Annotated in this window: 48 protein-coding genes (2 of these 48 only partly in view); 18 read left to right on the top strand and 30 right to left on the bottom strand. The window is 56.0% G+C overall.

Going from position 1 to position 57,671, the window contains the following annotated elements; translation table 11 throughout:
- On the top strand, positions 1 to 663 hold the 3' portion of the coding sequence (locus tag G403_RS0102600) for a diguanylate cyclase domain-containing protein (RefSeq protein ID WP_027852606.1). It extends 999 nt beyond the left edge of the window; 663 of the gene's 1,662 nt are visible here — the last part of the coding sequence; the start codon falls outside the window, past its left edge; its stop codon occupies positions 661 to 663.
- Here the strand turns inward: G403_RS0102600 and G403_RS0102595 are convergent.
- Positions 660 to 1,121 (bottom strand): GNAT family N-acetyltransferase, encoded by a 462-nt coding sequence (locus tag G403_RS0102595; protein ID WP_027852605.1) that lies wholly within the window; start codon positions 1,119 to 1,121, stop codon positions 660 to 662. The two genes, G403_RS0102600 and G403_RS0102595, sit on opposite strands and share 4 nt — an antisense overlap.
- A gap of 149 nt (positions 1,122 to 1,270) precedes the next feature.
- Positions 1,271 to 3,430, bottom strand: coding sequence for a PepSY domain-containing protein (locus tag G403_RS0102590; RefSeq protein ID WP_036232266.1), 2,160 nt, complete (start codon positions 3,428 to 3,430; stop codon positions 1,271 to 1,273).
- 268 nt (positions 3,431 to 3,698) lie between these two features.
- On the opposite strand from G403_RS0102590, the gene G403_RS24285 reads away from it, so the two are divergent.
- Both G403_RS24285 and G403_RS21940 read left to right on the top strand, forming a co-directional pair.
- A complete protein-coding gene (locus tag G403_RS24285; protein ID WP_051298437.1) occupies positions 3,699 to 4,127 on the top strand; it encodes a hypothetical protein in 429 nt (142 codons plus the stop codon).
- 102 nt (positions 4,128 to 4,229) lie between these two features.
- Complete coding sequence (locus G403_RS21940) at positions 4,230 to 5,063, top strand: CZB domain-containing protein (protein WP_051298436.1); 834 nt, start codon at positions 4,230 to 4,232, stop codon at positions 5,061 to 5,063.
- 17 nt (positions 5,064 to 5,080) lie between these two features.
- Here G403_RS21940 and G403_RS25750 read toward each other — a convergent pair whose 3' ends face one another.
- From G403_RS25750 to G403_RS0102550, 6 genes are all read right to left on the bottom strand, one after another.
- Positions 5,081 to 6,397: a PAS domain-containing methyl-accepting chemotaxis protein gene (locus tag G403_RS25750; RefSeq protein ID WP_027852603.1), complete on the bottom strand. Its 1,317-nt coding sequence runs from the start codon at positions 6,395 to 6,397 to the stop codon at positions 5,081 to 5,083.
- Between the two features lie 128 nt (positions 6,398 to 6,525).
- Positions 6,526 to 6,966 carry a DUF3465 domain-containing protein gene (locus G403_RS0102570; protein WP_084403901.1) on the bottom strand — a complete coding sequence of 147 codons (441 nt, stop codon included), beginning with the start codon at positions 6,964 to 6,966 and terminating at the stop codon, positions 6,526 to 6,528.
- Positions 6,967 to 7,007: 41 nt separating this feature from the next.
- The gene (locus tag G403_RS0102565; RefSeq protein WP_027852601.1) at positions 7,008 to 7,463 is read right to left on the bottom strand and encodes a sll1863 family stress response protein; all 456 of its coding nucleotides are present in this window, start codon (positions 7,461 to 7,463) and stop codon (positions 7,008 to 7,010) included.
- Positions 7,464 to 7,498: 35 nt separating this feature from the next.
- The gene (locus G403_RS0102560; protein ID WP_027852600.1) at positions 7,499 to 7,786 is read right to left on the bottom strand and encodes a sll1863 family stress response protein; all 288 of its coding nucleotides are present in this window, start codon (positions 7,784 to 7,786) and stop codon (positions 7,499 to 7,501) included.
- 227 nt (positions 7,787 to 8,013) lie between these two features.
- Positions 8,014 to 8,502, bottom strand: coding sequence for a GNAT family N-acetyltransferase (locus G403_RS0102555; RefSeq protein ID WP_027852599.1), 489 nt, complete (start codon positions 8,500 to 8,502; stop codon positions 8,014 to 8,016).
- Between the two features lie 126 nt (positions 8,503 to 8,628).
- Positions 8,629 to 9,084: a hypothetical protein gene (locus G403_RS0102550; protein ID WP_027852598.1), complete on the bottom strand. Its 456-nt coding sequence runs from the start codon at positions 9,082 to 9,084 to the stop codon at positions 8,629 to 8,631.
- Between the two features lie 95 nt (positions 9,085 to 9,179).
- Here G403_RS0102550 and G403_RS0102545 point away from each other — a divergent pair, with 95 nt between their 5' ends.
- Positions 9,180 to 9,623 (top strand): MarR family winged helix-turn-helix transcriptional regulator, encoded by a 444-nt coding sequence (locus G403_RS0102545; RefSeq protein WP_027852597.1) that lies wholly within the window; start codon positions 9,180 to 9,182, stop codon positions 9,621 to 9,623.
- Between the two features lie 83 nt (positions 9,624 to 9,706).
- On the opposite strand, the gene panD is transcribed toward G403_RS0102545, so the two are convergent.
- Complete coding sequence (gene panD / locus G403_RS0102540) at positions 9,707 to 10,141, bottom strand: aspartate 1-decarboxylase (protein WP_027852596.1); 435 nt, start codon at positions 10,139 to 10,141, stop codon at positions 9,707 to 9,709.
- A 326-nt stretch (positions 10,142 to 10,467) separates the two neighbouring features.
- Here panD and metH point away from each other — a divergent pair, with 326 nt between their 5' ends.
- Positions 10,468 to 14,193: a methionine synthase gene (gene metH / locus G403_RS0102535; protein ID WP_425411689.1), complete on the top strand. Its 3,726-nt coding sequence runs from the start codon at positions 10,468 to 10,470 to the stop codon at positions 14,191 to 14,193.
- A 3-nt stretch (positions 14,194 to 14,196) separates the two neighbouring features.
- Positions 14,197 to 14,868, top strand: a complete 672-nt coding sequence (locus tag G403_RS0102530) for a DUF3047 domain-containing protein (RefSeq protein WP_027852594.1) — start codon at positions 14,197 to 14,199, stop codon at positions 14,866 to 14,868.
- Between the two features lie 13 nt (positions 14,869 to 14,881).
- Here the strand turns inward: G403_RS0102530 and G403_RS0102525 are convergent, their stop codons facing one another.
- The 6 genes from G403_RS0102525 to gtfA all read right to left on the bottom strand — a co-directional run bounded on the left by G403_RS0102525 (position 14,882) and on the right by gtfA (position 23,412).
- Complete coding sequence (locus G403_RS0102525; RefSeq protein ID WP_027852593.1) at positions 14,882 to 15,913, bottom strand: sodium:calcium antiporter; 1,032 nt, start codon at positions 15,911 to 15,913, stop codon at positions 14,882 to 14,884.
- A gap of 89 nt (positions 15,914 to 16,002) precedes the next feature.
- The gene (locus tag G403_RS21935; RefSeq protein ID WP_051298434.1) at positions 16,003 to 18,489 is read right to left on the bottom strand and encodes a PAS domain S-box protein; all 2,487 of its coding nucleotides are present in this window, start codon (positions 18,487 to 18,489) and stop codon (positions 16,003 to 16,005) included.
- Between the two features lie 89 nt (positions 18,490 to 18,578).
- Positions 18,579 to 19,604, bottom strand: coding sequence for a TRAP transporter substrate-binding protein DctP (gene dctP / locus G403_RS0102515; RefSeq protein ID WP_036232264.1), 1,026 nt, complete (start codon positions 19,602 to 19,604; stop codon positions 18,579 to 18,581).
- Positions 19,605 to 19,728: 124 nt separating this feature from the next.
- Positions 19,729 to 20,520, bottom strand: coding sequence for a transglutaminase domain-containing protein (locus G403_RS0102510; RefSeq protein WP_027852591.1), 792 nt, complete (start codon positions 20,518 to 20,520; stop codon positions 19,729 to 19,731).
- A gap of 85 nt (positions 20,521 to 20,605) precedes the next feature.
- A complete protein-coding gene (locus G403_RS21930) occupies positions 20,606 to 21,832 on the bottom strand; it encodes a GGDEF domain-containing protein (protein WP_027852590.1) in 1,227 nt (408 codons plus the stop codon).
- 137 nt (positions 21,833 to 21,969) lie between these two features.
- Positions 21,970 to 23,412 (bottom strand): sucrose phosphorylase, encoded by a 1,443-nt coding sequence (gene gtfA, locus G403_RS0102500; RefSeq protein WP_027852589.1) that lies wholly within the window; start codon positions 23,410 to 23,412, stop codon positions 21,970 to 21,972.
- A 191-nt stretch (positions 23,413 to 23,603) separates the two neighbouring features.
- Here gtfA and G403_RS0102495 point away from each other — a divergent pair, with 191 nt between their 5' ends.
- The 3 genes from G403_RS0102495 (at position 23,604) to G403_RS0102485 (ending at position 25,643) form a co-directional block, all read left to right on the top strand.
- Complete coding sequence (locus G403_RS0102495; protein WP_027852588.1) at positions 23,604 to 24,368, top strand: DUF4197 domain-containing protein; 765 nt, start codon at positions 23,604 to 23,606, stop codon at positions 24,366 to 24,368.
- Between the two features lie 130 nt (positions 24,369 to 24,498).
- Positions 24,499 to 24,762 (top strand): hypothetical protein, encoded by a 264-nt coding sequence (locus G403_RS21925; RefSeq protein WP_036232262.1) that lies wholly within the window; start codon positions 24,499 to 24,501, stop codon positions 24,760 to 24,762.
- Positions 24,763 to 24,800: 38 nt separating this feature from the next.
- A complete protein-coding gene (locus G403_RS0102485) occupies positions 24,801 to 25,643 on the top strand; it encodes a DMT family transporter (protein WP_027852587.1) in 843 nt (280 codons plus the stop codon).
- Here the strand turns inward: G403_RS0102485 and G403_RS0102480 are convergent.
- The 3 genes from G403_RS0102480 to G403_RS0102470 form a co-directional block, all read right to left on the bottom strand.
- Positions 25,628 to 26,755, bottom strand: a complete 1,128-nt coding sequence (locus G403_RS0102480) for a PQQ-dependent sugar dehydrogenase (protein ID WP_051298432.1) — start codon at positions 26,753 to 26,755, stop codon at positions 25,628 to 25,630. The genes G403_RS0102485 and G403_RS0102480 overlap by 16 nt on opposite strands.
- Positions 26,756 to 26,765: 10 nt before the next feature.
- The gene (locus G403_RS21920) at positions 26,766 to 27,638 is read right to left on the bottom strand and encodes a DMT family transporter (RefSeq protein ID WP_245578185.1); all 873 of its coding nucleotides are present in this window, start codon (positions 27,636 to 27,638) and stop codon (positions 26,766 to 26,768) included.
- Between the two features lie 74 nt (positions 27,639 to 27,712).
- Positions 27,713 to 30,631 carry an insulinase family protein gene (locus G403_RS0102470; protein WP_027852585.1) on the bottom strand — a complete coding sequence of 973 codons (2,919 nt, stop codon included), beginning with the start codon at positions 30,629 to 30,631 and terminating at the stop codon, positions 27,713 to 27,715.
- Between the two features lie 293 nt (positions 30,632 to 30,924).
- On the opposite strand from G403_RS0102470, the gene G403_RS21915 reads away from it, so the two are divergent.
- Together G403_RS21915 and G403_RS21910 are read left to right on the top strand one after the other, a co-directional pair.
- Positions 30,925 to 31,296, top strand: coding sequence for a phasin family protein (locus G403_RS21915; protein ID WP_051298427.1), 372 nt, complete (start codon positions 30,925 to 30,927; stop codon positions 31,294 to 31,296).
- 276 nt (positions 31,297 to 31,572) lie between these two features.
- Positions 31,573 to 32,070 (top strand): phasin family protein, encoded by a 498-nt coding sequence (locus tag G403_RS21910; protein WP_051298426.1) that lies wholly within the window; start codon positions 31,573 to 31,575, stop codon positions 32,068 to 32,070.
- Between the two features lie 119 nt (positions 32,071 to 32,189).
- Here the strand turns inward: G403_RS21910 and G403_RS0102455 are convergent, their stop codons facing one another.
- The 4 genes from G403_RS0102455 to ppsA all read right to left on the bottom strand — a co-directional run bounded on the left by G403_RS0102455 (position 32,190) and on the right by ppsA (position 37,070).
- Positions 32,190 to 33,017: a CvfB family protein gene (locus tag G403_RS0102455; protein WP_027852584.1), complete on the bottom strand. Its 828-nt coding sequence runs from the start codon at positions 33,015 to 33,017 to the stop codon at positions 32,190 to 32,192.
- A 51-nt stretch (positions 33,018 to 33,068) separates the two neighbouring features.
- Positions 33,069 to 34,298, bottom strand: a complete 1,230-nt coding sequence (locus G403_RS0102450; RefSeq protein ID WP_027852583.1) for an NAD(P)/FAD-dependent oxidoreductase — start codon at positions 34,296 to 34,298, stop codon at positions 33,069 to 33,071.
- A complete protein-coding gene (locus G403_RS0102445) occupies positions 34,295 to 34,618 on the bottom strand; it encodes a 2Fe-2S iron-sulfur cluster-binding protein (protein ID WP_027852582.1) in 324 nt (107 codons plus the stop codon). The genes G403_RS0102450 and G403_RS0102445 overlap by 4 nt, the downstream gene beginning before the upstream one ends.
- Before the next feature lie 118 nt (positions 34,619 to 34,736).
- A complete protein-coding gene (ppsA, locus tag G403_RS0102440; RefSeq protein ID WP_425411691.1) occupies positions 34,737 to 37,070 on the bottom strand; it encodes a phosphoenolpyruvate synthase in 2,334 nt (777 codons plus the stop codon).
- A 240-nt stretch (positions 37,071 to 37,310) separates the two neighbouring features.
- Between ppsA and ppsR the strand changes: the two genes are divergently transcribed.
- A complete protein-coding gene (ppsR, locus tag G403_RS0102435) occupies positions 37,311 to 38,129 on the top strand; it encodes a posphoenolpyruvate synthetase regulatory kinase/phosphorylase PpsR (RefSeq protein WP_027852580.1) in 819 nt (272 codons plus the stop codon).
- On the opposite strand, the gene G403_RS0102430 is transcribed toward ppsR, so the two are convergent.
- Positions 38,122 to 38,595, bottom strand: coding sequence for a GNAT family N-acetyltransferase (locus G403_RS0102430; protein ID WP_027852579.1), 474 nt, complete (start codon positions 38,593 to 38,595; stop codon positions 38,122 to 38,124). The two genes, ppsR and G403_RS0102430, sit on opposite strands and share 8 nt — an antisense overlap.
- 80 nt (positions 38,596 to 38,675) lie before the next feature.
- Between G403_RS0102430 and G403_RS21905 the strand changes: the two genes are divergently transcribed.
- Positions 38,676 to 39,257 carry a DUF2889 domain-containing protein gene (locus G403_RS21905; RefSeq protein WP_036232256.1) on the top strand — a complete coding sequence of 194 codons (582 nt, stop codon included), beginning with the start codon at positions 38,676 to 38,678 and terminating at the stop codon, positions 39,255 to 39,257.
- A gap of 41 nt (positions 39,258 to 39,298) precedes the next feature.
- Positions 39,299 to 39,844: a hydrolase gene (locus G403_RS0102420; RefSeq protein ID WP_027852578.1), complete on the top strand. Its 546-nt coding sequence runs from the start codon at positions 39,299 to 39,301 to the stop codon at positions 39,842 to 39,844.
- 46 nt (positions 39,845 to 39,890) lie between these two features.
- Here G403_RS0102420 and G403_RS0102415 read toward each other — a convergent pair whose 3' ends face one another.
- On the bottom strand, positions 39,891 to 41,300 hold the full coding sequence (locus G403_RS0102415) for a hypothetical protein (protein WP_027852577.1): 1,410 nt from the start codon (positions 41,298 to 41,300) through the stop codon (positions 39,891 to 39,893).
- A gap of 231 nt (positions 41,301 to 41,531) precedes the next feature.
- Entirely contained in the window at positions 41,532 to 43,160 is a 1,629-nt protein-coding gene (locus G403_RS0102410; protein ID WP_027852576.1) for an acyl-CoA synthetase, read from the bottom strand.
- A 232-nt stretch (positions 43,161 to 43,392) separates the two neighbouring features.
- Here G403_RS0102410 and G403_RS21900 point away from each other — a divergent pair, with 232 nt between their 5' ends.
- Complete coding sequence (locus G403_RS21900; RefSeq protein ID WP_084403898.1) at positions 43,393 to 46,254, top strand: cache domain-containing protein; 2,862 nt, start codon at positions 43,393 to 43,395, stop codon at positions 46,252 to 46,254.
- A gap of 2 nt (positions 46,255 to 46,256) precedes the next feature.
- Positions 46,257 to 46,973 carry a response regulator transcription factor gene (locus G403_RS0102400; RefSeq protein ID WP_245578184.1) on the top strand — a complete coding sequence of 239 codons (717 nt, stop codon included), beginning with the start codon at positions 46,257 to 46,259 and terminating at the stop codon, positions 46,971 to 46,973.
- Positions 46,974 to 46,976: 3 nt separating this feature from the next.
- Here the strand turns inward: G403_RS0102400 and dsbD are convergent, their stop codons facing one another.
- Positions 46,977 to 48,803, bottom strand: a complete 1,827-nt coding sequence (gene dsbD / locus G403_RS0102395) for a protein-disulfide reductase DsbD (RefSeq protein ID WP_156899629.1) — start codon at positions 48,801 to 48,803, stop codon at positions 46,977 to 46,979.
- Positions 48,804 to 49,155: 352 nt separating this feature from the next.
- Here dsbD and G403_RS0102390 point away from each other — a divergent pair, with 352 nt between their 5' ends.
- Together G403_RS0102390 and G403_RS0102385 are read left to right on the top strand one after the other, a co-directional pair.
- Positions 49,156 to 50,223 carry a 3-deoxy-7-phosphoheptulonate synthase gene (locus G403_RS0102390; RefSeq protein WP_027852573.1) on the top strand — a complete coding sequence of 356 codons (1,068 nt, stop codon included), beginning with the start codon at positions 49,156 to 49,158 and terminating at the stop codon, positions 50,221 to 50,223.
- Between the two features lie 82 nt (positions 50,224 to 50,305).
- Complete coding sequence (locus tag G403_RS0102385) at positions 50,306 to 51,193, top strand: DMT family transporter (RefSeq protein WP_027852572.1); 888 nt, start codon at positions 50,306 to 50,308, stop codon at positions 51,191 to 51,193.
- Between the two features lie 284 nt (positions 51,194 to 51,477).
- Here G403_RS0102385 and G403_RS0102380 read toward each other — a convergent pair whose 3' ends face one another.
- The 4 genes from G403_RS0102380 to prpC form a co-directional block, all read right to left on the bottom strand.
- The gene (locus G403_RS0102380) at positions 51,478 to 52,848 is read right to left on the bottom strand and encodes a diguanylate cyclase domain-containing protein (RefSeq protein ID WP_027852571.1); all 1,371 of its coding nucleotides are present in this window, start codon (positions 52,846 to 52,848) and stop codon (positions 51,478 to 51,480) included.
- A 180-nt stretch (positions 52,849 to 53,028) separates the two neighbouring features.
- On the bottom strand, positions 53,029 to 54,207 hold the full coding sequence (gene prpF / locus G403_RS0102375; RefSeq protein WP_027852570.1) for a 2-methylaconitate cis-trans isomerase PrpF: 1,179 nt from the start codon (positions 54,205 to 54,207) through the stop codon (positions 53,029 to 53,031).
- A 60-nt stretch (positions 54,208 to 54,267) separates the two neighbouring features.
- Positions 54,268 to 56,877 carry a Fe/S-dependent 2-methylisocitrate dehydratase AcnD gene (gene acnD / locus G403_RS0102370; protein ID WP_027852569.1) on the bottom strand — a complete coding sequence of 870 codons (2,610 nt, stop codon included), beginning with the start codon at positions 56,875 to 56,877 and terminating at the stop codon, positions 54,268 to 54,270.
- 74 nt (positions 56,878 to 56,951) lie between these two features.
- Positions 56,952 to 57,671 carry the 3' portion of a bifunctional 2-methylcitrate synthase/citrate synthase gene (prpC, locus tag G403_RS0102365; protein WP_027852568.1) on the bottom strand. 411 nt of this gene lie beyond the right edge of the window, so only the last 720 of its 1,131 coding nucleotides appear in the window; its start codon lies beyond the right edge, outside the window; it ends in the stop codon at positions 56,952 to 56,954.

The raw sequence follows: 57,671 nt of genomic DNA, 5'->3' as shown, positions 1-57,671 counted from the left end.
GACGGTGGCTCATCCTGCGAGTGGCGTGGTGAGCTTATGCTTCAGCGTGCCGGCAAGCCCGGGCTCGAGGTGCTGGCCTCGGTGACACCGATCATTGACGCAAGCTCTGGCCGCCGTAGCTATGTCCTTGTTTGCTCGGATATCAGCCTGATCAAGGCACACGAGGCTGAGTTGCGTTTCCAGGCCCTGCATGACCAGCTGACCGGCCTACCCAACCGCCATCTGTTTGCGCAACACCTTAAGCAGGAGATAGCACGCAGCCAACGCACCGGAACGCGACTGGCTGTCGTTTACTGTGATCTGGATGGTTTCAAGCAGGTCAATGACCGTTTCGGCCATGCGGCCGGTGATGAACTTCTGCGCTTGCTGGGCAAACGGATGCGGGAGCTGATCCGTGACGCTGATATTCTGGCACGCATTGGTGGTGATGAGTTTGCGCTGATTCTGCCTGACTGTGGTCCTGACGAAGCGCTGGAGCTGCTGCTGGAGCGCTTGATCACAAATGCCGCGTACGATTACCGCGGAACAGAGGTGACGCTCAGTCTGGGCGCATGCTGCTCACCCGACCGGGGGACCGACGGCTCAGCCCTGCTGGTGCAGGCCGATCAGCTGATGTACCGGGCGAAGAACCAGGGCAAGAACCGCTACCTGATTGCACCCTAAAGCACAAGCTCATAATGCACGAACGTTGTGTCCTCTTCGTATCCCGCGGACTCGTAAAGACGGCGTGCAACGTGGTTGTCCTGCGCGGTAAATAGCTCTACCAGTGAACAGCCCGCGGTAACGGCTTCCTGTCGTACCTGTTGAAGCAAGGCGCGTCCCAGTTTAAAACCACGCTGTTCGGGATGGATGAACAGATCGCTCAACAGCCATCGCGATCGACATGACAGAGAGTCAGGTCCTGCGTAGCACTGCGCAAAGCCACAGACCTTTCCTGCATACTCGGCCAGAAACAGGTGGGTATTAGGGTCTTGAAAACGTTGCTCCAGGAACAAACGCGCCTGTTCAGGTTCACGTGGATACCCGTAGAACCTGCGGTACTCAACAAATAATCCGGTCAGCGGCTCCAGGTCGGCTACTCGAGCCTGCCTGATGCGGGGAGTCTGGGCTGCGTCACTCATGCTGGATCCAATCAAAATATTAAACCGGACCGACGCGCAGCCGGGTGGCCGCGCTCGATCGTTTTCATGCCACTTTATCAGTTTCGTAGCGCGATTTTTATCAGATGAGCGCGCCACCTGCGGTGCCCGGGCTTCTGGCGAGCGTGTTTTTAGTCGAACAGATCGCGGTGCAGTTGTCCGTTCAGAATCCAGCTCTCCAGACGACCGTGTGCCCGCTCTTCGCTTAAGTGATAGCGCTCCCGGATAAGATCAACAAGCACCCTCTCTGCACCGAGCCCCAGCGTGGAAGCACGACCACAGATGTAAAGCACGGCTCCATCTTCAATCCAATCCAGCAGTTGATCGCCCCGCTTTTCAAGCCGCTCGGTAATGTAGCGCTCAGCTGAACCATCTCTTGAGAAGGTGGTGTCCAGCTCCGTAATTACGCCGGAGTCACGCCAGCTTTCGAGTTGATCCCGGTACAGGTAGTCGCCCTCCTTGTTACGGTTACCAAACAATAACCAAACCGGCCCCGCATTCACGGCGTGCGCTCGCTGTTCGATAAACCCCAGGAAAGGTGCGATTCCGCAACCGGTGGCGAGCAGGATAATCGGTTGTTTGGGGTCAGCCGGCGGATTGAAGCCGGGGTGAGACACCAGTTCAACAGCCCGCGCTTCCCCCAGCGGCCAGTTAAGACACAGCTCGCTACTGGCGCGCCCCAGAACTTCCCGCCCGGCGTGATCGATGTAACGCAGCAGGCCGACGGTCAATCGGACCTTGCCCGGCTCAAGATCAGAGGAGGAGCCGATAGAGTAGCTGCGTACCCTTTCACCCTCAGCGGGTTGAAACCGCAGCAGATCACCGGCATGGAAAACCTGATCGGTGGGTAGCTGCAAAACGATGCTGTAGCTCTGAGGCGCATCCGGATCCCGATGACTATCCAGCCGTGTGCGCTCTACCAGCGTTGCCTGGCATTGCTGCGCCCCGGTATCAATCGCTCCTGTATCCAGCCCCCAGTCAAAACGACTGGATAAGTGATTGAGCCATTGCTGCCAGGTTGTACCGGGCTCGCCATCCACTTCGGTGAGCGGCTCCAGCTCCTGAGCGCCAGCGTCCAGCAGCGCCTGTCGCAGGCGGTGTCCGCCACCACAGAAATGCTGATACCTTCGATCTCCCAGCGCCAGCAACGCGACGTGGGAGCCTTTTAATACGCCGTCACCGAGAGTTTTCATCCAGCTACGGGCGCTGTCCGGCAGATCCCCTTCACCGGTGGTGGAAGCCACCACCAGCACCTGATCGTAATTTGGCCATTGATCAGCCGGGTAGGCCGCGATGGACCCGCTATTAACCGCCAGATTTTTCATGCCGAACAGATCGGTGGTTACTTTCGCAATACGCTGCGCGGTGCCAGTTTGGCTGGCATAGACGATCAACGTCCGCGCGCCTGCCTGCACACTGCGCTGGCTGTCGGCACGCATCCGGCGCAGCCAGCTCACAAAACCGGTGCCGCTTAAGCCCAGCAGCACCAGAGAAAGGACAAAATTGATCGACCCCGATAGTGCGCCGCCCCAGGTACCCTCATGCAGCATTTTGGGCCAGTAGTCGCCTACCACCGGAGAAAGTTGCTCACCGCTTGCCACCCAGGTTCCTGCCGCCGTTTCGAGCAGCACCGAGCCTGCCTTGAAGCGACGGGCCTGTATCAATTCGCCAAAGTCTGGTTCACGCTCGGCAAGCTGCAAAGCTCCGACCACACTCAGGGGGGTCGCATTGCGATCGATGGAGATCTCGGGCTGGCCAATATGAAGGGTCATCAGTAAAGCGGTCACCGGGACCAGCGCGACGCCCGGCAACAACCAGAGACCGACTCTCTGATGCCAACCCAGTAAGCCTTGCTTAAGGTGTGGGCGGTAGATAATCACACCCACCAGAATAGCCAGGGCAAACGCCCAGGTTGCGTACTCGACGACCCAGCCCAGGCCGAGCAGCAGATCTTTGTGGAGACGCTTGGCGAAGTCAAAGATCGCTCCGCTATTGTCAACGCCGTCGCCGACTCGCTCTCCGCTGGATAGGCTGAAGTCGCCAAGCCCTTGCAACCGCCAGGTCTCCCCGGCGTCAATACGACTTATCGAACTGATTTCGCCCACTTGCGGCTGTGAATCAATCAAGTGGATGAGATCGGCAATTGGAACAGAGCTGGTTGTAACGGGAGCCTCCGGGGCCGAGACAATAGGCTTAAACGCTAGCACCGCACCGGTGAGAATTATCAATAAGAACAGTGGGAACAGGAGAACCCCGATCCAACGGTGGATTACCAGCAAGTTGGTTTTCATGATGCGTCCTTGTAATACCTGTTACAGTTTATGAAATGATAAACCGGAACAGCCCTAAGTAGGGTTAACTGCATGTAAAGTTAGGTAAATTGGGTTACCCGTAACGGCAACAATCTGCCGCACAGGAGGAAGGGGTTCGCCTTTCGAACAGCCATTTAAACGCTCACTCCCCGCCTTTTTTCAATGGCCCAGATATTGCCTGTCCAGTTAAAGCGGCAAATTTTAGGTCCCAGTACTCATTTCCCTAAGCGCAGCCAAGGCGAACGGCATGAACACCATCGACCCCCAACAGCGAGCCAACCCAACCCAGACCATCAGTATCGGCGAACCGGCTCCTACGCAGGGCGGGCGTACTGATTTTTCCACACTGCTCGAACCTTTATTGAAACTTGGTGAAGGGACCACCGGTCCGACGACAGAACGCTCACAAGGTATGTTTGATTCAGGTCATGCGGGGGCACGGCGCACGGAAAGTCGCGAAGATCTGGTTGAACTGCTTAGCATGAGCCCGGCAGAGCGGATCCGTTATACCATGCTCAAGGATATGGGTCTGACGGAAGAAACCCTGGCTAACCTGCCCTATGATTTGCGAATGCGGATTGAGCGCATGATTGAACAGGAGATCGAACGTCAGTTGGGAGGCGTCGAAGGTGATGTCAGTGAAAGCAATCAAGATGTTGCATCAAATAACCGGTGACCTATTGCTAGATGGACCTCAGTATTGATCCAATACGGTTGAGTAGCGGACCAATATCATGACGCCTGTTATACTCCGGGCGACATCCGGGAGTTCTTAACGATGCAGTCAACTTATACAACGAATACCTACATCACCTTCTCGGCAGGCAAATCCCTGTTCGCGATCGACACTCAGTACATCCGATACATTACCGCCAGAGATATGCTCAGTACCCGTCCGGTTCCGACCCTCAAGGGTGACACCAAAGAGGTGTTCGACTATCAGGGCCACGTCATTACGCTTTACCGGTTTTGCGAAGCGATCGGCGTCGAGTCACAGGCCGATGCAAGTGCAGCGCTGGTGGAGATGCTACGGGCGCGGCGTCAGGATCATATTGACTGGGTGGATGCCCTGGAACACAGCATTCGCAGCGGTGAAGCGTTCACCAAGGCGACCGATCCGCATCAGTGCGCATTCGGCAAGTGGTACGATAACTATCGGCCGGAGGATCCCGAATTAGCCAAGATCATGAAGGCGTTCGATGCACCGCATAAACATATCCACGCTCTGGCCGAGCGCCTGCTAAAGCAGGCGGACCAGTCCGAAACATTAGACGGCGCTCTGAGCGAACTTGCAAAAGAGCGGGGCTCAACCCTGCGTGAACTGCTCAAACTGTTCAACACCGCCGCAATTCGGCTGGAAGATATGGTCAAGCCGGTGGTACTGGTTATCGATGGCGGTGAACGGACGTTCGCACTGGAGATTGAAAGCGTGCGCGATATTCGGGAATTCAGCGAACAGGAGCAGATCCCGGAACAGGACAGTGGTGATAACGCGATTCATCAGGGCTATTTCAAGGGGTGGGATGAGCACCTGCATATCCATATTGATCCCGCCTTGTTGCGTTATCACCTGGAAAAGCGTTTTCCTATCGAAATTCCCGAAGCCGGCTGATAAAAACGGTGACGACTTCAAGCCGTCACCGTGCTGGAAAACTGACCGACGGCGTCTACAACCCGCTGGGCTTGGGTCCTGATCTCCCGCATCAGCTCACCGGTTTCACGGGCCAGGTTAACCCCCTGCTCTGCATGAGCCCGGCTGGTTGTCATTTCATCGGACGCTTCCCGGGCAAGACTGCGATTGCGGTCTACGACACGACTGATCTCCTCCGTAGCCTGTCGGGTCCGAAAGGCCAGTGAACGGACCTCATCAGCGACGACGGCAAACCCCTTACCCTGAGATCCGGCACGTGCCGCTTCTATTGCCGCGTTCAGGGCGAGTAGGTTGGTTTGATCTGCGATGTCGTGGATCACTTTAACGATGCTGCCGATACGCTCCGACTGGTGGTTCAGCGCCTCGACACGCTCGCCGACCGCCTGCAAAGTATCGGCGATACTCTGGACCATACTGACCGTTGAACTGACACTGTGACTGCCGTTCTCAGCGCTGCTATCGGTTTCCTGAGCAACACCGAAGGCGAGCTGTGCCGCCGCCGAATCCGCCTCACGCCGTTCGATCTGCACAGTTACATCAGAGGCATATTTGATAACCCCATACTGCCGGCCCGACGCATCGTATAATGGATTGTACGTCGCCTGAAGCCAGATCGTCCGGCCCGACTTGGACACGCGAGGGAACTCACCGGTTACAAAACGCCCCGTTTTCAGCTCACGCCAGAACTCCCTGTAAGCCTCACTGTTCGCTTCAGCTGATGAACAGAACAGCCGATGGTGTTGGCCAACGACTTCGTTTTGACGATACCCCATTGTTTTTAAGAAATTGTCGTTCGCATTGATCACGTTGCCATCGAGGTCAAACTCAATGACCGCCATCGACCGATTAATGGCATCGACCATGCTGTGATGACGCTTTTCCTCCTCGACCTGTTCGGTCACATCCCGGGCAATCTTGATCACTTTTTCCACGCTGCCCTGGTCGTCGGAGATAGGTACGTAGCTCGCTTCGAGCCACACCTCCGCACCGTCTTTTCTAAATCTGAGAAAGCGCTGACTGATACCCTCTCCCCGGGCTAAACGTTGCCAGAATCGAGCGTAGTCCAGATGTTTTACCTCATCCTTAGCGCAGAACATGCTGTGGTGACCACCGACAAGGTCTGCCTCGGTATAACCCATCAAACTGAGAAACGCTTCGTTGGCGCTAACCACGTCACCGGCAGGACTGAATTCGATTACCGGCATGGTTGCTCTAAGTGCTTTTTCTACTTGAGACGCTTTCCTGGACGCCTCTTTACATGCGTCGATCTCCGCCTGGCGTACAAAGCCGAACATAGGGGCACCTCAAAAAAGTTGCAGAATGAGAACACCTTTACGTTAAACGGCCTGTTTCGGATCAGTACCAACCTGTTAAAACCCTGATTTATTGATTTATTGCGAGCGCTAAATCAGCAGGATGAGGCTCACTGATAGGTTTTACCCTGATGACGCAGCCAACCACCGGTATGGCGGCCGGCGGGGTCGTGATGTGTCCAATGCACCACACCCCCTTTCGCGTTCCACTCATACTCGCCAAAAAACTCGATCTGATCCCCTACACGCAGGCCATCGATACGCGGCGCGAGATCGATGTTGTGGGCGATCAGCAGTGTCTGCCCAGAACTCATCTCAACAATAAACCTTTGATGCCGGCTCCCTTCCACATCATCGGACAGCATCCGTATGACCACACCGCTGCCACGGACCTGAAGATCGCTTTGACGATGTTCAAAAGCGTCCGCGAGCCGCTGAGCATCAGGGCTAGCGGCCTCAGACGCCGCAGCATCGATATAGCCGCGGTTTGTTGCCAGATAAACACTGAACGCCGCTGATACAATAAGCAGCGCTAGAACTAATTTATGCAACGCGGTTTACTCCCTGACAGCAAAAAGGTCCGGCGGTACGGTCAGTTGTCGGACCGGTATTCCTTTTCCGATTTTTCCCAGGCGTTGGCAAGGTCTTTATACGCGTCAGAGAACCCCTGTTTCATATGGCTCCAGCTTTCACTGGTGCTGGCTTTCATACTGCCATACCACTCAGCAACTTCCACGCGCTGCTCGCGAAGCGCTTTCATCGTCTCCTGAGCCTCTTTGCGGGCGGCAACACTCATTTCATCATAGTTTTCATCGATGTAACCCTGCAGTGCGTCAATGCGCTGATCAAGCTTATCGAGGCTCTCTCTGGCTGCTTTCACCGCCTGATCTTTTTTCTCTGCGGTATAGGATCCAATGTTTTCGAGCAGTTGCTGAGTATCTTTTTTAATTTCTCCAATTTGATCGCTGGATTCATCGCTCTGAGCATACACAGGCTGAACGGCCCCCAGCATACCCACCAGTATCAATGTCGGTATATACGCTTTCATCGTACCCCCAAGAAATAATGGAAAAGATTGAAATGCTATTTAAAACGAGATGATGCGGATTTCAGTGCGCTGTTAAACGCGTCCCATGCCTGCTCTGCACCGGCCTTGAGGTCTTCCCACGCATCCTCACCGCTGTTTCTAAGATCGGCAAGCTTCTGGTTCGCCTCCTGTTGCCTGGCGCGTAACTCCTGCATCTGCTGACTGTATTCGATCTGGGCGTCCGCTTCAGCTTGGTTGGCTTTTGCCTCCAGTTTTTTGAGCTCCGCACTCATCTCGTCCAACTGAGCCTTGAGTTTCTGTTCGTACGCTTCCTTTGTATTCATCGACCTCTCCTTTTAATCGCCCTTCTTCTATTTGCTTAAAAACTAGATGAGGGTGATGTCATAAAGATCAAGGTATTAATTAAAATCTCGTCGGCGAGTTATTAAGATAAGATTGACAATGCCTGACTCAGTAGAGTGTAGCAGATCACTCCAGACACCCATTATCCATAAGTAAAACGAGTCTTTTTAAAGTGACAAAAGCAAAGAATAAAAGATCATCGCTGTATTTACGCTGCAAGCCATTTATACATTACTAAAGCATCCACATAGCCCTTAACGGGATGACAAAATGCCTTGGGTAGACGGCCGACCGTCTCAAAGCCGAGCTTATTCCAAAGCCGGACGGCCCCGTCATTGCTGGATGCAACAAAGTTAAACTGCATCGCTTTATAGCCCAGTTCAACGGCAACTTGCTGCGAGTGTTCACATAAAGCAGTGGCAATGCCACGCCCCCGCGCCTGCGGCGACACCATATAGCCGCAGTTACAGACATGGCTGCCGGGGCCCGGCTGGTTTGTTTTCAAGTAGTAGGTACCCAGCACCTGCCCCGCCTCCTCCGCGACAAACGTTTTGACGGGCAAGTCGATCCAGAGTTTTAGCGCGGCATCCCGTGTTATATCCGTCGGATATGCGTATGTATCACCGGCAGCGGCAATCGTCTCGAAGATGGGCCAGATACGGTCAAAATCATCGGCTGTTGCTTCTCGAATATTCATCTATTATCTGCGTCCACGGAAGAGGAAATTAAAGTCACTGCCTCATTCTGAAATACACCGGTTCGAAGTTCCATTGACATTGCCCTGTTTCCCCCTAGGGCTGAGTCCGGCTTTGTGAGCTTACCACTAAGTCAGGGATGCCGGCGTCCGATAATTTTTCCTCATCTTGAGGCCCGATTTCATATTCATTCCCATCAAAATCAGATTGACCGCCCCGGCTAGCAGCTCTATCCCCTGAACTATATAAAATTCCGTACCGAAAGCTCCGGAGGCTGCCCATCGATCAAGCAAAACAGCACAGGGAATCAGTACCAGCAGGCCATTGGTAGCAATAAACACCATTCGCCTTCTCTTTTGCTGTACCAGCCTCCCTCCTCTGGATTTACCCAGGGCGAAACCACTGCGCCCGGTCAACGCCATGGAAGGTACAAGAATCGCCAAGCCGGGCCAGACGATTAAGCTTTTCACCTCTGCGATAGATTCAGCGGAACCGAAAAGCTCGACCAAAATCGTCGCCGAGAAAAATGTAGCGATGCAAAACATGGCGGTTAATGCCGCAAAACGATGGAGTAGCAGTGCCATAGTTTTCTCCTCCGAGCAATGTTGGTAACATGTTGTCATTGTGCGTTTGGTGATCAATGTTGTCAACATGTTGTCAAAATTTAGAGCTACGGAAGATGGATAAATCTCGAAAAGGCCCCGTGTTCACGGAAGTGGTCCTGGAAGTATTCAAGCTCGGCGGACTGCTGGTGAGCGAAGGTGACCGTATGGGTTCGGAGTACGGTATTAGCAGTGCTCGATGGAAGGTGCTGGGTGCCATAGCCTTATCCAGCGGTCCGCAAACCGTACCTCAGATAGCAAGAAGCATGGGGTTAACACGGCAAGCGGTGCAGCGCCTTGTGGATGCCATGAAGAATGATGACCTTTTACTGCTTCATGAAAATCCCGAACACAAGCGCGCAAAGCTGATAACGCTTTCAGAACACGGCAAAGCGGTATATTCAAAGCTGGATGAGAAGCAATCGAGGTGGGCAGTGGAACGTTCAACCGGTGTTTCAAAGGCCGAGCTTGAAACCACACTGTCGGTACTCAAGCGCATTTCCGATGCACTAGAGCGCTGACCGGGCGTGGGCGTTTAACTCCCGACCACGCTCCCCAAGGAGCTCACATCCTCGAATAATAGAGCATGGCCGGACAGATTCCGTCACATATCGGCAGTCTGGACCGGGATTGCGGACTTCATACCGGTCATTTTATTGCGGGCACGCAGGTCATCATCGCTGATGCCGATACCGTTATCGGTGCGGGCATTTTCGAAGTAACAAAGGGTGGGCTGAAAGTTGTTGATCTCCTGCTCGGTCAGCTGAACGTAGGCACCGATAATCAGCAGGTCACCTTTGCTCGCCTTGTGCGCGGCAGCGCCGTTGACTGAGATGACACCACTGCCCTCTTCAGCTCGAATCGCATAGGTGGTGAAGCGTTCGCCGTTATTGATGTTGTAGATATGGACCATCTCATACTCACGGATACCGGAAGCGTCGAGCAGGTCGCCATCAATGGCGCAGGAGCCTTCGTAGTGGAGTTCGGCATGAGTCACGGTAACGCGGTGCAACTTGGCTTTAAGAAACGTCTGCAGCATGTCCTTCACCTTGTTTGAGAAGTGAATCCGGCTACCTGAATTGCATCATTGTTGCCGGTGTGCTCAAAAAGCGAGGCACATAATACAAGGTTTACGTCGTTCGTTGCCAGATTCGAACCAATGCTGACCAGTCGGACCAGAATCACGACCGTTCTCCCCTTGTGTGAACGCACGATACTCCCCGCCTGAGGCACACAGATAAATGACTCATGGTTATCGCGCTAAGTGAGCAATATTCAAAGAAAAATGAAGCAGTCTCAGGCAAGCGATGGTGCATTTGCAGTACAATGCGCGGCTAAAGTTTTAACCCGGATGGATAGCGACACGTGAGCGATACCACTTTGCTGAATACCCTGCCCCTGCGCTCCTCTCTAGAGAGTACCCTGAAAAACCGCATCATGATCCTCGATGGCGGGATGGGTACCCAGATTCAGTCTCTTGGCCTGGCCGAAGAAGACTACCGAGGCGAGCGCTTTGCGGACTGGCACCTGGACGTAAAAGGTAATAACGACTTACTGGTGCTCACCCAGCCGGAGCTGATCCGCGATATTCATCGGCAGTACCTGGAAGCCGGTGCCGATATCGTTGAGACCAACACGTTTAATGCCACGCAGATTGCCATGGCTGACTACGAGATGGAGTCGCTCTCGCGAGAGATCAACGTCGTCGCCGCTCGGTTGGCGAAGGAGGTCTGCGCTGATGTCGCTGCGCAGACAGGTACGCCGCGCTACGTGGCCGGGGTACTCGGGCCAACCAACCGCACGGCGTCCATTTCACCGGATGTAAATGACCCGGGCTTTCGTAATATCACGTTCGACCAGTTGGTCGAAGCCTATACCGAGTCGGTGGATGGCCTGGTTGAAGGCGGTGCGGATATTATCCTGATCGAAACCATTTTCGATACGCTCAATGCCAAGGCAGCGATCTTCGCGGTCGAGCAGTATTTCGCGGATCATGACATCCGTTTGCCGGTGATGATTTCCGGCACCATCACTGACGCTTCCGGTCGTACCCTCTCCGGCCAGACCACGGAAGCGTTCTGGAACTCAGTCCGTCATGCCAACCCGATCAGTATCGGCCTGAACTGTGCGCTCGGTCCCAAACAGTTGCGCCAGTACGTGGAAGAGCTCTCCCGCGTGGCCGATACCTTCGTCTCCGTGCACCCCAACGCCGGCTTGCCCAACGCCTTCGGAGAATACGACGAGACGCCGGAGGAGATGCGCGACGAGATCCGCGAGTGGGCCCAGTCTGGCCTGGTCAACATCGTCGGTGGCTGCTGCGGTACCACGCCGGAACATATTCGCGTTATCCGCGAAGGCTTGCTGGATCAGGCACCTCGCGAGTTACCCGAGCTGGCTGTGGATTGCCGCCTGTCCGGCCTGGAGCCCATGAATATTGGCGCACAGACCCTGTTCGTTAACGTGGGTGAGCGCACCAATGTCACCGGTTCGGCCCGTTTCCGTCGTCTGATCAAGGAAGGCGATTATGAGACGGCCCTTGAAGTGGCCCGTCAGCAGGTCGAGAACGGCGCTCAGATTATCGATATCAACATGGACGAGGGGATGCTCGACGCCGTGGAAGCGATGAACCGCTTTCTCAACCTGATCGCGTCCGAGCCCGATATCTCCCGCGTACCCGTCATGCTCGACTCCTCCAAGTGGGAAGTGATGGAAGAAGGCCTGAAGCGCATTCAGGGCAAGGGTGTGGTTAACTCCATCAGCCTCAAGGAAGGCGAAGCGAAGTTTATCGAGCAGGCGCGCAAGATCCGTCTATACGGTGCGGCGGTTGTTGTCATGGCGTTTGACGAAACCGGCCAGGCAGACACCTATGAGCGCAAGATCGAGATCTGTGAGCGTTCCTACCGTGTACTGGTCGACAAGGTCGGCTTCCCGCCGGAAGATATCATTTTTGACCCCAACATCTTCGCCATCGCTACCGGTATTGAAGAGCACGACAACTACGCCGTGGATTTCATCAACGCCACCGGCTGGATCAAAAAACACCTGCCCTACGCGAAGGTATCAGGCGGGGTCTCCAACGTTTCCTTCTCCTTCCGCGGTAACGACAAGGTACGCGAGGCGATCCACTGTGTCTTCCTGTACCACGCCATTAAACAGGGCATGGATATGGGGATCGTCAACGCCGGTCAGCTGGCGATCTACGACGACCTACCCGACGATCTGCGTGAACACGTGGAAGATATCGTGCTTAACCGTCGTGAAGATGGCACCGAGCGGATGCTGGAACTGGCCGAGAAGTACCGTGGGGGCGCTTCCGAATCCTCGGTGCAACAGGATCTGGCGTGGCGGGACTGGCCGGTCAACGAGCGCCTCTCTCACGCACTGGTGAAAGGTGTGGCCGACTACATCGACGATGATATTGAAGAGTGCCGCCACAACTATGAACGTCCGCTGCAGGTGATCGAAGGCCCGCTGATGGATGGCATGGGCATCGTCGGCGACCTGTTCGGTTCCGGCAAGATGTTCCTGCCGCAGGTGGTCAAATCCGCCCGCGTCATGAAGAAGGCCGTGGCCTACCTGATGCCGTTCATCGAAGAGGAGAAAGCCGGTAACGCCAGCAGCTCCGCCGGTAAGGTCATCATGGCCACCGTGAAAGGCGACGTACACGATATCGGCAAGAATATCGTCGGCGTGGTACTGCAGTGTAATAACTTCGAGATCATCGACCTTGGCGTCATGGTCCCGGCCGAGAAGATCCTGCAGACCGCCCGTGATGAAAATGCGGACATCATCGGTCTTTCCGGCCTGATTACGCCATCGCTGGACGAAATGGTCCATGTGGCCAAAGAGATGCAACGTCAGGGCTTCACCATTCCGCTTATGATCGGTGGTGCCACTACGTCCAAGGCGCATACAGCGGTAAAAATCGAGACCAACTACAAGAACAACCAGGTGGTGCACGTGACCAACGCCTCGCGCTCGGTCGGCGTGGCATCGGCCCTGCTCTCCGAGAGCCGACGCGAGGCGTTTGTGGCGGAGATCAAGGCAGACTACCAGGCGGTGCGTGAACGTCATGCCGCCCGTCAGAACGACAAACGCCGGGTAACCATCGAGTCAGCCCGGGAAAACCGCTTTCAGATCGACTGGGAGGGCTACACACCGCCCAAGCCTGCGCAGCCCGGCATCCACGTTTTCGAAGACTACGACCTGGAAGAATTGACGCACTACATCGACTGGACGCCCTTCTTCCAATCCTGGGAGTTGGCCGGTCGCTTCCCGCGCATCCTCGATGACGAGGTGGTCGGTGAGGAAGCACGCAAACTGTTTGAAGACGCCAAGCTGATGTTGCGCGATATCATCGACAACAAGAAGCTCAGGGCGCGGGCTGTCATCGGTCTGTTCCCGGCAAACGCCATCGGCCATGACGATATCGAACTGTACATCGATGACAGCCGCAACGGTGTTCAGATGCGCCTGCACCACCTGCGCCAGCAGATGCAGAAAGTCGAAGGCAAGCCGAACATCTGTCTGTCCGATTTTGTCGCACCCAAAGAGAGTGGCAAGGAGGACTATATCGGAGCCTTCGCGGTTACCGCCGGTATTGGTATCGACAAGATGGTCGCCGAGTTCGAAGCGGATCACGATGACTACCACAGCATTATGGTTAAGGCGCTGGCAGACCGTCTCGCCGAGGCCTTTGCCGAGCGCATGCATGAACGGGTGCGCAAGGAATTCTGGGGGTATGCGTCCGACGAGTGCTTTGACAACGACGACCTGATCCGCGAGCGCTACACCGGTATCCGCCCGGCACCGGGTTACCCGGCCTGCCCGGATCACACCGAGAAAGCGCTATTGTGGGAGTTGCTCGATGTGGAACATAACGCCGGCATGACGTTGACCGACAGCTTCGCCATGCTGCCGACCGCAGCGGTCAGCGGCTGGTACTTCAGTCACCCGGATGCCACCTACTTCGGTGTCGCCAAAATCAGCGAAGACCAGGTGGAAAGCTACGCCAAGCGTAAAGGCATGACCATGGAGGAAGCCGAACGCTGGCTGGCACCCAACCTGGGTTACGAGCCGGAGCAGGGGTAAGCCATGCGTGTATTCGGTGCGACCGATATTTCGCGCATCGGCGGAATTTTGGTTGCACTGACCCTTTCCCTTCCCCTCAGCGCGGATAATGAGCGGGTCAACATCGCCCGGTTTTCTGAAGGGAATCTGGAGGGATGGGAGTTAAAATCGTTCGAGGGCAATACCGAATACCGGCTTGAAACCGACACCCATAAAACGGGCCTGAGGGCTCTCAGCCAGGGCACCGCTTCGGGCCTGTACCTTGAACGCCGCATCGATCTGCAGCAGACCCCGATACTTAACTGGTCCTGGAAGCTTGAAAAGCCGCTGCCAGGCGATTTTAACGAGCAAAGCAAGGCCGGGGATGACTATGCCGCACGGATTTACGTGGTATTTTCCGGCGGCGCATTTTTCTGGCGTACCCGCGCGATCAACTACGTGTGGGCAAGCTCGCAGCCCAAAGGTGCTGTCTGGCCCAACGCCTATACCACTAACGCGCGTATGATCGCTGTTCGCTCCGAAGAAACGCCGGAGGGTCAGTGGGTATTGGAGAAACGTGACGTTCGCTCGGATTATCGCCGTCTGTTTGGTGAAGAGCCTGATGCTGTGGATGCGGTCGCGATCATGACCGACACCGATAATACCGGACTGGAGGCCAGGGCCTGGTACGGCGATATCTGGTTTACCCGTGATTAATGCCAACAGATGACTAGATAAACATCAGTACGATGCCCACCAGATAGATCACCATCACGCCACTGCTCTCAAAACCGATTCCACCCGGGCCATGCTCCTGTCGGCGGATCTGCCCCATCATCAGCACGGCCGCCATCAGTAGCGTCAGGACCAGCCAGACGATGGTTTGCTCTGATATATGATGGTAGATAGAGCCATCGCGGTATGCGATATCGGATGCGGCCGTAAACAGGGTATCGAACGCATTACCGCCAATAATACCGCCCACTGCCAAGGTGAGCGCTCCCCGACGCACTGCCGCAACGGATGTGACCAGCTCCGGAATAGAGGTGCTGATCGCGGTTAGCAGGATGCCGACGGCAGTTTCATCAAGACCCGTATCACGAGCGATATTGGCAGCGGCAGGCTCAAGCCACCACCCTGCGATGCCGAGAATCGCCATCAGGATCAGGAATTCCCCCCAAAGACGAGAGAGCGAAATACGCGTATTTCGCTGTTCCGGCTTGTCCTCCCGGGTCTCGCGGGTGCGGGATGGCTGCCACATAGGTTGGTTCCACGCTCTTTGCACCAGCTTGATGCCGTATATATAAAAGACGAGCAGGACGATACTGACAGGGTGGATTGAATAGAGACTGATATCAGGGGTAATAGGGCCCAGCAAAATCAGGCTTAGCAATGCGATCAGCAGCGCATTCTGCAGCATATTTGGCGCCGAAGCAGCGGCGTGCTCCAGATTGGCTCTTCTGTAAAAAAGGTCCGCTACGGCAAGAAACACGGTCTGCACGGCGATGCCGCCAATCGCGTTGCTGACCGCTAGCGTGGGATGCCCGTTCCAGGCCGCCGTGACCGATAGAACAGAACCGGAGAGCGACGTCGCGGCACCCAGCAAAATAGCACCGGCTACCGCTTCACCAACGCCCGTGCGATCCGCCAACTGGTCGACAACACCCGTGATTCGAGTACCGAACACCGCAATGACCAGGGCACAGCCCGTAAAAAGTGCGATACTTGCCGCTAATGTCCAACTACTCAGATCCAAAAACACCTCTTCCGTCTAATAACCCTCTTGAGTGTAGACGGGGCTCCCACACGCGTGGGATTAGTCTCTGGCCGTTTGACCGAATAACACCGTGATCACTCCTGAGTCTTGGGCGGGGTTTCGGACTCTACTCGGTTGCGTCCATTATTCTTGGCAAGATACAGGGCATCATCAGCGCGTTTGAGAATGTCCTTGGGCTGATCTCCCGGTTGCAACTCGGCAACACCGAAGCTGCAGGTACGATGACCAATAACCGGGAACTGCGCCTCGTCGATACGCTCCCTGAGCGACTCTGCCAGGCTCACGGCCCCATCCCGATTGGTATGGGGGCACACAATCAGAAACTCCTCACCACCCCAGCGGCCAACATAATCACTGCGGCGGGTGTTGTTGCGTAAGGTCTTGGATATAGTCACCAAAACCTGATCGCCAACGGCATGACCACAGGTATCGTTCACCTGCTTAAAATAGTCCACGTCCAGCATAATGACAGCGCACCCCGATCCATAGCGCTCATAGCGCTGGATTTCGGCCTGGAGCAGCGAGTCCATGTTGGCACGGTTATTCAAGCCGGTTAAGCGGTCCGTTGTAGAGAGGTACTCCAGCTCCCGGTTTTTCTGCTCCAGCTGTTTGCGTGCGTTTGTCTCATCACTGATATCAAGTGCAATACCGATATAGCGGGCATCCTCGGGCGAGTCGCCATCAAGACGCCTGGCTGCGCCCTGAACCCATCTGATTTCATTGCCATCGACGATACGAACGCGTTCGGACCATTCCTTATCACCTCGCTGGACGCAGCGCATCCAGCTCTCATAGACCCGTTGCTGATCATCTGCATGGAACACACTCGCCCAACCATATTCATTCATTTCCGGCGGAGTCAGGCCGAATATATCCGCGCACCGCTTATTGGCGTAAATGTTACGTCCTTTATAATCTGTCTCGAAAATCCCCAGCGGCGCAAACTCCGATAACGTGCGGAAACGCTGCTTACTGATCCGCAAAGATTCTTCTGAACGTCGCCGATCCGTGATATCGGAGATCGTAACAACGGCCGAATCGATGCGTCCCCGTATATTGACTACCGGGTTAACGGATACTTTGCAGAAACGCCAGCCTTTGCGGGGATATTCGAACCAGCTTTCATAGCTCACCGGCATTCCGGAAAAGGCCTGATCCATCTTCGACCGAATAACGTTCTCGAAAACCTCGCTGCCCCACAAATCACGAATCGAGTGGCTTTCGATCTGGGTACGATCAAAGCCGTGATAATCGAGATAGGCTTTGTTAACCTGCAGATAGATATACTCCCGGTCGATCAGGGCGAGCAGCTCGGTCGAGGCGTTAACAATTTCCTCATAGCGAAACAGCCGTTCTTCAGACTCGCGGCGGCGGGTGATATCGCTGGTGATCGCAAAGTAACTGGAAATAGAGCCGTCCAGGTCCCTCACCGGGGTAATCAACGCCTGTTCAATAACCTCCTGACCATTCGCGAGTCGGTTGATGAACTCTCCCTCCCAGGCCATGCCCTTGCGTAGCTGACGCCAGAGCGAACGGTACACATCCGGCCGGGTTTTGCCCGATGACAGAATTGACGGTTTCTCTCCAACCACCTGCTCTGCTCGATAGCCGCTGCGCTCGAGATAGGCGGCATTGGCATAGATAATTCGGCTATCCAGGTCAGTGATCAAGATCGAAGATGGCATCTGATCAATCGCCTGGTACAGGTGCGAGAGGTCGTTCGCTACACGGTGCTCACGCAGCGCATTCATGCGCCAGTATCGAAGGAAAAAGAACGAAATCAACCAGATCGCCAGCGCCGCCGCCAGCGCCCCTGCCGTGCGTGATTCCCAGGTCTGCAGTGCATCAGAGCGGCGGGTGAAGGCAAAGGCCCGGATCGGCTGCTGCTCCAGTTGCCGCAGTACATAGAGATAATCGCCGTCCAGATTCACCCGGGTTCCACTGAGCGAGAACTGCTCCTCGTTCTGGAAGGATTCCACCGTGGTCCGGATTTTAGCCATGGTTGAACGGTCACCGACAGGCCGGTTTTCCGCATCAAGCAACATGAGATTCTGTTGCCGGAACCCGTCACCGCTTTCCAACCGGTTGGCAACGGCTTCATTGTTGATGACGGCGACAACCACCCCCCAGGGGGCGCCATCAGCGCCGTTGATGAGCTGCGTTACACCAATACGGCCATCGCTGGAGCCGATGACAGACTGATTATTCTGTACCAGCGAACGTGCAACCCACGGCGGCATCTCCCGGTATGCGGATTCCCGGTTACCTACCGCAAGGACAACTCGGCCACGACGGTTGTAGATGGTCAATCCGTCGACGTAGGTGGACTCCAGCAGGTGGGTCAGCAAAGCCGGACGTATGTCGCCGCCCAGGGTTTCAGGGGTGATCTGTTGCTCAAGCAGGTCCCGGCTTTTCTGCAATGAATGACTGGCACCCAGAAAAGCAATATCCATCGCGCTGGCATAGGCACGCAGCTGAATCTGCAAGCGCTCGCCGGCGCGCTCCAGCGTATTCTGGTAGTCGCGGTAGATACCCCAGCACAAACCCAGCGTGGTGATCATAAGCAGCACCAGGACTACAAACAGGATCGATCGCGCCTGCCTTAAGTGATCGCTCCGGCGCTCACTCACAAGATGTAGACTGGGTGCGCTCATGGTGCTTTGATCACTTCAGTAGCAAGATCGACCAGCTCGCGACTTACCCCCATTGTGTCAACCATTTCGGGTTGTCGCTGCAGCGCCCGCTCACGCCACTGGACCAGTGCGTCCGGTTCGGGTTGATACAGTTTGATACCTCGCCTTAGCATCTCTTCGCGGGCGTGCACCTGGGATTCGGCCGCCTGTCGGCGCTCTTCGTCGACAATGGCGTCCCAGCTGTCAAGGACCACTCTCTGAAGATCAGGCGGCAGGCCGTTCCAGAACTGACCGTTGACCATGGGCACGTACTGAGCGAAGTACTCCATGTCCTCAAACCCGTATCGTATACCCTGCTCCCAGAGACTGGCGCTACGCACGGTTTCATGGGTCGTCAGCACACCGCTGACCCGCCCCTGCTTCAGTGCGTTGGGCAGATCCGGCCAGGCAATGACCGTCGGTTCTGCACCAAAAGCTTCCAGTCGACCCCGATTGGCGACGCCTCCCGGAATACGGATTTTACGGCCGCTCAAGTCCTCATGTTTGCTGACGGGACTGTCGGTAAAGTAAAGGTGCGCGTGGCCCAGGTCTAACCAGCGGCCCGGCACCTCGACGCCGAGCAGCGTCTCGATACTGGTACTCACACGCTCACCGATAACGCCATCACGAATACGGTGATGCTCGCTCGCTTCGCGCCCGTAAAACAGGGGCAACATATACAGGCCCACGTCAGGGATGTACCGATCCAGGTGCCACATGCCCGGCACGGCCATCTCCACCTTGCCGCCGATCAGGGCGGATATCACATCGCGATCCCGAAACAGACGCGCATCGTGGTAAAAATCCACCTGTATACGCTGCTTGCTGGACTGCTCAACCGAATCGGCGAATCGCTCCAGTGCCTGCGTCTGAACGTGATCACGGGTGTTTTCAGTGGAGAGGCGCAAACGATATTCGGCCGCCTGCACAGTTGAGAAAGCCAGCACACTACACAGCAAAAAGACATAGTGAATAGCTGAGCGTAACAGGAGAGTCGGTTCCATATCTCTTATCCTGGTTCCTTTGCGAGTATGCCGTCTATGGCACGCCGCGTCCGAGACGGGGCCCGGAAACCGGTGTTTTCTGACCTTTTGTACAGCTTTTGTCGTTGTTGAGCTTCATTCTAGCCTAACGGTTCGCTAAACGCTTCACCGTAATATGTTGCTCAAGCGGGATAACCGGCGGTCCAAACTGGTTATAGATCGCCACATCCGCGGCATCACGACCATAGCCGATCGCTACATAGCCCGGCCGAAGCTGCTTTTGGGTGGGATCAAAAGTGTACCAGCGCCCGCCCACGTAGGCCTCAAACCAGGCGTGCAGATCCATCGGTTCGAGCTCGTAGAGATAGCCGACCACCATCCGGGCGGGGATGCTCAGGTTTCGACACAAGGCGATAGAGAGGTGGGCCAGATCCCGGCAGACGCCTGCTCCTCGAGCCGCGATCTCTGTGGCAGATACAGGCACCGCGCTGGTCGCGGGTTCATAGACAATCTGTTCATGAACCCAGCGTTCGATGGCGGCAACCTGATCATACCCCGGCAGCATGCCATCGGTGATCCGGTTTGCCAGATCCGACAATCTGTCAGATTCGCAAAAGCGGCTGGGTAGCAAATACTCAAGCGCGCTATCGGGTAGATTTTGAATCTCAATAAATGGCGCGCCCGGTGCCAGGTCGATATGATCCGCTGTCATCACCTCAGCTTCTGTCATGATCGAGAAGCTGCCGGGCGGCGCAATAAGCCGCTGACAGAGGTTGCCGTAGCCGTCGGTGAACTCGAACGCGCCAATATTCGGTTCTATTCGGTACTCTTCGCGTGCAATCCACTGCTGGGCACCGCTACGCGGTCGTAGCATCAGAACGAAAGGCGTCGGATATTCAATTTCAAAGTTTAATTCACAGCGCGTCTGCAGCCACATGCACTTTCCTGAGCTCGGGTTTACGATGATAAGGCGTAGTGTCGCCGATCACCGCCCGGAATCAAAGGGTGGCGGGCGCGAGGTTTCAGGTTTCAGCGACACTGACGCGGTCTCTGCCCTCTCGTTTCGCCTTATAAAGTGCCTGATCGGCGAGGTCCAGAGCATCTTCCAGCGACGCGCCACGCGTCAGTTCAATCACGCCGATTGACACCGTCATACGGATCTCGGCGTCATCCAACCTGAGCACCTGTTTACGCATGTGAGCGCACAGGCGGTCAGCAACGCTACGAGCCTGATTCACATCAGTCTGAGGCAGCACCATGAAAAACTCTTCACCACCGGCCCGGAACAGACGGTCGTTTTCCCTCAGCTGAGAGTGGCACTGGTCGACCAGAAAACGCAGCGCCTGATCACCAACGGGGTGTCCCCAGGTATCGTTGATCTGCTTGAAATGGTCCACATCCATCACCAACAGACTCAATGCCATCTGCTTACTGCGGTGCCGACGAAGCTCCCTGTGGGCGACGGCATCGAATTCTCGGCGGTTACCGGTACCCGTCAGCGGATCGGTATGCGAGAACTTTTCCAGCTTGTGCATCAGCTGGTTGCGCTCTGTGACATCGAGCATCACCCCCACCTGACCACCGACTCTCCCGTCCGGCTTGAAAAACACCGCTTTATGAAACTCGATGTCCCGAAAGCTCCCGTCCGCATAACGCACCGGTGCCTCATAACGCTGGCAGCCGCGCTGCTCCAAGAGCGTCTCATCCGCCTCATAGTAGCGTTGCGCCAGGTCAGCGGGGGCCACGTCAAACACGGAATGACCTACCACTTTTTCCTGCGGCAGGCCGATAAATTCATGAAAGGCCACATTGCAGCCACGATAGATGTGGTGTTCATCCTTATAAAAGATCGGCACCGGAACGGCATCGATCACTGCTTGCAGAATCTCACCGTCTCCGCGTGCGGCGCTGGCCGCCTCCTGCAGACGGCGCTGAGTGAGCAGCTCGGCAGCCAGTTTTTCGACGTTCTCATCACTCAAGCAGGCGCTGGCCCCTCTGTTTAACCACTCGTTACAGAGGTTTAGGGACCAGTCCTTTACAAGGACCAGGGTGCATCGAGCGGCAATCAATGGTAGGTCTTCGGGACGGATATGTTCAGCGCTCAACAGGGCAAAACCACCGGGGCGCACCTGCTCAAGCTTAGTCACCGGTGCCCAGAGTGTACCGGGCAGATATTCCTTTAGGGTGCATTGGAGCGATTCCACCAACGGACGGAGGGTATCGTCATAATGCACAACGAAACTGCTCATTTTGCCATTCTGCTCTTTTTCAGTGGCGGGACGAGCGCGGCCCTGCGCTCGGAGAATACATCAGCATACTCCTTTGTTTAAAATGCGTTCAAGATACCCCACTCGGTTTCTCTGATATAAATCAAATTCTGTCTCTGTTAACACTCAAATTCAAGCATTTCTGATGCATCTTCATCTGTATAGGTCACGCGCGCCGTCTTGAAGTTCAAATCAACAAACAGGTGGCAATAATGCTCCGCGTGACGCCAGCCCATGGAAACACTGGTGTCGCTGGATGAGTGAAGCTCAAACCGCCCCGCAAACGCGGGATGGGTATTACGAAACCGCATTAACGCCAGCAGGCGCTGAACCACAGGCTGCTGAATCGCCTCATCCACCTCCTCAACCGAGTAGTAGTGCCGGTTTATATCCCGGGCTTCGCCTGTCCTCTCAAGCAGATCGTAATCGTTACGACCGGCAAGCAAACCCACGTAGTAAACCTGGGGAATACCCGGTGCGAAGAACTGTATGGCACGGGCTGCTATATACGCATCATCATTACACATCAGTGCTTCGTAAAAGGTGCAGGTCAACTGATAGATCGCCCCGACACTGTGCGCACTGACCGCCGAGCGACGCAGAATCGGATCAGCGCTGCGGCTGTCCACACTTTCGATCAAGCCCTTGATTCGATCGTCCGGCAGAACCCCTTCCACATCGGGGATGCAGATGCCGTCATGGGTATCGAGCACCGTCACCATATTGCGTGGTGCCATGCGCAGCCAATGCTTCAGGTAAACACTGTTGTCATCCAGCAGTGTGTAGAGCAGCAGTGGCGGCAGGGCGAACCCGTATGGCCGCATATCACGGCGGCTGATGGCATATTGATAGCTGGTATGGTCATGCACTTCCGGCAGCAGCTCCGCGTCATGCATATGCGCGACACTGTTAAACCAGTCCAGGTTGCGATAGACGTCGGGCTCAACCAGAAAACAACTGGTACCGATCCGCTTGGTGGTATACCCGAAGGCATCCAACCGGAACAGTTTGACGCCTTTGCCTGCCAGAAAGGCGATGTAGTGTCCCATCAGATCACGGGTTTTGTCTGACTCGTAATTCAGATCGATCTGATGTTCGGTGAAGGTGCACCATACCCGCCCTTTGCTGCCATCCGCGAAGCGAACGTCCCGGAACGGCTCCTTTTCTTTGCGGATATGGATCTTGGCCAGGTCATCATGGCTGATCGGCCCGAGATCATCCACGTGGATGAACAGCTCGGCAAACTCCGAGTCATACCCCTTTGCCACAAAGTCCTTAAACTCTTCGGATTCATCCGAAATATGGTTCAGGATAAGGTCAACACAGAGGTCGTAACGGTTGGCAAGCAATCCGATATCCTCCCAGCTGCCAAACCTTGGGTCCACTTCGGTATGGGTCAGTGGTGAAAAGCCGGCGTCGGCATTGGAGGGATAAAACGGTAACAGATGCACGCCGCCGATGGCGTCGCCCACGTGGCGCTCAAGGCAACGATAGAGGTCTTTCAGGTCACGGCCCAACCGGTCCGGATAACATATAAGCTGTACCTGATTTCGTAACGTCATTGAACCTTCCTCCACCGTGCTCCGGTTATCGTCCTTAAACCATAGAGTCACAGGTGGCGGCAGTGCAAATCCTCGGTTGTACTTTACCGGCGGGCGGACTCAGGTAGTCGATAAACAGGATGCTGGATAGCCTGGGGGAGATCGCCTACAGTTACCGCATATACTGGCATTCATTGGAACAAAGGAACCCTATGACCAAGCCTGCATTAGTAACGCTGATCCCGCTGTTTTTCGCACTCGCCCAGACATCACCGGCTCAGGCCGACTGGAAAAAACTCCTTAACCAGGGTGAAACATTAATTCACGATGTCACCAACACCTCGCCGGAGGGCGAAGCACCACCCGAGGGCGTTGAGAACAGCACCCTGACATCGGGCCTGCGTGAGGCGCTGGCTGTGGGAACCCAGCGTGCTGTGGAACAACTGGCAAAGACGGATGGTTACATGGGCAATGCTGACGTAAAGATTCCGCTGCCGGGTATGTTGCACACGACGGCCAACATGTTTCGCAGGGCCGGACTCAGCAGCCAGGTCGAAGCATTCGAGCTCAGTATGAATCGTGCAGCTGAAGGCGCGGTGACCGAAGCCGCCCCGATATTCAGCGACGCAATCAGTACCATGACCCTGGAGGATGTTCGTCGAATCTACAGCGGTGGTGATACTGCAGCCACCGAATATTTTCGCGAGCGAACCTACAGCCAACTCAAGGAACGTTTCCAGCCGAAAATCGAAACGGCCATGAACGAAAACGGCGTCACCTCGGCCTACAATACGCTACTCGATATGGCGAAGAATGAGGTGGCTCTGCTGGGTAATCTGAACCTGGATCTCGGCGATCATGTGACTGAGAAAGCACTCGACGGCCTGTTTACCGTTCTCGCCCAGGAAGAGAAACGGATTCGGCAGGACCCGGCCGCTCGAACCACCGAATTACTCAAGAAAGTGTTTGCGAATTGAGCCAGTACCAAAGTACCCTTGAGTTATAAATATGTTCGGGCGACTCTGTTACCCGTGTAACCGGTATGCGTAGTGCTCCGGGAAGCGCAAACGAGAGCCGCCCTGAATCCTCAAGTCAGAGCTATATATCATGAGCACAATCTCACCCATCAGCGCAGGGATGCAGCCGTTAAGCACGGCCTACTCGCAGATTCAGCGTTCCGGCGAAGAGATTGCCGCCAGCACAACCAGCGGCAGCTCCGGTACGAGCTCAGGGGCTAATGGTGCTTCCGCCTCCTCTCTGACCGAATCCCTTGTTGGTCAGCAGGAAGCCCAAACCTACGCCCTGGCCGGCGTTAAGGTGGTTCAGGCGGCCGATGAGGTTATCGGCACAATTCTCGACGTAAGCGCATAACGGAACCGGCACCGGGTAATAACAAAAAAGGAAAACCCATGCCTTTCACCCGCGTAGTCCTGCTCACGACGATCGCGATGGTCGCGTTCGCCGGCAACTCCTTATTGTGCCGTGTGGCATTACGTGAAACCACCATTGACCCCGCAGCCTTTACGCTTATCCGGCTAGTGTCAGGTGCCCTTATGCTGGCGCTGATCATCGGCCTTAAGTCCGGGGCCCGTTTTGCCGGCAGCGGGCTGTCTGCCCTTGCCCTCTTCGCCTATGCAGCCCTGTTCTCATACGCCTATGTGGAGCTGGCGGCGGGCATGGGGGCTTTGATCCTATTCGGCGCGGTGCAGGCCACGATGATTGGTTACGGGTTGTTCAAGGGGGAACGCTTCACGCCACTTAAATGGCTGGGCCTGCTACTCGCGCTGATTGGGCTGATCGGGTTGATGTTGCCCGGATTAACGGCTCCACCGTTGATAGCCGCCCTGCTGATGGCCGGTGCCGGTATCGCCTGGGGTGTTTATTCATTGCGCGGGAAAGGTGCCGGCGACCCGATTCAAGTCAGCGCCGGTAACTTTCTGCTCTCAATACCCTTTGCCCTGGCGCTGGGTCTGGCGGCCCAATTCAGTGGCACCTTGCAGCTGGATATGGCCGGTGCGCTATGGGCGATTGCTTCCGGTGCGGTCGCTTCAGCGCTGGGGTATATGATCTGGTATACCGCGCTGCCGTATCTGAGTGCAACAAACGCCGCCACGATACAACTCAGCGTTCCGGTGCTGGCCGCTGTTGCAGGGGTACTGCTGCTCAATGAAGCGCTGACGCTACGCCTTGTACTGGCATCGTTGGCGATTCTCGGTGGCATCGCGCTGGTTATTCGTCAGCGGGCGGCCTGAGGCTCCAGACGCAGGATGCGGCCACTGTCGGTGGAAAAATAGAGTCGTCCCTTCGGACCCACACGCAATGCGCGAATGCGCTCGCCCATGGATTCGAGCAATCGCTCCTCACTGACCGCATTGCCCTGGGCGTCCAGTTCAACGCGATTGAGGTGAGTGAGCTTTAAAGCACCGGCAATCAGGTTACCCTGCCATGCCTTGAACGCCTCGCCGGTATAGTAGACCAGGCTGCCGGGGGCGATGGAGGGAATATACACCTTGGTCGGTGACGCCATACCGGGTCGCTCTTCCCCTTCGCCCACATCGAACGGCCCCCAATATTCCTTGCCATAGGAGAGAACCGCCCAACCGTAGTTTTCGCCCTTCCTGATCAGATTGATTTCATCGCCACCGCGCGGGCCATGCTCAATGGACCAGAGCCGATTATTCTGTGCATCGTACGTCAGTCCCTGCGGATTACGATGGCCATAACTCCAGATTTCGGGCAGTGCGCCAGGCTGATCTAAAAATGGATTATCCGGTGGTACCGCGCCATCCACTGTCAGGCGGATCACGGTGCCGGCATGGGTAGATAGATCCTGGCCGTTGGGACGATGCCCACGATCACCCACGGAAAAGAACAGGTGCCCTGCCTGATCAAACGTGATTCGACTACCAAAGTGCCGCCCGGTATCAGTGGCCGACTGGCTCACCAAGAGGTCCTTCCAATCGACCAGTTCGCGCGCTTTCAACGTTGCTCGCGATAAGACAGTCACACCCTGCCCCTCGCCGTTATCCTTGACCCAGGTGAAGTAGAACTGATCCGACTGTCCGGGTGAACGCGCAACATCGAGAAGGCCGCCCTGCCCGCCGATCCGCACCGGAGGGGCTCCCCCAACAGCATGAATCGTACCCGTATCGATCTCCAAAAGACCAATCTCACCGTCGCGTTGAGTAAACATCAGGGTCTTCTCATCAACAAACTCCATCCCCCAGGGAACCCCCAGGCCATGGGCAAGTTCTCGTACCTGAAAGGCGCCGGCAGAAGGACTTTCGCCGGAAAAAACGATCTCGGCTCGGGTGGGACTGGTGACAGCCAAAACACTGACGAGTGATAAGGACAGCAAACGCATAATCGCTCCTTTAACGCTCAGGTTGCCCTACCGGCCCGCGGTCCGCCCGGGGCCGGGTATTGGATCTATTCAAGGTTAGCACGCCTCCGGCAAACACCAGCAGCATTCCCAAAATAGTCATCATTGCGATCGTCTCATCCCACAACCACCAGCCTACCAGCGCTGCCAATACCACGGAGGAATAGGTAAAGGGGCCCAGCTGCGCCGCCGGTACCATGGAGTATGCGCGGGTGAACAGCAGTTGTGCCAGTGTGGACGCCGCGCCCAACCCCAGCAGCCAGATTAGCGTTGTAGTGTTCGGCGTCACCCAGTGCATGGCTGCAGGTATCGAGGACAGCAATGCCCCGAACAGCGAGAAATAAAACACGATACGGCGTGGCGGTTCGGTCAAATGCATGCGCCGCACCGTCACCTTGGCTGTAGCGCCTAAAGCTGCGCCCAGCAAACCGACGAACAAGCCGGTTTCGATACTGCCTTCCTGAGGGTTGAGAATCAGCGCAACACCGGCAAAGCCGATCAGAAGCGCTAGCTTAACCCGCCTGGGGACCGCCTCCCCCAGCCACCAGAAAGCTACCACGGGAATAAAAAACGGCGCTGTTTGCTTCAGCAGGGCTGCTTGGCCCAGCGGCAGCGTAGACCAGGAGTAATAGAGACACGCCATCGAGCTGACGCCGACCAGTGCTCTCATCAGATGCAGATGGATGTTCTTGGTGGCAAGCTCGCCATAGGCGCGTAGTAGCAAAGGGGCCAGCAACAGAAGCCCCATTAGATTACGCATAAAGACAATCACTGGAACCGGCAACTCCTCACTGACCACGCGAATAATGAGCCCGGCGCCAACCAGTGAAGTTTCCGACAGCACGATCAGTGCAGCCGCTTTCAATAGCAATCCTTTCAAACAGTGTTCTCCAAAAAAATCGCCCCGCTGGGCGGGGCGATTTCGATCAGCGCCAACAATCAGATCTCGATCCGCTCGAACTGTTCTGGCAGTTCTGTGGCACCCTTAGAACTCGTTACAACAGCGACACTGGCGTTTTCAGGCTTGAGATATTCAAGCGCAACTCGCTTGATCGCCGCGGAATCCACTTCCAATATCTGTTTACGGAACCTCTGACGCTGCTCCGGAGTTCGTCCGAATAACGTGGCGTGATAGGTCTGTTTTGCTTCACCGGCCGGTGAGCCCGGCTTGTCGATGGAACTGACAACCCCGAGCACCGCTTCTTCCAGACGCCTCTGATCGATATCGGTTTCATTCAGCCAGCGCGCCGCCGCATCGAAATCATCCAGCGTGCCCTGAATCCGCGGATCGCGGTAAGAGAAGAACCGGAACACCGCGTCGCCGCTATCCTGGGAAGCTCCCGCGCCATAGGCACCGCCCTGCTCACGGATCGCCCGGTGCAGGTAATTGTTGCGCAGGTATTCGCCCAACACCGTCAGCGCCGCGGCATCCGGATGTTCAACGGTCACCGTGGGGAACGCCTTGGCACAGAAGTTCACCTGGGTACTGGTCAACCAGGCCTGCTTCACGCTCTGCCGGGTTTCAGGCAGCGAGAAGGGTTCGAACGCCTGGGCCTGCGGCAGGTCAGACCAGCGCTTGGTCAGCGCCTGAGCCAAAGGCTCGCGATACTCCTCTTCCGCGACAATCAGGAAACGGCGAGGCGCATTCTGGATACGTGCATGCAGCGCCGTCAGTCGTGCCGACAGGGCTTCCAGTTCTGCCGGGTCATCCAGCTGAGCGTCCAACGCCTTGACGCGGCGCACGCCATCGAGCCCGCGCGAGCGGTGAGCAAGCTGAGACGCGGGAGCGAGAGAGGCACAGGCGGCTAACATCGCCATACTGTGCCCCTGCCCGGTAATCGACTGCTCCCGACGACTGCGCATGTGAGAGACAATCTCACGAATACGGCGAGTTTCATCAAAGCGTGCCGCTGACAGCGTCTCGACCATCAGCGCCATCAGCGCCTCGCGATTGACCGACAAGGCTTTACCCGACATGACCAGATAGCCGCTGACGGCCTGCTCGTTATCCGGGCGACCTCGAACGCTGGTATATGCGGAGAAACCACCGGTAATCTGGCTCTGATACGCCTGGTTTTCACGGTAGTCACGGTCGCCGCAACCCAGTTCGGTGAGGCAATGGGTGTATAGCGGCAGAAGTGCCTGCTCCTGCTCGCTGAGCGTCGGCAGGTCGATAATCGCCTGCTGGTAAACCAGCCCATTGGTCCCGGCAGAGAACCAGGTACCATCAAGCCTGGGCAGGCTGAGCTGTTCCGCCCGGGGCAGATGCAGCTCGGTGGGAACATCTTCCAGTGTCACCGTCGGCAGAATTGACTCATCGTCCTCCTGCATCTGGCGCGCTTCTAGTTTCGCCGCCAGATCGATCACTTCCTGCTTATCTGCGTCACTCATTGCTGCTTTAATCTGGGCCAGTCGCGCCGCTTCAGCCGCATCACGACGCTCGGCGAGCTTATTATCCGGCCGCAGCGTCAACCGTACGCGGTGGGGATTGTCCAGCAACCATTTGCGAACCAGTGAGGGGATGTAGTCCGGGTCTTTGATCGCCTCACGCAGCTTTTCTAAAGCCGGGTCGATGTTGAGCGCCGATACGGCATCCCCCCGGTGGATCGCTGCCGACAAAGCGCCGAGAATAAGCTGCAGGCCAAAGGGGTAGCTGTCACCGGTAATCTCACGCTGGCTCAACTCCAGTTGGTGCAACTGCGCCTCGACCATTTCCTGAGGGACACCCTCATTGGCAACGCGCTCCAGTGTCTCCAGCACCAGTGCTTCAAACTCGGCTGCTTTTTCCGGCTCACTGCCTTCCAGGCCACACATGAAGCTCATCTCTCGATTGGAATCTTCTAGACCACACAGCGGTGAAGGCGCACTACCCAGGTCACTGGACTCCAGTACGGCCCGTAATGGAGAGCTGGAGTTATCGAGCAAGACCCGTGAAAGCAGATGTGCCTGCATCAGTTCATCCAGGTCGATGGAGCGCGGGAGAAGCCAGCCGAGAACGTGGTGAGTTTTCTCGCTCAGGTCGCTCTGGTCCAGGGCATAGGCTTCTTCAACCCGGATTGGCGCGAAGTAGCGTTTCTCATCGCTGACCGCGATCTCATCTTCATTCCGCTCAAACCGGGACAGCGCAAGCGTTTCGAAACGTTCCTGTAATACCGCTGCCTCAAGATTGCCAAAGGTCATGAAGACGGCATTACTCGGGTGGTAGTGGCTGCGGTAGAAACTGACCAGATCATCATAGGTCAGGTCCGGGATGCAGGAAGGCTCGCCGCCGCTGTTGTAATGATAGGTAGTCGACGGGAACAGGTAGCTGCTCAGTGATTGCCAGAGCGTAGACACTGCAGAGCTCATAGCGCCCTTCATCTCGTTAAACACTACGCCCTTGTAGACCAGGTCGGAATCCGCATTACCGGGTTCGGCGAATTCCACGCGATGGCCCTCCTGAGCGAAGTCCAGTGGATCAAGCCTAGAGAAGAATGCGGCATCCAGATAGACATCGAGCAGGTTGAAGAAATCTTTGCGGTTCTGGCTGGCAAACGGGTAGGCAGTCCAGTCTGAACTGGTGAACGCGTTCATAAAGGTATTCAGTGAACGCCGGGTCATCATAAAGAAGGGGTCACGTACCGGGTAGCGCTCGCTGCCGCACAGTGCTGTGTGCTCCAGGATATGAGCGACGCCGGTGGAATCCTCGGGCACGGTACGGAAGGCAACCAGGAAAACGTTCTCATCCTGCTCACCCGCAATGTGGAAGTGTTTGGCCCCGGTAACAATGTGCTCAAACTCCTGAATCTCCACGTTGAGTGAATGGATCGGCTGAGCTCTCAGGAAGCGAAAACTGGAATGACTGTTCACGGCTTGCATAAAAAGGTTTAACTCCGAAGCAACAAAATTTGGCCACCGCAGCAGCATCGATGGCCCATTGTATCTTTTCGTGCAGGGCTTGCCAGCCGCCGTTCCGGCAAGCGTTTTGCTGCATCGCGGCATGTGCATAGCCATTCAATAGAATCTGGCTCATATGTAGGGGTTCGGCGATGAAAAACTTTTTTGTGCGGTGCACAAAACAGAGTTGACATATGTTCTGATAGATCATAAAGTGACCATCAATGCTGCAACGCACAAAAACCCGTTCCTGAAAAATTACGAGGTACATTGCTATGTATGAAGAGATGAAAGACAAGATGAAGCCGGTTATGGATATGGCCGAAATCAACAAGAAGACCACTGAGACTCTGATCGCCCTGCAGTCCCAGTACGTGTCTGATTTCGTTAACTCCAGCCTGAGCCAGATGAAAACGCTGACTGAGACCAAAGAGCCGAAAGCTGCTTTCGAAGCTCAGGTTAAGTACCTGAAAGAAGTTGAAGCCAAGCTGACTGACGTGGCCGAAAAAGAGATGGCCGCACTGACAGAAGCTCGCGAAGCGCTGTCCGGTATCGTTGAGAAGAGCGTTGGCGACATCAGCTCTACTCCGTACTTCGCAGAGCTGCAGAAGTTCATGAAGCCGATGGATCTCAAGTCCAAGGCCTGAACAGTTCCCTGCTATACCCAGTAGTAGATCTGTTTGATGGCCGCTTATGCGGCCATCCTTTTATACCGGCAAGGAGCCGGCGATACATCGCTAACGCGCGGTATCGCAATGCACCAGTCAACTCCTGATTGGTTGCCTCGAAGACGGAACAGCGGCGTTTTTAAATTTGTGCAACGCACAAATTATTAGTTGACACGACAGCTTTGGGTGGTTAATTTCTACTCACTAGTTTGGTGCAGTGCACAATCCACCCCAATAGATACCGAGGTTAGACCCATGTACGAAGATATGATCAAAGATATGAAAGAGAAGATGGCGCCGGTTGTGGAACTGGCTGAACTGAACAAGAAGACCACTGAAACGCTGGTCTCCCTGCAGGCTGACTACTTCTCTGACTTCGTCAACAGCAGCCTGGCCCAGGTCAAGGCGCTGACCGAAGTTAAGGAGCCGAAAGAAGCGTTTGAGCTGCAGGTTAAATACCTCAAAGAGCTGGAAGCCAAAACCACCGGCGTTGCCGAGAAAGAGGTTGCGGCACTGACTGAAGCTCGCGAGCAGTTCACTTCCCTGGTCGAGAAAAGCTTTTCTGAGATGGGTGACATGCCCTACTTCGATATGAGCAAATTCGACCTGAGCAAGTTCGATATGAGCAAGTTCGACATGTCCGCTTTTGATATCAGCAAGTACATGCCGGAAGCCTCCAAGCCGAAGACTGCTGCCAAGTCGACTGCTCGCAAGACCACTGCTGCATCTTCCGCTTCCGCTTCAGCGTCTTAATCGAACTGGACGCAGAGCGCCGATTGACTGCGGCGCGATCAGCGCATAAAGAAGCCCGGCAATGCCGGGCTTCTTTGTATCTGGATATATTGTCGCGCTGTAGCCTTTCGGACCCGCTGCTATTTTAAGTAAATGCCATCACTCTCTTGACGGATCATCCCCTGCTTCATCAAGGCACCCAGTGCCATCTTGAACGCTTTTTTGCTGACGCCAAAGGTCTCACGTATCGCTTCAGGGGTACTTTTATCGCCCAAGGGGCAAAATCCACCCTGGGCTTCCAGGTAATCCAAAATCTGCCTGGCAAGTGGATCAACCCGCTGATAACCGGGCTTATCGAGCATGACGTCGATCTTCCCATCCGGCAACAGCTGCTTGATAAAGCCGCTGATGCGCTGTCCCAGACGCACCTCGCGAAACAGATCCTGCCGGTGTAGCAAACCCGAATAGCGATGATCAATGATAACGGCATATCCCAAATCAGTTTGCCGGTGAATCAACAGCTCCACCAGCTGGCCAACCTGAAGGTCCGTGGGATTCTTTTCAAGGAATCGTTCGGTCCGGGCAGATGCCGCAATTCGCTCGCTGTTGTCAATATACACGTAAACCGTGCACCACTCTCCAGGCTTGAGGGGACGAAGCTGCTCGGCGTAGGGCAGAAAAAGCTCTTTAGGCATCCCCCAATCAAGGAACGCGCCGACTTCGTTGACGTCACTGACCTTGAGCCGGGCAAACTGGCCAACCATGACACGCGGTTTGGCTGAACTGGCCACCATGAAGTCATCTGAATCCAGATAGACAAATACCTGCAGGCGGTCACCGATCTGGCAGCCCTCTGGGACTTCTCGCTTTGGCAGCAGAATACCACCAGCCTCCCCCCCATCAAGATAGACGCCAAAAGGGACTTCACGGATAACCTGTAAACGGTTGAGCTGACCTAACTGAATCACAACGGCTCTCTACTGGATCATAGGGGATGGATTATAGGGGGCATCGTACAATCACGCGAGCATATCCCGCAGTGAGAACGATAGATCGGCAGCCTCATCGGGCGTCGGTGATATCCCCTGTTTGAGCAGGCGTCGTGACAGCATGTGATCCGAAGGTGCGTTGACCGACTCCACCGCGACCAGCTTGCGCTGGGCATAACAAAAGACTGAAAACCGGGCGCCTTTGTCATCGCCCCTGATCACTTCCAGATCGTGACCACGAGCAAGCCCGGCTATCTGCAGCTTATCCTGATACTGATCACTCCAGAACCAGGGTACTGCATCATAACTGACCTCTTCACCGACCAGCGTTGCCGCTGCAATTCGGCCCTGCTCAACAGCATTCTGGATCGACTCCAAGTGGATCGGTGTGTCCCCGTATAATGGATGCGTAAAGGCTGTACAGTCTCCCGCGGCCAGAATACCGGAAACGGAAGTACGACATGCGCCATCGACAGCCACTCCGTCGACACAGCGTAAACCGGCGCGCTCCGCCAACGCCGTATTCGGCTCTACACCAATCCCCACCAGGATCAGGTCGGCACGCAGGCTGCGCCCATCGTCAAGGGTCACGCCAACCGCCTGCCCCTCAACCACATTAACGGAAACCACCTCCGTGTTGAACTCGATATTGACGCCCTGAGCATGGTGCAGACGATAAAAATAGTCCGACACCGGTGTGCTGGTCGAGCGCGAGAGCAGCTGAGTCCCACGATTAAGCAGTGTGACCTTGATGCCGGCCTGAGCGAACGCTGCTGCTCCTTCGAGCCCGATATATCCGCCACCGACTACAATGACAGAACGAACGTTTTCCTTGGCTTTTTTAAGGGCATCGGCGTCTGCACGCGTTTGCAGATAGTGGACGCCTTTGGCCTCGGCCCCCGGCACACCCAAACGGCGAACGCGTGACCCTGTTGCCAGCACCAACCGAGCCCAGGAAACCTCGCTGCCATCATCAAGCCTCAAACACCTTGAGGCCGGATCAATATCGGTGACCGCTTTTCCGCAAACCAGATCGATACGGTTTTTCTCAAAGAAACCACTGTTACGCTGCTCCAGGCGCGATTCATCCCACTCCCCCTTCAAATACTGTTTGGACAGCGGTGGGCGCTGGTAAGGCAACCCGGGCTCTTCACCGATCAGCCTGACCTCACCCTCATATCCCTTACGGCGCAAGGTTTCCGCGACTGAGAGCCCGGCGTGGCCGGTGCCGACGATAATGATCGGGGAGTCACTGCTCATATCTGGGTTTCCGGGATCTGGACGACGGCGCCTTCCAGCTCGTCGGTGATCTCTATCTGACAGGAGAGCCGGCTGTTGGGTTTGCGCTCCGCCGCAGCACAGTCAAGCATCTCATCTTCGCCCGACTCCATCGGTTTAATCTTCTCCAGATAGCGCTCATCCATGTAGATATGGCAGGTGGCGCACACACAGGCACCGCCGCATTCAGCCTCGATCCCCTCAATTCCATTGTGGAATGCCGCCTCCATCAGGCTCCAACCGGGCTGAGCATCCACTTCCTGAGTGCGGCCGTCCGCTTCGACATAGGTGATTCTGACCATCATGCAGTCCTGTCATCCGGTGAAAAAATAAGGCGGTTACCCAATGGGAACCGCCTTAAAAAAGATATAGTGCCTGGGACGTCCTTGTCCATTACAGCGCCCCACGGGCGCCGAACTATCAGGGCTTCTCGTTGGCCAGGAAGAACCAGGTATCGAGTACCGAGTCTGGATTCAGGGAAACACTGGAGATCCCCTGCTCCATCAACCAGCGCGCCAGGTCCGGATGGTCCGACGGCCCTTGCCCACAGATACCCACATACTTACCCTGTTTCTTGCACGCCTCGATCGCCATACCGAGCAGTTTCTTGACGGCATCGTTACGCTCATCAAACAGATGGGCGATGATGCCGGAGTCCCGGTCAAGGCCCAGTGTCAGCTGGGTCAGATCATTGGAGCCGATGGAGAAGCCATCGAAGTGCTCAAGGAACTGGTCAGCCAGCAATGCATTTGACGGGATCTCGCACATCATGATCAGGCGCAGGCCGTTGTCACCGCGGCGCAAACCGTTGTCGGCCAGCATATCAACCACCTGCTTGGCTTCACCCGGCGTCCGAACGAAAGGAACCATGATCTCTACGTTGGTCAGGCGCATCTCGTCCCGCACGCGCTTGAGCGCCCGACATTCAAGTTCGAAGCAGTCCCGGAATGTCTCGGAGATGTAGCGCGCCGCGCCACGGAAACCGAGCATCGGGTTTTCTTCGCTGGGCTCGTAACGATCACCACCGATCAGATGCCCATATTCGTTGGATTTGAAGTCCGACATCCGAACGATCACTTTCTTGGGATAGAAAGCCGCCGCCAATGTGGAGATCCCCTCCACCAGCTTGTCGACGTAGAAGTCCACCGGGCTTGCATAACCTGCGATGCGGCGCTCGATGATCTGCTTCACATCGCGTGGCTGATCATCAAAGTTCAACAGCGCTTTGGGGTGAACACCAATCATGCGGTTGATGATGAACTCAAGACGTGCCAACCCGACCCCGGCGTTGGGCAACGCCTGAAAATCGAACGCACGATCCGGGTTGCCCACGTTCATCATGATATGGAACGGGAGTGAGGGCATCTGCTCAACCGAGTTGGTCTGGTGCTCAAACTCCAGCTTACCTTCATAGGCGCGGCCGGTATCACCCTCGGCACAGGACACGGTAACCTCCTGGCCGTTGGTCAGCCGCTCGGTGGCATCCCCGCAACCGACAATGGCAGGAATACCCAACTCACGCGCGATGATCGCTGCGTGGCAGGTACGGCCTCCACGGTTGGTGATGATAGCTGAGGCACGTTTCATCACCGGCTCCCAGTCCGGGTCGGTCATATCAGTAACCAGCACATCACCGGGCTGAACTTCATGCATCGCTTCCAGACCACTGACAATGCGTACCGGACCTGAACCGATGCGGTGGCCGATGGAACGCCCTTCCACTAGAATTTTGCCCTTCTCTTTCAGCAGGTAGCGCTCGATGACCGTGGCGTTGGTCTGGCTGCGGACGGTTTCCGGGCGCGCCTGCACCACGTACAGCTGACCGTCATCCCCATCCTTGGCCCACTCGATATCCATCGGGCGGCCGTAATGTTTTTCAATAATCACCGCGATACGCGCGAGCTGCTCCACATCTTCATCGTTGATACAGAAGCGCTTGCGGTCATTCATCGGCACGTCGACGGTCTCGACCGCACGGCCGGCAGAGCCTTCGTCGGTGTAGACCATCTTGATCGCTTTAGAGCCCAGCGTGCGGCGCAGAATCGCCGGTGTGTTCTGGCCCAGCGTCGGCTTGTAGACATAGAACTCATCCGGGTTAACGGCACCCTGTACAACGGTTTCACCCAGTCCATACGCGGCAGTAATGAAGACCACATGCTGGAAACCTGATTCTGTATCCAGCGTAAACATAACGCCGGACGCACCGGTTTCACTGCGCACCATCTGCTGAATACCGGCAGACAGCGCCACTTCTGCATGGGTAAAGCCCTTGTGCACGCGATAGGAGATCGCTCGATCGTTATAGAGAGATGCAAACACCTCCTTGATCGCATGTTTGATGTTGTCCAAGCCGCGGATATTGAGGAAGGTTTCCTGCTGACCGGCAAAGGAGGCATCCGGCAGATCTTCCGCCGTGGCTGAGGAGCGAACCGCAACCGACATCTCAGGGTTGCCGCCGGTCATATCACCAAACGCCTGATCGATCGCCTGCTCAAGCTCCGGCTGAAAATCCGCCTCCATAATCCATTGACGAATCATGCTGCCGGTTTCGATCAGTGCGCGGGTGTCGTCTGCGTCGAGCGCATCCAGCGCCTGGTTAATCTTGTCCGCCAGACCACCGTGCTCCAGAAAATCCCGATACGCCTGCGCCGTGGTGGCGAAGCCGCCAGGTACACGGACACCGGCGTCACTGAGCTGACTGATCATCTCTCCAAGGGAGGCATTTTTACCGCCTACCTTGTCCACATCCCCCATGCCTGACTGATCCAGGCGCAGTACATATTGCTGCAAAGCCGTAACTCCTGAATTGAACGTCCACCTGAATATTTATTGTTATTTTCACCGAAGGATTGGATGATACTGCACTTGAAAACAAAAATCGCCGGTTCTATGTATGTAATTTTGCTACAAAAACGTCGGCGAATTTGTAGTGAAAAACCGCGTTAAGTGCGAAAAGACGCCAACTCGGCGCCACTGTTTTTGAGTTGATTTACCATGAAACGAACGGCCTTTTTTATCTCCGACGGCACCGGTATTACCGCAGAAACGCTCGGCAACAGCCTGCTTTCTCAATTTGAAGCGATCCAGTTCCACAAGATCACACTGCCCTATATCGATACTGTGGAAAAAGCACGGGCTACCGTGGAAAAAATTGACGCCGCCTGCGAAGCAGACGGAGAGCCCGCGATTGTGCTCGATACCATCGTCGACGACGATGTCAGTGCAGAGCTATCAAAAAGCCAGGGCTTCAAGATTGATGTCTTTTCAACATTTCTCAAGCCGCTGGAAAAGGAGTTGAAAACGCACTCCTCCTACACCGTGGGCAAATCCCATGCGATTATCGAGATGAATCGTTACAAAGACCGTATCGATTCGGTGAATTTTGCGCTCGATAATGATGATGGTGCGCGAACCAAACAGTACGACAGTGCCGATATTATTCTGGTCGGCGTTTCACGCTGCGGCAAAACCCCGACCTGCCTGTATATGGCGCTTCAGTTTGGCGTCCGTGCGGCAAACTACCCGCTGACCGACGAAGATCTCGAGTCCCCGAAACTGCCGGATGTACTGCAGCAATATCGGCACAAGCTTTATGGCTTGACCATCGATCCGTTTCAGCTGGCCGCGATTCGCCATGAACGTCGGCCCAACAGCCGTTACGCCTCACTGGATCAGTGTGATTTTGAGGTGAGAACGGTAGAGCGCCTGTTTCAGCAACAGGACCTGCCATTCATCAATACCACCAACTTCTCGATTGAGGAAATCTCAACCCGTATCATCGCCCATACTGGTCTGATACGGCGCTTTAACTGAACGTCAGTCGCATATTGATGTGGGGGATACCGTCCTCGTCATAGAGCTCTCCCACCGGAATAAAACCCAGTTCGCCATAGAATGGCTGCAAATGAGCCTGAGCGCCGATGATCACCGGCGCCTCCGGCCAGGCTTGCCTGCACCGGTCCAACGCCTCCCGCATCAATGTGTATCCCATACCCTGCCCACGCAGCACGGGATCCACGACAACACGCCCGATTCGACTCTGCCCGCCGGCATCCGGCGCAAAAATCCGTGCCCCGGCAAGCACACGATCACCGGCCAGTGCCAACAGATGCAGTGCCTGTGAGTCACGTCCATCGATATCGGCATAGGGACAGTTCTGTTCAATCACAAACACCTGCTGGCGCAGGGCAAACCAGCGCTCCAACTGGGTCAAAGTCAGCGCTTCAAAATGCTTACAGTGCCATTCCAATTCAACATTATCGGTATTTTCAGTTCCCATTTTCCCCTCATGTTGCACTGCAGTTAAGAGCAATTTTCTGGCATACTTGACTGCTTTAGAGTGTCTTTGCAGGAGCCAGTATGCCACTTTCCACACCCCAGGTTGAACGTGAGCTTTCCCACACGCGCCGGGTCACTTGCCGCGGTTTTAAGCGTAAAGACGGGCTGTGGGATATTGAAGCGCATCTGACCGATATCAAAAGCTACGATATGGAACTGAGCGAGCGCCCCAACGGCATGATTCCGGCCGGTGAGCCGCTTCATGAAATGGCAATCCGTATCACTGTGGACCTGGATCTGAATATTCTGGAAGCGGAAGCCGTGATGGATTACACCCCCTTTCGGCTGTGCCCTTCGATCGCTTCAGTATTCAGCAAACTCAAAGGACTGCAGATCGCTCCCGGCTTTACCCGCAAAACCCGCGATCTGTTCGGTGGCGTCCAGGGCTGTACTCATCTGCTTGAACTACTGGGCCCGCTTGCAACCACTGCCTTTCAGGCAACTCACCATGAACGGCAGCATATGGAGGACTGGCACACCGGCAGCGGAAGCAATGCCCCGCCCATGCTCAACAGCTGCCACGCTTTCGCAGAGGATTCTGACGTGGTAAAAGAGCATTGGCCCAGCCATTACAAACCCTCCTCACCCACAGGTGAAGAGTAATCTGTACAGCCATACGCCGATAAACACGGAGTGCAGACGATATGCTGATTCATCCTGATCGTTCGTGCCTTCTGGTCATCGATATTCAAGAACGCCTGGCACCCGCTATCGATCAGAGCGAAAGCCTTGTCAGTAACTGCTGCTGGCTGCTCGATGTGGCTAACCGACTGCATATTCCCGTCATCGCCACTGAGCAGTATCCACGCGGTTTAGGCGCAACGGCTGAAGCCATCGCCTCCCGGATTCCGGCGGAGCAGATTTTCGAAAAGATTCATTTTTCTGCGGTTAATGACCCATCATCCGGCAGTGCCCTCGTAGCGCTCAAGCCGGATCAAGTGATCATTATCGGTATGGAATCCCATGTCTGTGTACTGCAAAGCGCCATGGAGCTGAAACAGCAGGCTCGGGAAGTCTTTGTCGTAGAGGACTGTGTGGGTTCCCGGACCGCGGCTGATAAAGCTGCAGCGCTGACAAGAATGCGCCAGTGCGGGATTCAGGTGGTAACCCGTGAAATGGTAGCTTTCGAATGGCTGCGCAAAGCCGGGGATGACCGTTTTCGCAACATCAGCCGCGAATTTTTGCGCTGATCTGAATACGCCTGCCGGTCAGTCCGACAGGCGCAATTCCGTCTTCCTAAGCGGTCTCCGTCCGCTCTTTTTCGGATGATTTCTCATCCGCAAAGATCACCTCGTCGTCCGGGTCATGCTTACCAAACAGCTTGGGACGCTCGATCAGGAAATAGAGCACCAGACCGATAACCACCGCATAGACAGTGGACTTGGGATCGGGCATCGCAAGCGTAACCGCAACGATCCCCGCCACACCGCGTTCGGTCGGATTCTTAAGCTGCTCCATACCCACCATGACACAGATGTAGGCAGTCAGAATCAGTGTCAGCGACAGCGCAATCGGTAATACGGGCTTGAACAGGGTCACCAGCGGCAGAATAAACAGTGCCACAAGCCCGGTCAGCCAGAACGTACCGCCACCACTGTAAATAGAATCCATCGCTTTGCGGCCCATGGCATAGCGTTCCGCCACTGTGGCGTGTGCCGCGGTCCAAAGCGGTCCTGCCAGCCCCGGCCAGGGTGCGAAAAAAGCGTGCAACAGGTTGCGTAGCGCGGTAACCAGATGAACGCGATCCACACTGCTGTCGATTTTTTCATCTTCTCGCAGATGGTCAATACGCTTAACCAGAGTAAAACCGACGATGATGTCACCAAAGGCAATAACGTAGGCGATTATTGCAGTCGGTATGGCAAGCAGGAATACATCCCACCCCGGGAAGCCGATACTGAAAGTCAGGTAATGCCACATCAGCGCGAAATCGGGCTGTGTGATACCCCACTGGATATCTGGCATTGCGTATTCACCCGTGCCCCAACCAATCAACATGGCAATCACCATGCCCGGCACCATACCGAAGTTTGCGATGCGCTTGGCCAGTGGACTGGCGTTAACCACATTCTTGAACGAGAGAGAGAACAGGATATACGCGGACACAATGGCCCCGATCAGTAGCGATATGGGCGTAGCGTCCACGCGCCCCCCGGTTTTCAGCTCACCCATCAGCGCCGCAATACCGGCACCAATGATAATACCCGCCTTCAGAGAGTTGGGAATAATATCGACAAGCTTGGAGCCCAGCCGGGTAACGCCCAGAATGAGGAATATCAGAGTAACCTCAATTTGCAGGGCAAACATCGCCTTGATCGCCTCGGGCCCGGGTTCAAACCCTTTTAAATAGAGCAGTACCACCGGAATCGCCGGAGTAATCCAGCCGGGGACCAGCGGCACGCCCAGCAGAGCGGGAAGGATATAGCCCAGACCTGCGACAAAAGTAAATGCCAGTGCGGCTTCGTAGGGCATCCCCAGGTAGTTTTCCAGCAGCGGGATCATTGCCAGACCGACCACAAACATGATCAGGCCCTGAATGATCTCCGGGGTTTCCAGCCGGTAATGGACGAGAGGTAGTCTGACTTTGAACGGCCCGAGCGGCCAATACGGCTGCTCTGCACCGTATTCTCGGTTAACGATCGACATATCGGTTTCCTTTATTCTTGTGTAATACCTGCAAATACGTGGAATGCAGGCAGTTGTACTTTGGGGTGTGTACCCGGCCAGTAAACAACCGAAATGCGTCGAGAGTTTTTCCCAATTACAACCAAATGTAACGGCGCAGAACAAAAAAATGGCGCCATGTAAAGCGCCTAAAAAAGCCAGGAAAGAGGGGTCTCCTCCGGCTAGGGTGTGGAACGGAGCACCACAGTTAAATCAAAGCTCCCGGGTACGGTTTCTGAGCATGAACTTCTGAATTTTACCGGTGGAGGTTTTAGGCAAATCACCAAAGATGATCGTCTTCGGCACTTTGAAATGCGCCATGTTTTCTCGGCAGAATGCGATGATCTCCTCCTCGGTCACTTCACCTTTCGCGGTGATAAACGCGCAGGGCGTTTCACCCCATTTTTCATCAGGACGTGCAACCACAGCCGCTTCACTGACCATTGGGTGCCGATAGAGAATATCCTCTACTTCAATGCTGGAAATATTTTCACCACCGGAAATAATCACATCCTTTGATCGATCCTTGATCTCCACATAGCCGTCTGGATGACAGACGGCCAAATCCCCGGAGTGAAACCAGCCCCCGTCGAAAGACTCCTCAGTCGCGGTCGGATTTTTCAGATAGCCACGCATCACCAGATTACCGCGCATCATGATCTCACCGATGGTTTTCCCATCGGCAGGCACTGGCTCCAGCGTCACAGGATCGGCCACTACCAGCCCTTCAAGCATTGGTGCCTTGACCCCCTGGCGGGACTTAAGGCGAGCACGCTCGGTCAGGCTCAGTTCATCCCACTCATTCTTCCACGCGCAAACCACACTGGGCCCGTAGGTTTCCGTCAGGCCGTACACATGGGTTACCGAAAAGCCCAGCGACTCCATTCCTTCGATAACCGACGCAGGCGGCGCGGCTCCTGCGGTCATCACACGCACGTTCTGTTCGATCCCGGCCTTGAGTTCATCAGGTGCGCCGTTCAGCATATTAAGCACAATCGGGGCACCACAGAAATGATCGACCCGCTCACGACGAATCAGCTCGTAGATAGGTTCAACACGGACCTGGCGCAGACATACGTTGGTACCACTGACCGCCGCCACGGCCCAGGGGAAGCACCACCCATTGCAATGGAACATGGGCAACGTCCAGAGATAAACCGGCTTGTCGGTCATACCCCAGGACACGATATTACTCAGCGCATTCAGGTACGCGCCACGGTGGTGGTAGACCACGCCTTTCGGGTTGCCGGTGGTGCCGGATGTGTAGTTCAGCGAGATCGCCTTCCATTCGTCTTCCGGTGGCTGATACTGAAACTGCTCATCACCTTTTTCCAGCAACGCGTCATAGGTCATCTGCCCTATCAGCTTGCCGCCCTCAAACTGAGGATCATCGATATCGATAACGATGGGGTGCCGGGACATCAGTCGCAACGCGCGCGCAACCACGGTGGAGAACTCGCGGTCCACCAGCAATACACGCGTCTCTGCATGCTCCATGATAAAAGCAACAGCTTCGGGATCGAGTCGTGTATTGATACTGTTCAGCACCGCTCCACTCATGGGAACGGCAAAGTGTGCTTCGTAGTGTTCAGGTATATTGGGTGCGATGATCGATACGGTATCACCTGCAGACACGCCCAGACGCTGAAGCGCGCTCGCCAGACGCTTACAGCGACTCCAGGTCTCCAGCCAGGAACGGCGCACATTTCCATGAATAACCGCGGTTCGATCCGGGTACACCGCAGCCGAACGTTCCAGGAAGCTAACCGGAGTCAGGGTCGCGTAGTTGGCGTGGTTACGATCGAGCTGCTGGTCGAAGATATTCGTGACAGTTGCAGACATATGAAGAATCCTCGTTATTGTTATCTCTGCAGACGGGGTAGGCCCGACAGCGGGTATCGGACTCAGGCGACACTAGTTCACGAGTTTTTCGACACTTTTGCGCAAATCTAACGAAATGTAACAGCGCTCTCCGATCTGACCCGAACTGGGGTAACATGGGGACACAGGTTCTGGCTGACCCAGCGGGGATATCTACCCGTGATACAACGATAATGACGCAGTGGAACTCACCGTGCTCACCTCACACCTCACGCATCGCTTCCTGTTCGGCATTTTTGGCATCATCGTAGCGATTATCGCCGCGTTCTATCTCTATTCTGTCCCGCTGATCAAAAGCAATGTGTTCGAAATCGAGCGAAATGCCAGTCGTATAGCCCTGAACAACGTCTTTGAGCTGGCCAGTAAAATGCACAACAGCTCGCTGGAATACCGGGAGCAGGTCCTCAACGCACACCGACAGCGCCTCACCACAGTGGTGGAAACCGCCCTCTTTTTCTTCGAAAAGCAGTATCAACTGGCCCGCACCGGCGGCATGAGCGATCAGCGCGCCCGCGAACACGCGTTCTCTCAGATGCGCGAGTTAAGCTACGGGGGCGACGGTTATATCTGGGTGGCTGACGAAAACTACACACTGGTCTCCCACCCGGACGATACCTATCAGGGCCGCAATGCATCAGAGTTGGTCGATGAGCAGGGCGAGCCCATTATTCCCGATGTGATCCGGGCCGCGATGCGAGACGGGGAAGGTTTCTATAACTACCGCTGGAACCGCTTGTACGAGGAGCGCAAGCTTGAGAAATTTTCCTATGTGAAATACGTACCCGACTGGCACTTCACCATCGGCTCCGGGGTTTACATCGATGATATAGAGCGTGAAGTGGAGGCTCGACGCCAGCAGGCGCTGAGCGAACTGCGCGAGGCCTTTGCCGAGATCAAGATCGCCGAGACCGGCTACCTCTTCATATTCGACAGCAGTGGCCGAATGCTGGTCCACCCCAACCCGAATATCGACGGCGAAGTCTTTCGCAGCCTAAAAAATCCGGTCACCGGCAACACCATTATGGCTGACCTGATCTCCGTGGCGGACAGTGGTCGGGAGCTCTACTACAAATGGGACCGACCGACAGACCCCGGCCGCTATCGGTACGAAAAAGTCTCTCTGGTACGGTACCTGCCCGGCTTTGACTGGTACATCTGCTCCTCGGTTTACCTGGAGGAGCTGCAAGCGGGATCCCGGGTGCTGACGGATCGCATTCTTGTTATTGCCACCATCGCGTTGCTAGCCGCATGCCTGCTGGCGCTGGTGTTCGTGAACTTCGTTACCCGGCCGATCCGGCGGCTCTCGGAAACAGCGCACCGTATCAGCAGCGGCCAACTGGACGTGACAACCGAGATATCCCGCGATGATGAGATCGGTGTGCTGGCCCGGGCCTTCGACCGCATGGTCGACCGCCTGCGGCAGAATATCACCCAGCTTGACGTTAAAGTGAGCGAGCGGACCGAAGAGCTGGATCAGCGCAACCGTCAACTGAGCCAGGCGATGCAGGAGATCAGTCAGACAAGTCAGAACCTGCGGCTGATGGAAGAGCGCCAGCGACTGATCCTTGATGCACTCCCCGCGCAGATCGCTTACATCGATCACAACAAACGCTATGTGTTCGTTAACGAGGGTTACGCCACAGCTTTCGGGCGGAGTAAGGAACGGATTATCGGACGTCACCTCGAAGAGATCGTCGGCGCTCGAATGTACACGGATATCGAGACTCAAGTAGAAAATGCGCTATCCGGTATCGCCAGCACCTTTGAATACCCGTTAACCGTCGACGGTGAACGGCGAATCACCAAACGCACACTGATCCCATTCGCGCCGGAGTCAGGCCAGGTGCTTGGGTTAATCAATCTGTCATTGGACATCACCGCCGAGCGGGAGGGAGAGCGCCGACTTCAAGCCGCTCAAAAAATGCACACAGTCGGACAGCTTGCCGGCGGTTTGTCTCATGATTTCAACAACTTACTATCAATACTTCAAGGTAATTTAATAGCGCTCAAGGATGATCCGGACACCCCCGAGGAACTCTTCAGGTATATCGAGCCGGCGATACGCGCAACCCACCGGGGCGCCGATATCACCCGCCGACTGCTGGCATTCGCCCGTCGCCAACCTCTCTCACCAACCCGCATCGACCTGCCCTCACTGACGGGAGAGTGCCGCGCCCTGATCGGCAGCTCTCTTCCAAGCGACATTCAACTGGATATAAAGATGGCGGATGATATCTGGCAGCCGATTGTGGACGCCGGCCAACTGGAAGATGCTTTAGTGAACCTCACTTTTAACGCCCGCGCGGCAATGAAACAGGGAGGGCAACTGGAGATCGCACTTGCCAACCGGCACATTGATGAAACGTTGATTCTGGATGAACAGGTTAAGCCCGGCGATTACGTCGAACTCAATGTCTGTGATACAGGCCCCGGTTTCACGCAGGAAGCGATGGAACGCGCCTTCGAGCCCTTTTTTACGACCCATGAGAAGGAAAACTCCTCCGGCCTGGGGCTTAGCATGGTCTACGGTTTTGTTAAGCAAAGTCAGGGATATATTGCGCTGTCCAATCGCACGACGGGAGGCGCCTGTATCACGCTGTTACTGCCGGCAGATCCAAATCGATACAGTCCAGAGGCGCCTAAACAGACGGAAGGCCCAACAGCTCATGACCCGGGGCTGGTGCTGGTCCTCGACGATGATCGCGACGTACGCGCTGTCATTCGCGGCCAACTGCTGGCGCTGGGCTACCAGGTCATCGAGTGCTCTACACCCGAGGAGGCCCTTGAGCTGGTATCGACCCTGCCGGAAATCGATGGACTGGTGAGTGATATTGTCATGCCCGGCAGCTTGTCCGGTTACGATGTCGCCGCCAGATTTCGCCAAGCCCGGCCTGACGCTGCCATCGTGCTGGTCAGCGGCTTTACGCCGGCCAATCGGCAAGGAGCGTCCCCCTACCCCCTGCTGCGAAAGCCCTTTACCCAGCAGGCCCTCGGTCAGCTACTGGCCTCACCCCAGGCCCGCAAAGCGTCTGATCACCAACAACAAGAGAAATAACGGTGCGGAAAAAACTGATTTATATCGTCGATGACGAAGCGGATATCTGTAACCTGATCACAAACCAGCTGGAAAAACACGGCTACGAAACACGCAGTTTTCAAACCGGCTCACACATGCTTCAGGCGCTGAGCAGACGGCAACCTGACCTGTGTGTCATCGATCTTGGGCTGCCCGATATGGACGGCATCGCTATTGTCAGGCAGCTCTGCGATGAGCCGGGCCTGGGCGTGATTATCATCTCCGGCCGGGATAGCACCAGTGACCGGGTACTGGGCCTTGAGTTCGGTGCTGATGACTACTTGATCAAACCCTTTGATCCCAGGGAGCTGGTCGCGCGGGTCAACAGCCTGTTCCGACGCTTTGGGCATATAGAAACCGCGGCCAGCCAGGACCTGAGCAGCCGTCGCGCACGCTTTGCAGGGTGGGAGTATGATCCGAACACGCTGACCCTTCGGACGCTAAATCAACAACGCAACGAAACACTCTCGGCCGCGGAGGCCGGCCTGCTGCAGCTGTTGTTACGCTCGCCCAAACAGATCCTGTCGCGCGACCAGCTGCTGCAGGGCTACGCAGATCCCTTTGACCGCAGTATCGACGTGCGGATGTCCCGGATTCGCAAAAAGATCGAGGATGACCCACGCGCCCCGAAAATCATCAAGACGGTTTATGGCGCGGGTTATATCCTCACCGTCGATGTAAACTGGGTCGATAGCTAACCGTTACAGTGACGCGATGGTCGACAGGAACCGCTCCGGCTCGATGACACCCACCATTGTCATCTCAGGACGTTCCTGGCCGTTGATATCATGAAACAGCAACACGGGAGGACCAAAGACCTGATAACGTCTGTTCAGTGCCTTGGAATCCTCATCATTAGCAGTCACATCAACCTTGATCAGCTTGAATGAGGCAAGCCGCTCCTGCACACCGGGGTCGGCAAAGGTCACGTACTCGAGCTCAATACAGCTGACACACCAGTCCGCATAAAAATCCAGCATCACCGGCTGGCCATCACGCCTGGCCTGAGCCAGTAACGGCTCGAGTTGAGACAGACGGGTAACCGTGACGAAGTCCAGCGAAGTGCGCGCATTGCCCTGTTTAACATCTACGGCTGCCCCATTGGCAGCGAGTCCCTGCAACGGATAAACCAGGCTGCGACCGCCCGCCAAAACGCCAATTAAGAGCGCGGCGCCATAGACCAACAGAACCAGCCCAACGCCTTTCCAGAGACGGTGCCAACCACCGGCATGATCTCCCAGACGTTCAAAAACATTGAGATAAACGGCGCTCACCACCAGAATGATCCCAGCAAGCGCCATACTGACCTGGGTCGGGACAACTCGATCGAGCATCCAGACCGCCATCAGTAACAGGACGACACCGAAGGCTGCTTTGACGCCCTCCATCCAAGCACCTGCCCGAGGCAGCAGTCGGCCGGCGGAAGCGCCGACCACCAGCAGAGGCACCCCCATACCCAGTGACAAGACGAACAAGGCCAGGCCTCCAAGCACCGGGTCTCCGGCCTGCCCAATGTAGATCAATGCACCCGCCAACGGTGCGGCCATACAAGGCCCTACAATCAGTGCCGACAGCACACCCATGACGGCCACGCCCGACAGGGAGCCGCCTTTCTGGTGGGCGCTTGCTTCAGTTACACGGGTTTGCAGCCAGCGAGGCATCTGCAGTTCGTAGAAACCAAACATGGACAGCGCGAGCGCCACAAACAGGCCTGCGAATACGGCGATAACCCAGACATTCTGCAGTGCTGCCTGCACGTTTGCGCCAAACAAACCCACCACGATTCCCGCCAGGGTATAGGTCAGCGCCATCGCCAGGACATACACCAGTGAAAGCATAAAAGCTCTGGGTGTGGTCATTCGATGACCATGACCGACGATGATACCCGACAGAATAGGAATCATCGGGAAAACACAGGGCGTCAGAGAGAGTGCAAGTCCCGCCAGAAAGAATGCGCCAAGCACCACCCAAAGTGACGCCCCTCGCAGCAACTCGGCGAACTGATCCTGCTCACTGGTGCCCGCTGACTTTGGCGGCATAGCACCGCTCTCGCCGGCCCCTGCGTCATCCCACTGCAGACCTGCGCTGGACGACAACCCGGCCAGCGCCAATGTTTCAGTAACCGGCGGGTAGCAAATCCCCCCTTCCCAGCATCCCTGATAGGTTACTTCGATTTCCCCGCTATCGCGTCCATCGGTGGATCCAATCAGCAGATTAAGCCGTGCTTCGTCGTAGTACACCTCCACCTGGCCAAACAGGGGATCATCTTTTGTGACCGACGGCGCGGCACGGCGATCAACAAGCGAGAGCCCTTCCCCCGGCACGACGCTGATCTTATCCAGGTAGAGGTAATAGTCAGGCTGGATCTGCCAAACCAGGTCGACACGGCCGCTGCCGACCTGCTCCACTCTCACCTGGTAGGCTTCACTGACCGGCAACGGTCCGTCCTTTTTGTTCGACAGCGAGTCCAGCAAATTCGCGTGCGCACTCGTCACTGACACCAGACAGAGAAATACACAGAAAACCAACGAGAAAAAGCGACGATTCAAGTAAATGAGATGCGAAAGCGGGTACAAAGGAAACTCCTAACTAACAACCGGCGCAGCTATGACCCCGGCTACACCCAGGGGTTCACTGTGCGGCGGTAACCGATCACGTACCGGGCACCGAGTTTATCATGCCCGCCATCCGTTGTTCGCATTCCGCTGCCAGCTTGTGATTTCGATCACACGATTAATCCAAGGTACAACTGTCTAACTGCCCCCTGTCTGTGGTAAAAAGTGGGTCCCCGGCAGCAGCCGGGCCCGATTTTTGAAAACGCGGCGTACGCCCGAAGCGAACCGGTCCGTGTTTTCTCCAGTTTGCCGTCAGGACAGGAAGATGACCGATAAACGCGTAGAAGACTTAAATATCGAATCCAACACGCCGTTGGTGACTCCGGATCAACTCAAGGAAAAGCTGCCCATCGGTGACAAGGCCGCTCAAACGGTCATGGAAGGTCGCCGGGTGATTCGCGATATTCTGGACCATAAGGATAAGCGCCTCGCCGTGGTAGTCGGCCCCTGTTCGATTCATGACCCGGAAGCGGCGCTTGAGTATGGCCGCCGACTCAAGGTTCTGGCGGATGAGGTGAAGGACAGCCTCTACCTGGTCATGCGCGTCTATTTTGAGAAGCCCCGTACGACGGTAGGCTGGAAAGGTTTGATCAACGACCCGCACATGAATGACTCCTTCGACATCGAAGAAGGATTACATATTGCGCGTAAGCTATTGATTGATCTGTCTGAAATAGGTCTCCCGCTGGCGACGGAAGCGCTCGATCCAATCTCGCCGCAGTATATCCAGGACCTGATCGCCTGGTCCGCGATCGGTGCCCGCACGACCGAGTCACAGACACACCGTGAGATGTCCTCGGGCCTTTCCTGTGCGGTCGGCTTCAAGAACGGCACCGACGGCGGGCTCGACGTGGCCGTTAACGCCATGAAGTCGGTCAGTCATCCTCACAGCTTCCTGGGTATCGATTCTCAGGGTCAGGTTTCCATCGTTAAAACCCGCGGTAACAGTTACGGCCACGTCGTTCTGCGCGGAGGCAACGGCAAGCCCAACTATGATTCGGTCAGCGTCAGACTGTGTGAGCAGGCGCTTGAAAAGGCGGGCCTTAACAGCAACATCATGATTGACTGCAGTCATGCCAATTCGAGCAAAGATCCGGCACTGCAGCCGCTGGTGGCCGAGAATGCTGCCAACCAGATCGTGGAAGGTAATCGGTCAATCATGGGGCTGATGATCGAGAGCAATCTGGAATGGGGTAATCAATCCATTCCGGAAAAGCTGGAAGATCTTAAGTACGGTGTATCGATCACCGACGCCTGCATCGACTGGAAAACGACCGAAAGCTGCTTGCGGGAAATCAGCGAGAAACTCGCCGACGTGCTGCCTAAACGCTAATACCTCCGGCGCCGGTGCGGTCGCGCCGGCGCTATCCGCACCGCCCTGCCGTTCCCTCACACACAGGACTCAGGAAGGGCCCATGTCTTTACTTCAAGAACGCCGTGATGGGATCACGTTCGCCACGTTAGGCGTCCTGGTTCTCAGTTTTGATGCACTTTTGGTGCGACTGGCTGCCGCCGATGGCGCCGATATCGGCTTCTGGCGCGGCGCACTGATCATGGTTTCGGCCGGAACGATCTGTGTGTTCCGCCGTCGACATATTCGCTGGCCGGACACACGCGCCTTATGGATCGCCGCGATCGCTGCATCCGCACTTTACGGTGTCAACTCCGCGCTTTTTGTCTTCTCAATCAATAACACGCATGTCGCGAACACGGTTGTTATCCTGGCCAGCTCACCGCTGTTTGCTGCGGCCATTTCCTGGTTGTTATTTCGCGAGCAGACGCCGAAACGAACGTTGTTCGCGATCCTAACCGCAATACTGGGTGTGGTCATCGTGTTCTCTGCCTCACTGGGGCAGGCCGGCCAGTTGGGTGACCTGCTCGCGCTTCTCCTGGCCGTTTGCATGGCTGCGGCGCTGACGCTTTTACGCCGCGTACCCCAGCTGCCTCGTCTGCCGCTGGTAGCCGGCTCCGGGGTCGCGACCGCGTTGATGTGCCTGCCGTTTGCCGAGCCGCTGTCGCTGAGCGGCACCAGCTATAGCTGGCTGGCACTGATGGGGCTGGTGCAGATGCCGCTGGCAACCCTGCTCATTTTCAGCGCCACGCGCCACCTGCCATCGGCTGAGGTGAGTTTGTTTTTATTGATCGAGACGATTCTGGGGCCGATTTGGGTCTGGTGGGCACTGGGTGAAGCACTGCCTGGCCCCACGATTCTGGGTGGGGCCCTTATTACCGGGGCGATTGCAGTAAACGCTGTGCTTTCACTGCGTAGCCAGTCTCGCCTGAAACGACAATTTAAAAGATGACACTGCGCTTACATAGTTGAAATAATTTCAACAACTAGCTTAAAAAGCATCGTTTGTGCGAAAAACCATTCAACTTTAGGATAACAACTATTCCGAGAGAGCGTGCATCCGGTCGTTGTTGTTGGGGTACACACGCTGATGTAAGGATTTGATCCCACGCTCTCGTCGGTTTTTTTGCTTTTCCTTGCGTTATCTCTAGTTATCTTAGTGCCGCACAAATGTGCGGCATTTTTTTGTCTGTAATTCCGAAGCGCCCGCTTCAATCCACCTCTAGCGAGCGTTGTTCAGGCAGTACCCTTTATCTCGGCCTTGCGGGCATACATTCGATCATCAGCCAGCATGATTAGGCGATCGAGAGAGTCGGCATCATCGGGGAAGATGGCAAAGCCCACTGACGCGGAAATTGACACACTGTTACCCTGATACTCGGTTGCCATCGCCAGCACCTGCTCTATCTTATCCGCCACCGCCTGAGCTGCGGATTCGGTATTGACCGCCGGTTGCAATACCATAAATTCATCCCCGCCGGTCCTGGCCACGGTATCCGATGCCCTGACCAGTTTCTGCAGCCTGCGCCCTACTTCGCGCAGCACAGTATCACCTGCTGCATGGCCGTAGTGATCATTGACCGGTTTGAAATCGTTCAGGTCAATAAAATAGAGCGCAAACTTGATGCCTGTACGCTGATTCAACCCCGTGAGCTGAGAGATACGCTCGATCATCAGACGCCGGTTGGGTAGCCCGGTCAAAGCATCATGCATCGCCTCGCCGTGACTGCTGTGATACAGCCGTACGAGGATCACCAACAACGTCACCAGAACGATAAGGAATGAATAGGCAACCAAACGCACAAGGTGCTTGCCCATCCAGAACGGCGTGGAGGAGCTATCGGGCTTTGCCCCCATAACCCATTGGCCGCCGGGAAAGTCGACGGTCAGGGTTACAATGCTTTTATCAAGCGTTTCCTGATCCCCAAACACCATCTCGCCGTTAAGACCCCGGCCATCCTTACCGACTATAGAGATGCGATAGCCTTCCACGATTGGTGCCAATCCCGCGCTGGCAAACAGGGACTCTGCATCGATCACCACAGAGGCAAGGCCCCAATACCTGGAGGGGGCTGTTGGTTCCGAGCGCGCGTAAATCGGCGTTCTGGCGATCAACCCTAAACCACCCTGAACAAGCTGAACCGGTCCGGCCAATACGAGCTCGCCTTTATCGATGGCCCGTTTTACCGCCGGCCACTGCTGAACATTGGCTTCGTAGTCCAGGCCAATGGCGTTCTCATTTCCGTGAATCGGGTAGACGAAACGGATGACATTATCGGGCGCCAGGCCGATATTGCGAACATGAGCACTGGAACGCACGATCTCCGCAGCGAGCGGCCTCCACTGCTCCGGAGTGCTATAGGGCTGCACCGTGACATAGCTGATCAAACCACTGCTGAGGAAAAGCACCGAATTGACTTCGCTCTCCAGACGCGCACGTAATTGCGAGATAACACCCATTGCCTCGGTGCGTTGCAGTTGATATGTGCGGTCGGCAACCATTTTCTGCACATATTCAGTGATAAATATGCCGACCAGAACGACGAACGCGATCGCCAGGTAAGGCAACAAGCGGCGTTTGGAGAAATCGCTTTGGTGATTGATCATTGGCCCCTAAGACTCCATGGGCTGTACAAGCCTCTATCTTAACGCCTGATCGTTTATGCTCAACAAAAAAGCCCGCTTTCGCGGGCCAATGCCGTACCGAACAGGCTGACAGGAGGCCTTTCGGCGGGCGAACGGGCCCAAATTTCAGGGTCCGCTAATTTGATCCGTTATTAAACCAGATCAGAACGCATCGCCGGGGACACGTACCCAGCCTTCCATCAAAACACGGGCGCTACGGCTCATAATCGCCTTGGTCACAACCCATTCACCGTTCTGCTGTACAGCCTCAGCACCCACCCTCAACGTCCCGGAGGGGTGTCCGAAACGGACGAAGTTTCTTTCACCACCGCCGGCTGCCAGATTGACCAGGGTTCCTGGCACAACGGCTGCCGCACTGATCGCAACCGCGGCCGTACCCATCATGGCGTGATGAAGTTTACCCATGGACAGGGCGCGCACCACCAGGTCAATCTCGTCGGCCTTAACCGCTTTCCCACTGGACGAGGTATAGTCGGTCGCCCTGTTGACGAAGGCGATCTTCGGCGTGTGCTGTCGACCCGCCGCCTCTTCAACGTCCTTGATCAAACCCATCCGAATCGCCCCATGGGCGCGAATGGTCTCGAACTTCGCCAGCGCCTGGGTATCGTTGTTAATGGCGTCCTGCAGTTCGGTCCCGGTATAGCCGATATCTTCCGCATTAAGAAAGATCGTTGGGATACCGGCGTTAATCATGGTGGCCTTGAGCGTACCCACGCCCGGCACTTCCAGATCATCCACCAGGTTTCCGGTGGGGAACATGGAGCCCTCGCCATCGGCCGGATCCATAAACTCGATCTGGACCTCGGCCGCCGGGAAGGTCACGCCGTCCAACTCAAAATCACCGGTCTCCTGCACTTCACCGTTTGTGATCGGCACACGCGCAATGATGGTTTTTTCGATATTGACCTGCCAGATACGCACGGTGGCAATGCCGTTTTCCGGTACCAGGGATGAATCAACCAGTCCCTTACTGATGGCGAAGGCACCCACGGCCGCCGTCAGATTGCCGCAGTTACCACTCCAATCCACGAACGGCTTATCGATGGATACCTGGCCAAACAGGTAATTCACATCATGATCGGGACTGTCGCTTTTCGACAGGATCACGGTCTTACTGGTGGACGATGTCGCCCCACCCATTCCGTCAATCTGCTTGCCGTAAGGATCTGGACTTCCGATAACCCGCAGCAGTAGCGCATCACGGGCCGGCCCCGGCACCCGGCAGGATTCAGGTAACTCTTCAAGGCTGAAGAACACACCTTTACTGGTACCGCCACGAATATAGGTGGCCGGTACTTTAATCTGGGGAACACTGGACATAAGAATGCTCCGAATATGGGGGAGGCCCGGCCCTATCCGACCAGGCCTCTACTCTATTGTTTACTGCGCGCCTTCGGCCTGCAGGAACTCCTTGGCGAAGCGCTGCAGAACGCCACCGGCGTTGTAGGTTTCCACCTCGGCGGCGGTATCCAGACGGCAGATCACCGGCACCTCGACGCTCTCGCCGCTGGCACGGTGGATCACCAGCGTCAGTGTGGCACCCGGTGCGATATCACCTTTCACATCAAAGGTCTCGGTACCATCGATGTTATAGGTATGACGGGTCTCTCCTTCGCGGAACTGCAACGGCAGCACACCCATCCCCACCAGGTTGGTGCGGTGGATACGCTCAAAGCCTTCGGCCACGATCGCCTCAACACCAGCCAGACGAACGCCCTTGGCCGCCCAGTCACGGGATGAGCCCTGACCGTAGTCGGCACCGGCAACGATAATCAGGTTCTGCTTGCGCTCCATGTAGGCTTCGATCACATCCCACATCCGCATGACCTTGCCTTCCGGCTCCAGGCGCGCCAGTGATCCCTGAATCACCTCACCGTTTTCATCCCGGCACATCTCATTGAACAGTTTCGGGTTAGCCAGCGTGGCGCGCTGGGCGGTCAGGTGATCGCCACGGTGGGTCGCATAGGAGTTAAAGTCCTCCTCCGGCAGGCCCATCTTGTGCAGATATTCACCCGCCGCGGAGTCCATCATGATCGCGTTGGACGGTGACAGGTGGTCGGTCGTGATGTTATCCGGCAGTACGGCCAGCGGACGCATACCGGTCAGCGTACGCTCAGCGGCGAGAGCGCCTTCCCAGTATGGCGGACGGCGAATATAGGTGGACATCGGGCGCCAGTCGTACAGCGGGCTCTCGGCCTCTTCCACCTGCCCCAGATCGAACATGGGGATGTAGACCTGCTTGAACTGCTCCGGCTTCACCGACTCTTTAACAATGGCGTCGATCTCATCATCGGACGGCCAGATATCCTTCAGCGTAATCGGGTTTCCTTGCTGATCGGTACCCAACACGTCTTTCTCGATATCGAAACGCACGGTACCGGCAATCGCGTAGGCCACCACCAGCGGCGGTGACGCCAGGAAAGCCTGTTTGGCGTACGGATGGATACGACCATCGAAGTTACGGTTGCCTGAGAGTACCGCTGTGGCATAGAGGTCGCGATCAATGATCTCCTGCTGGATCTTCGGATCCAGCGCACCGGACATGCCGTTACAGGTGGTGCAGGCGTAGGCAACGATACCGAAACCGAGCTTCTCAAGCTCTGGCAACAGTCCCGCCTCTTCCAGGTACAGGCGGGCAACCTTGGATCCCGGTGCAAAAGATGATTTCACCCAGGGCTTGCGGATCAGGCCCAGCTCGTTGGCCTTCTTAGCCAGCAAACCGGCCGCCACCACGTTACGCGGGTTGGAGGTATTGGTGCAGGAGGTGATCGCCGCGATGATCACAGCACCATCCGGCATTTTGCCCTCTTTCTCTTCCGCCAGCGCCTTATCCAGATCGACGGCTATGCCGCGATCATGCAGCGCCGAGGTGGGGAGGCGACGGTGCGGGTTGGACGGGCCGGCCAGGTTGCGCTCGACGGTGGACAGGTCAAACTTAAGCACGCGCTCGTATTCGGCACCGGTCAGGGAATCCGCCCAGAGTCCATTGGTCTTGGCATACTGCTCAACCAACTCGACCTGCTCCGGTTCACGTCCGGTCAGCTTCAGGTAGTCGATGGTCTGATCATCGATGTAGAACATGGCTGCGGTTGCGCCATACTCCGGTGTCATGTTGGAAATCGTAGCGCGGTCACCGATTGTCAGGCTGTCGGCGCCTTCACCGAAGAATTCCAGGTACGCACCGACCACGCGCTCCTTGCGCAGGAACTCGGTGATTGCCAGGACAATATCGGTCGCGGTAATACCCGGTTTGCGCACGCCGGTCAGCTCAACACCGACAATATCAGGCAGGCGCATCATCGACGGATGACCCAGCATCACGGTTTCCGCTTCCAGACCACCGACGCCGATGGCGATAACACCCAGCGCATCCACGTGCGGCGTGTGAGAGTCGGTGCCAACACAGGTATCCGGGAAAGCCACGCCATCGCGCGCCTGAATCACCGGAGACATCTTTTCCAGGTTGATCTGGTGCATAATGCCGTTACCGGCCGGGATCACATCCACGTTCTTGAATGCGGTCTTGGTCCAATCGATAAAGTGGAACCGGTCTTCGTTACGACGATCCTCAATGGCGCGGTTTTTCTCAAACGCATCCGGATCGAAGCCCGGCGCTTCCACGGCCAGGGAGTGATCGACGATCAGCTGGGTCGGTACCACCGGGTTAACTTTAGCCGGGTCACCGCCCTTTTCGGCAATCGCATCGCGCAGACCGGCCAGGTCAACCAGTGCTGTCTGGCCCAGGATATCGTGGCAGACAACGCGGGCTGGATACCAGGGGAAGTCCAGATCACGCTTGCGCTCGATCAGCTGTTTCAGCGCATCGGTGAGCAGGTCGGGCTCACAGCGGCGAACCAGCTGTTCGGCCAGAATACGAGAGGTATAGGGCAGTTTGTCATAGGCGCCGGCCTGGATGGCATCCACCGCCGCACGGGTATCAAAGTAGTCCAGATCGGTGCCGGACAGCGATTTGCGGTATTCAGTGTTCATAGCGTCAGAATCCGTAGAAAGGGGTTCACAGAGGATAAAAAAGCGGCCGCTGAACGGCCGCTACACTGCGCGCATCAGGGACGCTTTTCGATCGGAACCCACTCGGCCGATTCCGGGCCGGTGTAGTCCGCAGACGGACGGATGATGCGGTTATTGGCACGCTGCTCCATGACATGCGCGGTCCAGCCGGCTACACGTGAGCATACGAAGATCGGCGTGAACAGCTCGGTGGGAATGCCCATGAAGTGGTAAGCCGATGCGTGGAAGAAGTCGGCGTTACAGAACAGCTTCTTCTCGCGCCACATCACCGCTTCCACACGCTCTGACACCGGGTAAAGGACGGTATCACCGACCTGCTCGGCCAGCTGCTTGGACCACTTTTTAATGATCGCGTTACGCGGATCGGAATCACGGTAGATGGCATGACCAAAGCCCATGATCTTGTCCTTACGCGCCAGCATGCCCATGATCTGTTCTTCCGCCTCTTCCGGGCTCTTCCAGTTCTCGATCATGGCCATCGCTGCTTCATTGGCACCACCATGCAGCGGTCCGCGCAGGGAACCGATTGCACCGGTTACGCAGCTATGGATGTCGGACAGCGTGGATGCGCAGACGCGGGCCGTGAACGTGGAGGCGTTAAACTCGTGCTCCGCGTACAGGATCAGAGAGGCGTGCATCACCTTCACATGCAGCGGGTCCGGCTTCTTATCGTGCAGGGTCCACAGGAAGTGCTCACCGATGGAGTCTGCATCAGTCTCAGTGCTGATCCGCTTACCGTGATGAGCGAAGTTGTA

It is taken from the genome of Marinobacterium litorale DSM 23545, assembly GCF_000428985.1.
In the GTDB taxonomy this organism is placed as follows: Bacteria; Pseudomonadota; Gammaproteobacteria; order Pseudomonadales; family Balneatricaceae; genus Marinobacterium_D; species Marinobacterium_D litorale.
The sequence above is the reverse complement of the archived record's forward strand: the minus strand, read 5'-3'. Positions and strand labels throughout refer to the sequence as shown.

Coding starts and splice junctions, on each gene's coding strand:
- G403_RS21940 (WP_051298436.1), top strand. CDS start 4,230: ATGCAGTCAACTTATACAACGAATACCTACATCACCTTCTCGGCAGGC.
- G403_RS0102390 (WP_027852573.1), top strand. CDS start 49,156: ATGACCGATAAACGCGTAGAAGACTTAAATATCGAATCCAACACGCCG.
- G403_RS21930 (WP_027852590.1), bottom strand. CDS start 21,832: ATGAGCAGTTTCGTTGTGCATTATGACGATACCCTCCGTCCGTTGGTG.
- G403_RS0102555 (WP_027852599.1), bottom strand. CDS start 8,502: ATGAATATTCGAGAAGCAACAGCCGATGATTTTGACCGTATCTGGCCC.
- G403_RS0102485 (WP_027852587.1), top strand. CDS start 24,801: ATGCCTTTCACCCGCGTAGTCCTGCTCACGACGATCGCGATGGTCGCG.
- dctP (WP_036232264.1), bottom strand. CDS start 19,604: ATGGAACCGACTCTCCTGTTACGCTCAGCTATTCACTATGTCTTTTTG.
- G403_RS21935 (WP_051298434.1), bottom strand. CDS start 18,489: ATGATCACCACGCTGGGTTTGTGCTGGGGTATCTACCGCGACTACCAG.
- G403_RS0102420 (WP_027852578.1), top strand. CDS start 39,299: ATGCTGATTCATCCTGATCGTTCGTGCCTTCTGGTCATCGATATTCAA.
- G403_RS0102430 (WP_027852579.1), bottom strand. CDS start 38,595: ATGGGAACTGAAAATACCGATAATGTTGAATTGGAATGGCACTGTAAG.
- G403_RS0102410 (WP_027852576.1), bottom strand. CDS start 43,160: ATGTCTGCAACTGTCACGAATATCTTCGACCAGCAGCTCGATCGTAAC.
- G403_RS0102445 (WP_027852582.1), bottom strand. CDS start 34,618: ATGGTCAGAATCACCTATGTCGAAGCGGACGGCCGCACTCAGGAAGTG.
- G403_RS0102560 (WP_027852600.1), bottom strand. CDS start 7,786: ATGAATACAAAGGAAGCGTACGAACAGAAACTCAAGGCTCAGTTGGAC.
- G403_RS0102415 (WP_027852577.1), bottom strand. CDS start 41,300: ATGTCGATCGTTAACCGAGAATACGGTGCAGAGCAGCCGTATTGGCCG.
- G403_RS0102480 (WP_051298432.1), bottom strand. CDS start 26,755: ATGCGTTTGCTGTCCTTATCACTCGTCAGTGTTTTGGCTGTCACCAGT.
- G403_RS24285 (WP_051298437.1), top strand. CDS start 3,699: ATGAACACCATCGACCCCCAACAGCGAGCCAACCCAACCCAGACCATC.
- G403_RS0102380 (WP_027852571.1), bottom strand. CDS start 52,848: ATGATCAATCACCAAAGCGATTTCTCCAAACGCCGCTTGTTGCCTTAC.
- G403_RS0102450 (WP_027852583.1), bottom strand. CDS start 34,298: ATGAGCAGTGACTCCCCGATCATTATCGTCGGCACCGGCCACGCCGGG.
- G403_RS21925 (WP_036232262.1), top strand. CDS start 24,499: ATGAGCACAATCTCACCCATCAGCGCAGGGATGCAGCCGTTAAGCACG.
- G403_RS0102545 (WP_027852597.1), top strand. CDS start 9,180: ATGGATAAATCTCGAAAAGGCCCCGTGTTCACGGAAGTGGTCCTGGAA.
- acnD (WP_027852569.1), bottom strand. CDS start 56,877: ATGAACACTGAATACCGCAAATCGCTGTCCGGCACCGATCTGGACTAC.
- G403_RS0102510 (WP_027852591.1), bottom strand. CDS start 20,520: ATGTGGCTGCAGACGCGCTGTGAATTAAACTTTGAAATTGAATATCCG.
- G403_RS0102595 (WP_027852605.1), bottom strand. CDS start 1,121: ATGAGTGACGCAGCCCAGACTCCCCGCATCAGGCAGGCTCGAGTAGCC.
- G403_RS21915 (WP_051298427.1), top strand. CDS start 30,925: ATGTATGAAGAGATGAAAGACAAGATGAAGCCGGTTATGGATATGGCC.
- gtfA (WP_027852589.1), bottom strand. CDS start 23,412: ATGACGTTACGAAATCAGGTACAGCTTATATGTTATCCGGACCGGTTG.
- G403_RS21910 (WP_051298426.1), top strand. CDS start 31,573: ATGTACGAAGATATGATCAAAGATATGAAAGAGAAGATGGCGCCGGTT.
- G403_RS21905 (WP_036232256.1), top strand. CDS start 38,676: ATGCCACTTTCCACACCCCAGGTTGAACGTGAGCTTTCCCACACGCGC.
- panD (WP_027852596.1), bottom strand. CDS start 10,141: ATGCTGCAGACGTTTCTTAAAGCCAAGTTGCACCGCGTTACCGTGACT.
- ppsR (WP_027852580.1), top strand. CDS start 37,311: ATGAAACGAACGGCCTTTTTTATCTCCGACGGCACCGGTATTACCGCA.
- ppsA (WP_425411691.1), bottom strand. CDS start 37,070: ATGGGGGATGTGGACAAGGTAGGCGGTAAAAATGCCTCCCTTGGAGAG.
- G403_RS0102550 (WP_027852598.1), bottom strand. CDS start 9,084: ATGGCACTGCTACTCCATCGTTTTGCGGCATTAACCGCCATGTTTTGC.
- G403_RS25750 (WP_027852603.1), bottom strand. CDS start 6,397: ATGTTCGGCTTTGTACGCCAGGCGGAGATCGACGCATGTAAAGAGGCG.
- prpF (WP_027852570.1), bottom strand. CDS start 54,207: ATGTCCAGTGTTCCCCAGATTAAAGTACCGGCCACCTATATTCGTGGC.
- G403_RS0102385 (WP_027852572.1), top strand. CDS start 50,306: ATGTCTTTACTTCAAGAACGCCGTGATGGGATCACGTTCGCCACGTTA.
- G403_RS0102565 (WP_027852601.1), bottom strand. CDS start 7,463: ATGAAAGCGTATATACCGACATTGATACTGGTGGGTATGCTGGGGGCC.
- G403_RS0102590 (WP_036232266.1), bottom strand. CDS start 3,430: ATGAAAACCAACTTGCTGGTAATCCACCGTTGGATCGGGGTTCTCCTG.
- G403_RS0102530 (WP_027852594.1), top strand. CDS start 14,197: ATGCGTGTATTCGGTGCGACCGATATTTCGCGCATCGGCGGAATTTTG.
- G403_RS0102495 (WP_027852588.1), top strand. CDS start 23,604: ATGACCAAGCCTGCATTAGTAACGCTGATCCCGCTGTTTTTCGCACTC.
- G403_RS0102470 (WP_027852585.1), bottom strand. CDS start 30,631: ATGCAAGCCGTGAACAGTCATTCCAGTTTTCGCTTCCTGAGAGCTCAG.